At 67.9% G+C, this 57,671-nt stretch carries 45 protein-coding genes and 1 pseudogene; 26 read left to right on the top strand and 20 right to left on the bottom strand.

The genetic code is table 11. The annotated features are described in order from the left end of the window. Positions 1-1,134 precede the first annotated feature (1,134 nt). A complete protein-coding gene (locus tag ACERZO_RS48155) occupies positions 1,135-2,520 on the bottom strand; it encodes a pentapeptide repeat-containing protein (protein WP_372672734.1) in 1,386 nt (461 codons plus the stop codon). 563 nt (positions 2,521-3,083) lie between these two features. On the opposite strand from ACERZO_RS48155, the gene ACERZO_RS48150 reads away from it, so the two are divergent. Both ACERZO_RS48150 and ACERZO_RS48145 read left to right on the top strand, forming a co-directional pair. After that, positions 3,084-3,908, top strand: a complete 825-nt coding sequence (locus ACERZO_RS48150) for a cyanobactin maturation protease PatG family protein (protein ID WP_372672733.1) — start codon at positions 3,084-3,086, stop codon at positions 3,906-3,908. Positions 3,909-5,407: 1,499 nt separating this feature from the next. Next, the gene (locus tag ACERZO_RS48145; protein WP_372672732.1) at positions 5,408-6,517 is read left to right on the top strand and encodes a hypothetical protein; all 1,110 of its coding nucleotides are present in this window, start codon (positions 5,408-5,410) and stop codon (positions 6,515-6,517) included. A gap of 277 nt (positions 6,518-6,794) precedes the next feature. Here ACERZO_RS48145 and ACERZO_RS48140 read toward each other — a convergent pair whose 3' ends face one another. Genes ACERZO_RS48140 through ACERZO_RS48130 form a run of 3 tightly spaced genes read right to left on the bottom strand, consistent with a single transcriptional unit; the run spans position 6,795 to position 12,576 of the window. Beyond that, positions 6,795-9,293 (bottom strand): hypothetical protein, encoded by a 2,499-nt coding sequence (locus ACERZO_RS48140; protein ID WP_372672731.1) that lies wholly within the window; start codon positions 9,291-9,293, stop codon positions 6,795-6,797. Beyond that, positions 9,290-11,143 carry a hypothetical protein gene (locus tag ACERZO_RS48135; protein WP_372672730.1) on the bottom strand — a complete coding sequence of 618 codons (1,854 nt, stop codon included), beginning with the start codon at positions 11,141-11,143 and terminating at the stop codon, positions 9,290-9,292. The genes ACERZO_RS48140 and ACERZO_RS48135 overlap by 4 nt, the downstream gene beginning before the upstream one ends. Continuing rightward, positions 11,080-12,576 (bottom strand): tyrosine-type recombinase/integrase, encoded by a 1,497-nt coding sequence (locus ACERZO_RS48130; RefSeq protein WP_372672729.1) that lies wholly within the window; start codon positions 12,574-12,576, stop codon positions 11,080-11,082. The genes ACERZO_RS48135 and ACERZO_RS48130 overlap by 64 nt, the downstream gene beginning before the upstream one ends. A 19-nt stretch (positions 12,577-12,595) precedes the next feature. On the opposite strand from ACERZO_RS48130, the gene ACERZO_RS48125 reads away from it, so the two are divergent. Then, entirely contained in the window at positions 12,596-13,066 is a 471-nt protein-coding gene (locus ACERZO_RS48125) for a hypothetical protein (RefSeq protein ID WP_372672728.1), read from the top strand. A 1,490-nt stretch (positions 13,067-14,556) separates the two neighbouring features. Here ACERZO_RS48125 and ACERZO_RS48120 read toward each other — a convergent pair. Continuing rightward, on the bottom strand, positions 14,557-14,856 hold the full coding sequence (locus ACERZO_RS48120) for a hypothetical protein (protein WP_372672726.1): 300 nt from the start codon (positions 14,854-14,856) through the stop codon (positions 14,557-14,559). Between the two features lie 159 nt (positions 14,857-15,015). Between ACERZO_RS48120 and ACERZO_RS48115 the strand changes: the two genes are divergently transcribed. Both ACERZO_RS48115 and ACERZO_RS48110 read left to right on the top strand, forming a co-directional pair. Further along, positions 15,016-15,180, top strand: coding sequence for a hypothetical protein (locus ACERZO_RS48115; protein ID WP_372672725.1), 165 nt, complete (start codon positions 15,016-15,018; stop codon positions 15,178-15,180). 19 nt (positions 15,181-15,199) lie between these two features. After that, positions 15,200-15,505, top strand: a complete 306-nt coding sequence (locus ACERZO_RS48110) for a zinc finger domain-containing protein (protein ID WP_372672724.1) — start codon at positions 15,200-15,202, stop codon at positions 15,503-15,505. Positions 15,506-16,434: 929 nt separating this feature from the next. Here ACERZO_RS48110 and ACERZO_RS48105 read toward each other — a convergent pair. Further along, the gene (locus ACERZO_RS48105; protein WP_372672723.1) at positions 16,435-17,775 is read right to left on the bottom strand and encodes a helix-turn-helix domain-containing protein; all 1,341 of its coding nucleotides are present in this window, start codon (positions 17,773-17,775) and stop codon (positions 16,435-16,437) included. Positions 17,776-17,958: 183 nt separating this feature from the next. Here ACERZO_RS48105 and ACERZO_RS48100 point away from each other — a divergent pair, with 183 nt between their 5' ends. From ACERZO_RS48100 to ACERZO_RS48085, 4 genes are read left to right on the top strand one after another with little or no spacing between them, the layout of a single operon-like run. Beyond that, positions 17,959-18,570: a dTDP-4-dehydrorhamnose 3,5-epimerase family protein gene (locus ACERZO_RS48100; RefSeq protein WP_372672722.1), complete on the top strand. Its 612-nt coding sequence runs from the start codon at positions 17,959-17,961 to the stop codon at positions 18,568-18,570. 43 nt (positions 18,571-18,613) lie between these two features. After that, positions 18,614-19,600, top strand: coding sequence for a dTDP-glucose 4,6-dehydratase (locus ACERZO_RS48095; RefSeq protein ID WP_372672721.1), 987 nt, complete (start codon positions 18,614-18,616; stop codon positions 19,598-19,600). After that, a complete protein-coding gene (locus tag ACERZO_RS48090; protein ID WP_372672720.1) occupies positions 19,597-20,784 on the top strand; it encodes a DegT/DnrJ/EryC1/StrS family aminotransferase in 1,188 nt (395 codons plus the stop codon). Before ACERZO_RS48095 ends, ACERZO_RS48090 begins: the two co-directional genes overlap by 4 nt. Then, positions 20,781-21,440: a formyltransferase family protein gene (locus ACERZO_RS48085; protein ID WP_372672719.1), complete on the top strand. Its 660-nt coding sequence runs from the start codon at positions 20,781-20,783 to the stop codon at positions 21,438-21,440. The genes ACERZO_RS48090 and ACERZO_RS48085 overlap by 4 nt, the downstream gene beginning before the upstream one ends. A 26-nt stretch (positions 21,441-21,466) precedes the next feature. Here the strand turns inward: ACERZO_RS48085 and ACERZO_RS48080 are convergent, their stop codons facing one another. The 3 genes from ACERZO_RS48080 to ACERZO_RS48070 all read right to left on the bottom strand — a co-directional run bounded on the left by ACERZO_RS48080 (position 21,467) and on the right by ACERZO_RS48070 (position 24,973). Further along, positions 21,467-22,669, bottom strand: coding sequence for a UDP-N-acetylglucosamine--N-acetylmuramyl-(pentapeptide) pyrophosphoryl-undecaprenol N-acetylglucosamine transferase (locus tag ACERZO_RS48080; protein ID WP_372672718.1), 1,203 nt, complete (start codon positions 22,667-22,669; stop codon positions 21,467-21,469). 230 nt (positions 22,670-22,899) lie between these two features. Next, a complete protein-coding gene (locus ACERZO_RS48075) occupies positions 22,900-23,829 on the bottom strand; it encodes an inositol monophosphatase family protein (protein WP_372672717.1) in 930 nt (309 codons plus the stop codon). Positions 23,830-23,845: 16 nt separating this feature from the next. Continuing rightward, positions 23,846-24,973, bottom strand: a complete 1,128-nt coding sequence (locus ACERZO_RS48070) for a hypothetical protein (RefSeq protein ID WP_372672716.1) — start codon at positions 24,971-24,973, stop codon at positions 23,846-23,848. Positions 24,974-25,556: 583 nt separating this feature from the next. Here ACERZO_RS48070 and ACERZO_RS48065 point away from each other — a divergent pair. After that, complete coding sequence (locus tag ACERZO_RS48065; RefSeq protein WP_372672715.1) at positions 25,557-26,168, top strand: hypothetical protein; 612 nt, start codon at positions 25,557-25,559, stop codon at positions 26,166-26,168. A 416-nt stretch (positions 26,169-26,584) separates the two neighbouring features. After that, positions 26,585-29,014: a LuxR C-terminal-related transcriptional regulator gene (locus tag ACERZO_RS48060; RefSeq protein ID WP_372672714.1), complete on the top strand. Its 2,430-nt coding sequence runs from the start codon at positions 26,585-26,587 to the stop codon at positions 29,012-29,014. Between the two features lie 22 nt (positions 29,015-29,036). Here the strand turns inward: ACERZO_RS48060 and ACERZO_RS48055 are convergent, their stop codons facing one another. After that, complete coding sequence (locus tag ACERZO_RS48055; RefSeq protein WP_372672713.1) at positions 29,037-30,251, bottom strand: cytochrome P450 family protein; 1,215 nt, start codon at positions 30,249-30,251, stop codon at positions 29,037-29,039. 1,199 nt (positions 30,252-31,450) lie between these two features. Here ACERZO_RS48055 and ACERZO_RS48050 point away from each other — a divergent pair. From ACERZO_RS48050 to ACERZO_RS48020, 7 genes are all read left to right on the top strand, one after another. Next, positions 31,451-32,791, top strand: coding sequence for an ATP-binding protein (locus tag ACERZO_RS48050; protein ID WP_372672712.1), 1,341 nt, complete (start codon positions 31,451-31,453; stop codon positions 32,789-32,791). Continuing rightward, positions 32,788-33,174 (top strand): roadblock/LC7 domain-containing protein, encoded by a 387-nt coding sequence (locus tag ACERZO_RS48045; RefSeq protein WP_372672711.1) that lies wholly within the window; start codon positions 32,788-32,790, stop codon positions 33,172-33,174. Before ACERZO_RS48050 ends, ACERZO_RS48045 begins: the two co-directional genes overlap by 4 nt. Further along, positions 33,174-33,515 (top strand): DUF742 domain-containing protein, encoded by a 342-nt coding sequence (locus tag ACERZO_RS48040; protein ID WP_372672710.1) that lies wholly within the window; start codon positions 33,174-33,176, stop codon positions 33,513-33,515. The genes ACERZO_RS48045 and ACERZO_RS48040 overlap by 1 nt, the downstream gene beginning before the upstream one ends. Positions 33,516-33,534: 19 nt before the next feature. After that, positions 33,535-34,107, top strand: a complete 573-nt coding sequence (locus tag ACERZO_RS48035) for a GTP-binding protein (protein ID WP_372672709.1) — start codon at positions 33,535-33,537, stop codon at positions 34,105-34,107. After that, complete coding sequence (locus tag ACERZO_RS48030; protein WP_372672708.1) at positions 34,104-35,336, top strand: cytochrome P450; 1,233 nt, start codon at positions 34,104-34,106, stop codon at positions 35,334-35,336. Before ACERZO_RS48035 ends, ACERZO_RS48030 begins: the two co-directional genes overlap by 4 nt. A 34-nt stretch (positions 35,337-35,370) precedes the next feature. After that, positions 35,371-36,555 (top strand): SAM-dependent methyltransferase, encoded by a 1,185-nt coding sequence (locus ACERZO_RS48025; RefSeq protein WP_372672706.1) that lies wholly within the window; start codon positions 35,371-35,373, stop codon positions 36,553-36,555. Positions 36,556-37,030: 475 nt separating this feature from the next. Next, a complete protein-coding gene (locus ACERZO_RS48020) occupies positions 37,031-38,905 on the top strand; it encodes a S9 family peptidase (protein ID WP_372672705.1) in 1,875 nt (624 codons plus the stop codon). Between the two features lie 210 nt (positions 38,906-39,115). Here ACERZO_RS48020 and ACERZO_RS48015 read toward each other — a convergent pair whose 3' ends face one another. Next, on the bottom strand, positions 39,116-39,313 hold the full coding sequence (locus ACERZO_RS48015) for a hypothetical protein (RefSeq protein WP_372672704.1): 198 nt from the start codon (positions 39,311-39,313) through the stop codon (positions 39,116-39,118). Between ACERZO_RS48015 and ACERZO_RS48010 the strand changes: the two genes are divergently transcribed. The 7 genes from ACERZO_RS48010 (at position 39,306) to ACERZO_RS47980 (ending at position 46,460) form a co-directional block, all read left to right on the top strand. Next, positions 39,306-39,728 (top strand): hypothetical protein, encoded by a 423-nt coding sequence (locus ACERZO_RS48010; RefSeq protein ID WP_372672703.1) that lies wholly within the window; start codon positions 39,306-39,308, stop codon positions 39,726-39,728. The genes ACERZO_RS48015 and ACERZO_RS48010 overlap by 8 nt on opposite strands. A 130-nt stretch (positions 39,729-39,858) precedes the next feature. Next, positions 39,859-40,533, top strand: coding sequence for a DUF3558 family protein (locus tag ACERZO_RS48005; RefSeq protein ID WP_372672702.1), 675 nt, complete (start codon positions 39,859-39,861; stop codon positions 40,531-40,533). After that, positions 40,530-41,600 carry an SAM-dependent methyltransferase gene (locus tag ACERZO_RS48000; protein ID WP_372672701.1) on the top strand — a complete coding sequence of 357 codons (1,071 nt, stop codon included), beginning with the start codon at positions 40,530-40,532 and terminating at the stop codon, positions 41,598-41,600. The genes ACERZO_RS48005 and ACERZO_RS48000 overlap by 4 nt, the downstream gene beginning before the upstream one ends. 9 nt (positions 41,601-41,609) lie before the next feature. Further along, a complete protein-coding gene (locus ACERZO_RS47995; protein ID WP_372672700.1) occupies positions 41,610-43,835 on the top strand; it encodes an ATP-binding protein in 2,226 nt (741 codons plus the stop codon). Between the two features lie 18 nt (positions 43,836-43,853). After that, complete coding sequence (locus ACERZO_RS47990) at positions 43,854-44,060, top strand: hypothetical protein (RefSeq protein ID WP_372672699.1); 207 nt, start codon at positions 43,854-43,856, stop codon at positions 44,058-44,060. A 139-nt stretch (positions 44,061-44,199) separates the two neighbouring features. Next, positions 44,200-46,065 carry a hypothetical protein gene (locus ACERZO_RS47985; protein ID WP_372672698.1) on the top strand — a complete coding sequence of 622 codons (1,866 nt, stop codon included), beginning with the start codon at positions 44,200-44,202 and terminating at the stop codon, positions 46,063-46,065. A gap of 212 nt (positions 46,066-46,277) precedes the next feature. Next, positions 46,278-46,460, top strand: a complete 183-nt coding sequence (locus ACERZO_RS47980; protein ID WP_372672697.1) for a YegP family protein — start codon at positions 46,278-46,280, stop codon at positions 46,458-46,460. A gap of 282 nt (positions 46,461-46,742) precedes the next feature. Here the strand turns inward: ACERZO_RS47980 and ACERZO_RS47975 are convergent, their stop codons facing one another. From ACERZO_RS47975 to ACERZO_RS47935, 9 genes and pseudogenes are all read right to left on the bottom strand, one after another. Then, on the bottom strand, positions 46,743-47,054 hold the full coding sequence (locus ACERZO_RS47975) for an ankyrin repeat domain-containing protein (RefSeq protein ID WP_372672696.1): 312 nt from the start codon (positions 47,052-47,054) through the stop codon (positions 46,743-46,745). 142 nt (positions 47,055-47,196) lie between these two features. After that, a pseudogene (locus ACERZO_RS47970) lies at positions 47,197-47,472 on the bottom strand (ATP-binding protein); the annotation flags it as partial. A 210-nt stretch (positions 47,473-47,682) separates the two neighbouring features. Further along, a complete protein-coding gene (locus ACERZO_RS47965) occupies positions 47,683-48,141 on the bottom strand; it encodes a hypothetical protein (RefSeq protein WP_372672695.1) in 459 nt (152 codons plus the stop codon). 88 nt (positions 48,142-48,229) lie between these two features. Continuing rightward, the gene (locus tag ACERZO_RS47960) at positions 48,230-48,364 is read right to left on the bottom strand and encodes a hypothetical protein (protein ID WP_372672694.1); all 135 of its coding nucleotides are present in this window, start codon (positions 48,362-48,364) and stop codon (positions 48,230-48,232) included. 570 nt (positions 48,365-48,934) lie between these two features. Next, positions 48,935-49,492: a hypothetical protein gene (locus ACERZO_RS47955; RefSeq protein ID WP_372672693.1), complete on the bottom strand. Its 558-nt coding sequence runs from the start codon at positions 49,490-49,492 to the stop codon at positions 48,935-48,937. Next, entirely contained in the window at positions 49,489-49,998 is a 510-nt protein-coding gene (locus ACERZO_RS47950; protein ID WP_372672692.1) for a SigE family RNA polymerase sigma factor, read from the bottom strand. Before ACERZO_RS47950 ends, ACERZO_RS47955 begins: the two co-directional genes overlap by 4 nt. 846 nt (positions 49,999-50,844) lie before the next feature. Then, a complete protein-coding gene (locus ACERZO_RS47945) occupies positions 50,845-51,297 on the bottom strand; it encodes a hypothetical protein (RefSeq protein WP_372672691.1) in 453 nt (150 codons plus the stop codon). An 81-nt stretch (positions 51,298-51,378) separates the two neighbouring features. After that, complete coding sequence (locus ACERZO_RS47940) at positions 51,379-52,722, bottom strand: NucA/NucB deoxyribonuclease domain-containing protein (protein ID WP_372672690.1); 1,344 nt, start codon at positions 52,720-52,722, stop codon at positions 51,379-51,381. An 81-nt stretch (positions 52,723-52,803) separates the two neighbouring features. After that, positions 52,804-53,754: a hypothetical protein gene (locus ACERZO_RS47935; protein ID WP_372672689.1), complete on the bottom strand. Its 951-nt coding sequence runs from the start codon at positions 53,752-53,754 to the stop codon at positions 52,804-52,806. Positions 53,755-54,551: 797 nt separating this feature from the next. Here ACERZO_RS47935 and ACERZO_RS47930 point away from each other — a divergent pair. Then, a partial coding sequence (locus ACERZO_RS47930) for a CHAT domain-containing protein (protein WP_372672688.1) occupies positions 54,552-57,671 on the top strand: 3,120 nt, incomplete at its 3' end.

Below are 57,671 nucleotides of genomic sequence, written 5' to 3'. Positions count from 1 at the left end.
TTCCACGCCTCGAGGTCCGACGGTTCTGCTTCGGCTATGACCGGCGGTGCACAACTCTGCTTGTGGACCCGGCTGGAGCGTGACCGTTGACCGCTGGGCTGGCGGGCGGCAGCCTGAGGTCGGACAGTGGTCTGTCGGCGCGACCGGCGGTTGATTATGAGCGCTGTTTCAACGGGCATGATCTCGATGTCGCGGGACGGACCATTGGCTATGACCACTCGATCTATGTGTCGACCTCGAGCTGAAACCTGTGCCAGACGCTTGGTTTGCCCAGGTCGACCTGGTTCGAGATCGATCTGCAATTCGCGCACGAAACGCCGCGGACGCACGCCGAACACGCTCTGATCGCGAGGCCGCCGGCGAGAAGGGCCGGCGTGGGGCCACGTCGTGCTGCAACTACGGAGTGAGCAGATTGGTGTCCTCGACCTGTGGTTGTGCGGAATCGACCAGAGAGGCGTGGTCGGTCCGGTTCAGGTCGATGCCTCCTACCACCGCCGCGGATTCGGCGCGGTACTCGTCGCAGCGGCGTCGGCACGAGGCTCGTGCTATCGGCGGTCGACGACCACAATCGGCGAGTCAGTGGCTGCCCGGGCATTCTGCGCGACCCAGTGCTGGCCGGGTGGTGTGCAGCTGAGCAGTCCGTTCCACTACTCTTGCATGAAGCTCGCGAACGGCGACGACGTCTAGAAACGAATAACCATCTTGAACGAGCACTCCTCAGACTAGAGGGAGTTATCGGTTCAGACCGTGGCCTGGGTTCGATCACGCCACAGCCGCGGGCGTAGGCGGCGCTACCACGCGGCGGATTCGGGCAGGACGGGTGTGGACGGGGTCAACCGTGCTTCAGCTCGACGTAAACGTCGACTCCCGCGCCGGCACCACGGCGTCAGCCGGGTCTCGGCCCGCGCAGCAGCAGCCGGCGGTGCCGGGCTCAGCTGAGCGCAAACCCGACAGACAGGCAGGAAGCGGCCGCTTTCCGGGCCCAGATGGGGCACAGCCAGTACCGGCAAGTTGGTGCTCGCGCACCAGGACACGCCTGCACTGCGGATCGAACCACCTGCCGATGTGGTGGCTCAGACACCACTAACGGAGGCCGCATCTTTCGCTTGCCAAATATCTGCGCCAGACCGAATCTCATCCGGTATCGGAATCCTCCTCATGCCGTGTGATATCGCTCGCAACCGGACTGAACGCACGCCCCTCGTAGGTAGCTCCCTCGAACCGGGCGCCGCCAGCGAAAATCGCCTCGGCGAATCCCGCGCGTCCGGTAAACCTCGCTCCGGAGAACTCGGCGGTGTCAAGAAAGGTAGCCAAGCAGAATTCAGTGAAGCCGGCGAACGTCGCATATGTGAACACGGCGCGGTCGACGAACGTTGCTCTTTCGAACACCGTCACATCGGCGAAGTTTGCCAAGTTGAACACAGTGACGCCGGCGAACTCCGCTTTGCGGAACGTGGCGGCACCGGCGAACGTCGCGTGGTTGAAATCAGCACCTTTGGCGAACGTAGCGCCACCGAATACGGCGGCGTCGGCGAACGTCGCCTCGGCAAACGAGGCTGGGCCGACGAACGTCGCCTCATCGAACCAGGCAGTCCCGTCGAACGTCGTGTCAATAAACGAGCCGAAGACGACAAACACTGCGTTCCGAAAACTGACGTCGCGGACTTTGCAAGACTTAAGGGAAAAGTTGATAAGAGTGGCGCCAGTGAGATCGAGGTCGATGCCACTCCAGAAGAGATCGTGTTCGGGGTCCTCCCCGGGATGCAGATGACGCTGCAGGATCCCTTGTGCTGTCAGCCGCACCTCGCGTTCTTGCAGCTGAACTACTCGGGCTTGGGCGTCAGGGCGCGGTGTCGAGGGGTGAGGGGCTGCCGAGCGCAGCAGTGGGCGCCGCACGCCCAGGCGCCGTTGCGCGCTCGTCTCCACCGGCGGGATGTAGGGGTTGCGGAGGTAGGCGCAGATGACGTTGACCACTGTTTGCCGCTGGGGTGGGTTGTCCTGGGCAACGCGTTCGAGGGCGTAGAGGCCACCGTGGCGGACCGCGGCTTGCGGAGAGCCGAGTTGCTCGACAGCTTTGAGGTACAGCTCGGTCAGCCGCCGCTCTGCCGCGTCATGTTTAGTGGCGTCGGCGACCGCGTCCCGCTGTGCCAAATCAGCCGCATGGGACGCCTGCTGGTGTTGAAGTGCGCGTTCTCGGTTGTCGAGGTCGGCCTCGGTGGACTGCTGCCGACGCCAGGATAGGTACAGCGCGACTATGCCGCCGCTGCCGATTCCGATACTCAGTCCGATCTTTAGCGCGTCCAGCCGCGCGGTCACCAGGTCTTTGCCAGTGAGCCCGGCGGTCGCTGGCCACCACAGCACCAGCACAGCGCCGGCGGTCAGTACCGCGATGACAGCCGCGGTCATCCACATAGTCTTCGGCGTCAACTCTCGCAGCCGCGCCCGCCGCGCTGCCTCGGCGGCCCGCGACGGATTTGGCACACCGGGGTTATCAGGCCCTGGCATCGCATCGTCGGTCATACCCATCAACGTCGCTGGACCAGACTGGGATGTTGCAAGGCAACACAACACATGAGGCGCAAGCCGGATCCAGTCGTGACCACCCGCACCGCCCGTAGCGGCCGGGTAGGCTTCAGCGCCGCACATCGTCGCTGGGTCGCGCAGGCTCTGAACGGCGGAAAGCCAGCCCAGGCAGGCGTTGGTGGCGATCCGGCCCGTCGCCGCGCGCCAAGTAGATCCGAGCATTCCGGGTGTGGTTGACCACGACCGGACCTATCGACAACTTGCAAACCGTGTGATGCTGGGGTTGTTGCAACAGTGGAGGTTTCGATGGCGAACCAAGACAGACCGCAGCCTCGTACCGTGCGGCTCCCGCGCTTCCTTGTTCCCGAGCCGACGGGCCTCGGAGACATCGTCAAGCGTGTCACTATTGCTGCAGGTGTCCGCCCGTGTGGCGGGTGCGCGCAGCGAGCCGCCCGACTGAACGAGTGGATGCAATTTAGGCCGCGGCAATGACGCATCCCTCCTCCCCCGCCAGCGGAGACCGGACCAGCGAGGCAAGTCAACTTCCTGGCGTACCTGCCATGGACCGCCCGATCCAGGCCACGGCCGGGCCAACGCGATCAGGCCCAGAGATCGGCCGGTGGGTCTATGCGATCGGTCGGCTAGTACCCCGGTTCCCCGACCTCGGCGTGGAAAAGGAGTTCGCCCAGGCCGCGGGCGGGATCGCAGCCAACGAGTTGATCGGGACCGACCAACTCCGGGCGGTCCTGGTCCGGGCGGAGAACGCGTACCTTGCGCCGCTAATGTGTTGGGTATTCGCTACCAGCGAGGTCGAGACGTTCATGCTCAGGTGCGCGGACGCAGAGAATGCGACCCGCCTGGTGCAGGCGTTACCTTCCCAAGAAGACACCGACCGCACGGTTCAAGCCATCGTGGGTGTCGCGCGCCCGGCCGATCCGAGCGATCCGTGCGTGGCGACCGGTCTACCGCTGGTGTCGGTCGACCACATGCTCACTTTCACCGTAGACGAGTTCATCGAAGCGCTTGTGGCTGAGGTCGATGAAGAGCTCAAGGACGACGCCCGTCGCGCAGCGAACGATGTGTTCGTGCGTCTGACCCGGCGTTCTGGCAACTGGGGACTGACTGACGAGGACCGCGCGCGGAACTATGCTGCGCTGCGTTACGCACAGCTGTACCACCTTGTGTTCGCAGCGCAGCGCGACAACAAGTCTTTCCTGGGCTTCGAAGTGCGGGCGTCGGCCAGCCCAGGCACACGGCAGTTGGTGGCGATCAGGGTGGTGTTTCGAGAGCGGCGGACCGACGTGGTCGAACGCTACCAGTGCCTCATTGACGTCACCGACCGATTCCCGTTTCTCGCAACTTCGCTGACAGCCGTATACGACTGACGGTGGTGAACCCATGCACTTGCTGCCCCGGTTCACCGCCACCAGCGCGCTGGCACCATTCGGCATCGTCGGAATCCCTCACCCCAGCGTCGGCACCGCAGCATGGGGCGCCGCAAAATCGTGTAACAACATCGCGCTTGCTTCCTGCGAACATAGCGTACTGATCGACTTCGAGTACTGTCGGCGGCGAGTCACCAGCGCATGCTGGGCAGCTGGCTGCTCGCTTGGCAACACAAACGACCCCTACTGCCAGAGCTGCCTGGCTCGGGAAGGTGCCGCATGTACAACCGCCAACGCCGACGGCCTACGCGCGTGCTCCGACCAATACGGCTGCCCGTCTGGGGCCGGGTGGTGTCGCCCCGACTTGGCGAGACCGGTCGGAGACCCGATAGGGACCTGCTGCCCTCCCGACCAGATCGCATGCGCGGGCAACTGCCTACCACCGTGCGACGCGGCCCACGTGTTCAACCTGTCCAACTGTAGTTGCGACTGCCCGCTCACCCTGTGCCCACTGCACAAGCCGTTGAATCCGGCCACATGCCGATGCGAATGTCCAGCCACGCCGTGCCCTGACTACCGGATGACCCGGGACCCGAAGAGCTGCCAATGCCGATGCCCAGAAGGGTTGTACGACTGCGGCGGCTACTGCGCCGACTTGAAGACCGATGAGCTGTTCTGCGGCTCCTGCGATGCCGAGCCGTGCGACGCTTTCGAGGAACTCTGCTGCGACGGAACTTGCACCAACATCTGCAGTGACGCCAATTGCGGCAGCTGCGGCCGCGCCATTCAGCTGGGCGAGAAGTGCTGTCACCCTCAATGCACCCCTACAAAGCTAGGTACGGACACCAACTGTTCAGACTGCGGAGATAATTGCATAAGCAAAAATGGCAGGAACTGCGTAAGCGGCACCTGCCGATGCCCGAGCGGCACCAGGGACTGTTGCGCCAATCCACCGTGCATCAACTCGTGCTGCCCCAACGGCCGCGAATGCTGCAATGGTGTCTGCTGTCCAACAGGGATGGCCTGCTGTAACAACTCGTGCATCTCAACCTACTGGGACGACGCGCACTGCGGCGGCTGCAACCAGCCGTGCCCGACCGACCGAACATGTATTAACGGTGTCTGTGAATGCCAGGCTGACCTGAAGGACTGCGGCGGACAATGCATTCCGTTAAACACGCTGTGCTGTCTGAACATTCCATGTTCAGTAACAGCCACCGACTGCTGTTCCGGCTGCCGTGATTTATTTACAGTCCCAGCAGTGCCGGGTTGGTCACTTTGGCGCGCCGCCAATCCAAACGCCAAGTGGGGTATTTGTGTCAATGGAGTCGTAGAATGCAACCCTCCGGTCGTCTCACTGACCGCCACCAATGGAGTTTCGTTGTGCTGTCCGCCGGGGTCCACTGCCATTGACCAGAATGGTCTTTGCACATGACTATCAAGCTACGTTCCGAAGAGCAAGAGGCGAGCCATCCGGCCAACTAATACATCATGAAGAGGTGAGTATTATCGTCACCAGGGTTTACTGGGAGTCGTTCGATCACCTTCTTGCGGACGACGACCTCATCAACGTGTCGATCGAAGCCGACACAGTTGCACCGGACGCTGTCGAATTTCGACTGGTCGCCGGCGAGGGAATCACCTGGTGGAAGGGCCTGTACGTGCCCGACGGTGAACCTCACGGTAGCGGCTGGGAAATCTGGACTGAGGGCACCCGGACGTCGGATTCTGTTGCGCTCTGGGCTCACCAGGTTAACAATGGACAGGACATAGAGCTCCGAAAGGCAAAGTTCCTGACACAGTATCGGTATGCGCTCGGTGGCCTCGATCGACTTGCTCCCGGATCTCGGGTGACCTTTCAATGGACTCAAGACTCGGAGGCAGATCACGCCTGTTGGGTCGTGCGTGCCCACGTCGACCTTCCGTATCGCGACGGCCTATTCCGGGCCACTGCTAACGAGACGTTCCAAGCTAACGTGACCTATTGGAACATCACCGACAGCACCACGTGGACCTCGGATGCGCGTTATCGGCTCGGATCGTGGCTTCCCGCCGACAACATGACTTGGGGGCTGTCGCGGGTCGCCCTGCCTCATTCGGTTCCGGGGTTCGGCGACGGCGTCGAATTCACCTTCACCGCGCGAGCTCCGGCCAACCCCGGGCAGTACCCATTCTGCTGGCGGATGGTGCAGGACGGGGTCGAGTGGTTTGGGGAAAGGTGGCAACTTCGGGACGGGGTCATCGCGGTCGAGCCGCCGCCACCACCTACTTCAGGGGAACTGACGGTCAACCTGGTTCGGCAGGATCCGTCGGATCCGGCAGCGCTTGACTATGACGCCACGGCTACGGATCCGTCGGTGACACCGACATATCCAGATCCACGCCACGTGCTAATCGAGTCGGTGACGAATACCACAGGACACAGCCTGTACCTGGCACACCAGGACCGGATCCAGCAACAGACTAGCTACGTGCTGTTTCCGCCCCGCGCACAGGCAACAACGCCGTTCGCCATGCTGGAGGTCGAGGGACGTTGGCGCGCACGGTATCGAGGTACTGAACCGCCACCACCGACGCTGACGGTAATCGTCGCCTGGCGCGCTCCCTAGGCTCTCACGACGGCGGTCAAACTGTGGCCTGGTTGGCGTGCTCTGAGGCCAATCGCCGTATCCGTCAATTTGAATGGAGACCGCGAACATCCGCCCGTGCCGCTGAGCGCGAACTTTCTGGGCGGCCAGGACGGCCGCGGGCCGATCGGCGGCCACGGCGTGCCATCCTCTTGACCGTCGCCCCGTTCTGACTGAGCCATCTGATCGTCTCCGACTCCGCCAGCCGACGGCGTCCCGGCGCGTCGATGTGACAGGCTGGTGACGGTTCCCGGCCGTATTACCGGCGGGGTGGTCTGGTGCTGATGTGTCCGACGTTGCACACACCTTCGAGTTCGGCGCGCAGCTGATGGTTGTCGAGGCAGAGGCGTTGAATGGTGGCCATCGCGAGCGCCAACTGGTCGGTGAGTTCGCGGTTGATGTGCCGGAGCCGTGCGTTCTGTTCGGTGAGCCGTTGCAGCGTGGTACTGCCGCGCTGGCTGCTGGCTGGCTTGCCGCGGTCTTCGAGAATGCGGCCGATTTCGGCGACGATGGTGGGAAAGTTGCGACGGAAGGTGGTGTTCGCCAGCCCAACACGCCGAGCAAGAGCGATGACGGTCGGCGGCCCTCCGGTCGTGGTCTCGCCCTCGACGCACAGCGCTTCGAGGGCGGCTCGGACGTCGTTGTCGGTGGGCAGGCAGCTGTGGCGGGTCATGACGTCTCCGTGGCGTGACGGCTCAGGAACACGGTGATGCGGTCGCGTCGCTCGGTGAGGCGGTGCCGCAGCAGCGGCGGAAGAGTGTGTTTTCTTTCGAGTTCGTGCTCGATGTGGTGCACCTCGTCGCATAGCGCGGCGTGGTTCGCACTGGTGAGCGCGACGTTCGCGCAGTCCAGTGGCCGGCACGCTGCCAGGTTGGGGCGCGATCCGGCAGCATGCTTCCTGAGGCAAAAGGGCGGTGTCAGGTTTGAACACGCAAGTGACGTACTTGCCCGGGTAGACGGCCGGATCGGCGCGGCGAAGAATCCGCTTGAGACGCCGAGGATCGGTGACAACCGATCCGGCGAACGCGTCGGCGAACGTGTCGAGGCGCCAGGTGGCCTCGGGGGCGGCCGGTCCGGTCAGGCTGGGATGGTCGTGCTCGGTGGCCATGGCCAGCAGCGTTTCGCCACGGGTGAGAGCCTGTTCGGCTTCGACCTCGGCGCGGAATCCGGAGTCCGACGTGCCAGCGTAGCCCTCGAACATGTGAATGCTCAAATGACGGTACTGGATGGCACCGGCGATGGAGCCGCCCGGACGGCGGGCGATGAACCAGGCGAGGGTGCGGCGGAACTGCCGGGTTCGCAGTGGCCACGGGCGTCCGTCGACGTCGGGGATGGTGTCGCTGCGGCTGTGGGCGTGGCAGTAGCGGTTGATCCAGGTGATGAAGTCCTGCAGCTGCTGGTTGGTGGTATCCGTCCCGAAGGCTTCGCGGTACCCGCGGTCGACGGTTCCGCGGGCCGGGGTGGCATCGAATGCAGCGAAAAGCAGGTCCCCGCTGGTGTCCGGTCGTAGCTGTTCCAGCAGGGTCACGGCCAGGGCGGCAGGCTCGCCCACCGTCCAGGTTGCGGCTGTGCCCTGGGGGTCGTATTCGCCTTTGAACGCCAGGCTCCGCACGGACCAGCAATAGGGAGTGCCGTCCGGCGTGCGATGAACGTGCAGGCAGCCTCGGCGGAGATGCTTGATCTCGCTGTCGCGCATGCCGGACAGGTAGGCGATGGTGATGTAGCAGGCGATGAACAGGATCCGCGCGAGCGCGTCCACCGATTCGAGTGGATGGCTGACCGGGATGCCGTCCAGCCAGGGGCGTCCGTCGAGGCAGCCGCGAATGGGCACCGGCAGCTGGCTATGGGGCGCGACGCCGACGATCCGGGCAGCAGCCTCTACAGCGGCAGGCCGGTCGCCGTAGTAGAGCGACGACGTCCGGCACCTGGCCTGCCAGGCGAGAAACGTCAGATTGGGTCCGTGCTCGTGGCCGGGCAGCGGTGCTCTGGCGGCGACGTAGCCGTCGAGGACCGTTTGGATGCGCTCACCGACGCCACGGTTGTCGCCGCGACGGTTGAGTCTGCGCGGGTGCCGATAGTCGTGCGCGGCCCCGACCGCAGCGAGGACGTCGGGGGCGAAGTCGCGGACGAACCGCAGTGCCCACCCGACCAGCGGGCCGAGGACCTCCTCCGGGATCCGGTTCGTCGCGTTCTCGCCGCGGTGCGCGACGGGAACGCTCCAGCCGTCCAGGACCGCAGGGTCCATCGTCAAGCCGTCACCGAGCGACCTGCGGTACCGCCACAGCAGGCGGACCGCCGCGCAGGCCTGCGCCCGCACCATCCCCGAAGCGGCGGTCAGGCCAACGTGCTGCTGGTAGGCGGTCAATTCGGTCGCGGTGACCTCCTCGATCGCGAACTGTGTTGACCGGCCGGTCGTCGGCTGGCAGGTGTCGAGCCAGGTCAGGAAGCGCGCGACGCGGGCGAACGCCGCATGGATGGTGGAGATGGCCAGGCGAGGTTCGTCCGGCGGGAGCGGCCCGGACAGCATGGTGTGAAACAGCTCCTTCGCGGTACCTCGGTGGCGCGCGGGCACGACCGTGGCGAAGTCGAGCCGGGCGTCCCGGGCATGCTTCTGCAGGATCGCGGGGCCGAGCTCCCACACCGGATCGGCGAACCGGGACGTGGTCTCCAGCGCAACGCCGGGTCGCAGCGGCCGCCCAGCTAGCACGAGGTCTTCGCCGGCCGGGTATTGGGCAAGCGTGCGAGCAGTGAGTGTCACGGGTGCTCCCACGGGTCTTCAGTGAGGTCGAGCAGCACGTCAGGTGCGGGCTCGTGGCGAGCGCGCTCGACCTCGGCGGGGGTGAACTTCGGGAGGACGTGGTGGCGGATCGCGGCCCACGTGGGTCCGTACCGGGCCCACCAGCGGTCCGTGCCCTCGACGGTGCGGCGCTGGTCCAAGGTCTGCTGCAAGGCCACGATCGCGGGAAGATGCGCCGAAGTGATCACGCAGTTCCCGCAGTGGAAGCAGTCCAGAAATGACACCCGCTGGCACGGCTTTTGGGTGGCCGGGTGCGACCGCGGGTCCACACACGCGTTCCACGCCGCCTCGGCTGCACTTGCGACCTCGGGCGGCGACGAGGTGGCGTGAATTCGCAGGGTGGCGCGGCCACTCTCCGCCAACGCGCTCTGGTGCGCTCCCAAGGCCTCCCGCTCGGCGTCGACCAGCGCCTCGGCGGTGACGTCGTGGGCCCACTCGATCGTCGTCTGGTCGCCGCGTAGATAGTCGGCGAACAGCACGGCGACGCTGTTGGACCGGGCAGCCGAGGGCAGGTGACCGCCGACGGCGCGGGTACGGCGGACCTCCATGCTGGTGCGGACCCGGACACAGTCGATGGTCAGCGGGTCGGTCGAGCCGTCCGGTCGCGGGTCGGTGCGCAGTTGGTGGCGGGCACTCCAGGCGGGCAGCTTCAGGCTGGCGTCGAGCTTGTGTGCGAACGGGTCGCGATGCTCGCTGACCGTGGGTCGGCTGCGGTCGACGTTGCGCCAGATCGACCAGATCGAGCTCGCGGCGCTCCAGGTGCGGCCACGGGCCATCAGCCGGTGCGCGAGCAGGTAGAGCCCGCCCGGCGTGTGCAGCTCCCGGTGGGGTGGTCCGATCTCCCAGGTGACCGTCTCGGTCCAGCGCTGCCGCCCGCGGCGTCGTTTGATCACCTGCAGCTCGACCGCTCGGCCCTCCAAGATCCGGTGTTCGGCGGGCAGTTCCTTGATGGTTTCCACGTTCCGTTGCGTCAGCGCGGTCAGCAGGACCAGCAGCGGTTCCAGGTCGGGCCGGGTGATGAACAGCTGCCCGGCCAGCGCACGCCGGCCACGTTCCCGCGGGATCTCCCCCGTTGCAGCGATTCCCCGGACTGCGGCCCGGGCGCCGTCCGGATCGTCGCCGAGCGAGCTGAGGAGGTGTTCCCCGGCGTCGATGCGGTCCCGGAGTGCGGCGACGTCGGCGCGAGCTGCCTGCAGGATGCGGGCGAGCTCGCCGTCGCTGTAGCCGGACTTCGTCGTCGTCCGGGGGATCGTGGCTCGGCGGCTCAAGTAATCCAGCACCTCGGCCGCGAGCTGCGCCTGCAAGGGTGAGGTGCGAAACAGGCTGCGCAGCCCAAGCAGCTCGACACCGACCGACTGGGCGGACACCGATAGTCGCCGTCGCTGGAAATACGCCTCGACCTGGCTGCTCGTCAGCGCCCGCGGATGGGCCGGAGGATCAGCCGTCTGCGCGAGGGCGCGGACGAATCGGGCCATCGTCCCCCACACACCTCGCGCCGACGGCAACGTCCGGCGGCTGCCCGCCGGGCCGATCAGCTGCGCCAGCGCCGCGGCCAACATGGGATGCCAGCCCGGCAGCGGAAACGCGCCGACGTCGAACACGTGTCGGCGCCCGTCCTCGCCGACGAACGGCACAGCCAGACCAACCCCGCAGTCTGCGCTCGGCTCGGGCCGAGGCTCGTAGCTGCTCGAGGCGGGCAGCTCGGCGCGGCGACCGCGACGTGTGCTCCCACGACCGTCCTTTCCGGTCACCAGACGGTTCCGTCCTCTCCGGCCAAGGCGATCAACGACGATTCGCGCGGGTCTTCCCACCCGTCCGGTACCAGCGCCATCCGGGTGTGCATCTCCAGCTCCGCCAGCGCGTGCAGGTAGATCTGGGTGGTCACCGCCGACCGATGCCCGAGCCGGCGCCGCACCCAGTCCAGCGGATCTCCGAAGATCCTCGTGTAGTGCGTGCGTTGCTCCGGGTTCAGCTCGCCGAGCGCGGCCAGATGACCGCGCTGCAGCTGCTCGAGCGTCACCACGGCGAAGGTATGCCGCAGCATGTGCGCGTGGCATTGCAGCGCCACCCCGGCGGCCCGGCACCGGTGATTGGCCTCGGCGAACACGCCTTTCCACCGCGACCTCGACAGCGGCCACCCCAGCTCACCGAGCCACAGCGCCGCCGGCTCGAGGCCGTGTTCACCGTCGACCAGCACTCGCTGCCGTTCGCCCGGCCCCAACCGGGCGATCTTCACCGTGCCGCCAGCACCGACGCGGACTGCGACTGGACGAGCAGGGTCCGCCACCACCAGCGGGCGCCGCACCCGCCGGTACTGGCCCCGTTCTTGTGCCTCGGCGACCACTGCGGCGCGATCGATGCGGACGTACGACCGCAGGTCAGACAGCACGGACCCGGCCAGGTACACCCAGCGGGCCGACGCCCCTTTCGCGATCGATTCCGGTAACCAGAACCGCCGATACCCGGGCGTTGGGCCGCCTGTGGGAGGTACGTCGAAGACCGTCAGCGCGGACTGCTCTTGCAGTCGCAGGCCGGTCCGCACCATCACGTCGCTGAATACGGTGTTGCGGGCTGCCCACCGGCCACGGAATTCTCGCCGTGGAAGGCCGTCCGCGCCGTAGCCGCGGAGACCGACGTCGCGCCACACCCGGTAGGACGCCGGCGGCAACCACGTCACCTCCCTGCGGCCGCCGCCGTGCGAATACGTGGCCGGACGCTGTTCGTCCAGCGTGCGCCGACTGGCCCACCCCGGGTCCAGCGGCACTGGCCGTCGGGACGTTTGCGGGATCGGGTTGACCTGAACATGCCCGCGCAGAAGGGCCCAGCGGTAGAACTGGTTCACCGCTGCGACCTCGCGATCCCATGTCGCCCCGGACACTCCGGGCCCGGCCAGGTCCTGGCGCCGCCACACCAGATACGCCAGATGATCGCCCTCGACCGCGTCTCGCCAGGACCGGCCGCCTCTCGCGGCCCAGAGGAACGACAGGAACGCCGCCAGGTCACGTGCATATCCCTGCTGGGTCAGCAACGACGTGTGCGCCATCGCCGAGGACCGGAAGAAATCATTGAGATCGACGTCGAACTCGAACGCCGGGGACAGCAGGTACGGTGTGCCGTCGGTCAGGCGCTGGCGTCGGAGCCACTCGGCACGGTCGACAACCAGGTCATCCGCGAACGGCACAGAGCCTGCGACGGCAGGCAGCTCTTCGCGGGTGAGAACGACCCGCCACACATCGGCGCTCATCGATCAAGATCATCCGGTCATGACCGGCAGTGCACAACTCTGCGAAACCTGCCGACGGGTCGAAGCCTGCGACCCCAACGAGCGACGCCTCTCCGAATGGGCCCAGCTCGACGTCACCGTCCGGCACCCGCCGGCCACCGCACCGCAACAGGGACTCGTACTCGTCGCCCATCCCGCCGCGGCCGGGGCAGAGCCCCAGCGGATCGAGCTGCACCTTGACGGCACCGTCGTCGCAACCGCAACCGTCAACTGTTGCGCGGCATGCCTGACATCGACACTGGACTACGTCCACGTAGTCGCGGGGTACCGGCGCCTGGGCTACGGCCGCACCCTCGTCGCCGCGGCCCACGCCGGCGCACCCGAATACCGGTGGACCGCGCCGCTGCCCGAGGGTGTCGTCGCGCAGGCCTTCCGCGCCCGCATCTCGTACCCGAAGACCGGCGCGCCGTGCGTACACCAAGAACATCGCGGCGGCACCGCGGCGCACTGAGCGGATCCACCGAGCGAACACCCTGACGACATGCGCGCGGTCGTGCGCACAGGACAGCGCCGCATCGAGGTCATCAGCTTCAGCTTCCAGACCTCGGGGTTGGGGTGCGCGCGCTCGTCGGCGGCCGGCGAGCGTGGGGTTCCACGCCGGCGTCGCGACGGCATGCACTTCGATACGAAGTCCGCAGGTCTACGTAATGACGTTAGTTACACATCCGACCCGATCCGGGCCCATTGCCGGACGTCGATCACTGGGACAGAGTTGATCAGTGCCCAGGAGGCACGCGCGCTGACCAGCGACGCAGAGGCCGGATGTCCCTGGGAAGTTGCAGGCAGCACGGAGCACACTTGCGGGTGATCTCGATTCCACGCCCCTGAACAGGCAAAATGCCACTTTCCGGCCTCCACTTTGGACCTGTCATTACTTTCCCTTTTCCGTTTCACTGGCAATATCAACGTAAGGTGCAATATTTTCTTCATTGCAGGGCTGAAGATTTTTTGATCGCTAGTCAACCGAACATTTTACATCCATTTACACGCGTAGCTAATGCAGCTACTGAGGACTTTCGTGAAATGAAGAAAGTGGTAAGATGGATGCGGCAGGCTCGGGCGAGCCGCAGGTGCTGCAGACACCGTACGGCTCGCCCGACACTGTCAACGAGGGCTACCGACTACCTCGCGCCCACCTGGCGACTACTCGGAGTCCGATCGCCACGAGCCTGGCAGCCTTGGCTGCCAGGCTCGTGCCGTCTTCGAGGAGCTCCATCGAGGCGGCTCCTACCTCTAGAAACACCGCCACACCCTCGCAGGTCTGCGCCAGTGCCCCCAAGGCTCCGTGGTGGCCCTCGTCGTTGACATCTCGATCGCCCATATGCCACTTCCCACTCGCCGTGGGGGCACCGCCGGTGGCGGCACTTCCTACCCCGCGTCGAATCCGCCCGCAGGGGCCTCCTGCCCTAGAGCGAGCGAGATGGGCCCACAAGAACCTAGATGTCATCTGCACAATACCTCAGCCGAAGCGCCTCTGACTATTCTTGTCGAAGGTCCTAGTCGGACGCTCGCCCCAGCATCCACGGGTCGATGGAATAACGTCGCAACACAAGGTGAATCAAGGTCCACTTAGGACATACCTTATTGGTCGCTACTGCTAACGGGGTATTGGTCGTTGAAATCTAAGACCTGGCCTTATCGCTAACGGTCACTGCTCGAACACGGTGAGAGGTCGGCCGAGCACGACGGTGAGTACCGGCGGCACCGCCATTAGGGTGACGCAGACGGCGAGTTGCCGTGACCGGTGACCAGAGCCTGCGGAACACTTCGTTCCGACTACCTGGACTACTGGGCGCTCCTCAGTCGCGCCGAGCAGCTTCACCGCCTTTGCGGTCGGCGCGGGCCCACAGCTTGACCTAAGGCCAGGGCAGCCGCAGCGGGCCTTGGTGGTGGAGATCGCCTCTCACAGCTGGCTGCCGGGCTGGTCGTCGTCGGCGGCCGCTAGGCGATCTTGCTGGTCTCGCTGTGGTGGATGCCGAGGGCGGCGCGCAGCAGGGCGGTGTAGGTGAAGGACGGGCCGCCGCCGGTGTAGCCGAAACCGAAGGCGTCTCGGCCGACCTTCGGCAGCGGGACTGGGTCGGTCCGTAGGCGCCCGTCCGGTTCGGGGGTTAGCGCGAGCAGCGTGGTGGTGGAGGCTGTGTCCGGGTCGGGACGTCCGGCGCCGGGACCCCACCGCCCTCGGACGCCGGTGGATGCTCGGCACGGGTTCGTTCCCCAGTCTCCAGGGTGGACCGTTGCCACCCTGGTCGAGCGTCGGCCCGCACTCCACGCCTCGAAGCGTCGGCGACACGTGCGCGCGGATCCGTGCCCAGATCCGTAGCGTTGGCCGTATGAGCGCGGAGAACTTGGACACCCACCCAATCGATGTCGCCCGGGCCGGCCTTCGGCGCCGAAGGTGGTGTGCCCCAGGGCGACGTGACCTGGCGGTCCTACGTCGATACCGACGAGCCGGGCACCATCATCGTCGAGGTCTTGCCCGACACCAACCCGATGAGCGGCGCCGCGGTCCCGGGTTTCCGCTACCGCGTCGAGTACCTCGGACCCGCACTGTCCGCCACCGAGTGATCGACCACGGGACCTGCTGATGAGCGACTACTTCACCCTCGATCCGACGACGAAGGCACAACGCGATCCGGCCGAGGTCGAGGCCGCCCTCCGCCGGGCCTGGAACGCGTGCGCCGGCGTGCCCTGCACGAAGTGCGGCATCGAGGCGGGGCAGTACTGCCGGGACAAGACGCGGGGAACCTGGTGGGTCACCAGGTTTCACAGGCCTCGACAAGACGCCGCCGGCACGCCGGGGATCCTGGCTCGGGTCGGGATTCACGGGCTCAGCTGGGCGAAGGGAAACGGGGCGTTCGCCTGGGATGACCGCACCGTGCCGACGATGTAGCAGGGCGAGGCGGCGGCGCCAGCTGGCCGACGCCGCGCCTTCGCGTGTCACGCGACACCGCTGCCGCCACTCGCCCGCATCTCGGCGGTGACACCTGCCCAGGGAAAGAACCCAAAAATGTGTTCAGCGCGTTGTCTAGCAGTTAAGGCAAATGTGCGGTCGAAAATGGCGCGGCAACGCGTTAGAGTCGATGTTGGGGAACGGGCCCGATCCCCAACATGACCCACCTAGTGGTGCACCAGGATGTAGATCAGCTGGCCGGCTGCGCATCCACCCTGGATCACCGCCACGAAGAGCCTGGCTCGCACAAGAGCCAGGCTCTTGTGCTTACGCCGTCTCCGCGGTTTCCGAGGGGCCATCGTCATCACCACCCTTCCTTGACCCCGCGGGAGCCCAGGAAGCGGAAGGCCGACGACGCTGACCTCTACACATCCAACGGTACCTACGATCGCCGACATGAAAAGGCCTTTCCGGAAGCGCAAGAACCACGTCGAGGCCCTGTAGGGCGGCCGCTGCGGCTCAGCGACCTCCTGCCCGGTGCCGCAGTCGATCTCCTGCCGACCCGCCGTCACAGGACGAAGGCCGTGGTCAGTCCCTGATCAGGGGCAGGGCGGAAAGCGGTGGGGAGCGCCGGGCAATGGTGCCGCCGAAGTGGCGGTGCGAGGTGCGATCCCCACCGTCGCGCTCCCAACTGGTCCAGGCCGAGGTCGATAGCGGTGTCGGGATAGCCGTCCTCGGTGAGGCTGCAGTGGTCCACCGCGGAGTGCACGAAGCGATCCTGTTGGGATCCCTCCACGCTCGAGTAGAACTACCGCGCCCGAGATCGCACTGAACGCGTCCGAGATCATCGTCGCCGGCGGTATCCCGGTCATCTGCAACGTTGTCGCTCTCGCGGCTGCTCCACCGGTTCGTAGCCGAACGCTCTGCGGTCAGGCCGGTATGTGAACCCGGGCGGCGAGATCGCGGATTCCTGGCACCGCTGCTCGGTTCTGCTCCAGCAGCGCGTCGACGATGGTGCGGACCGCCGCTCGCGTGTGTACCTCGCCTGGAGCGCGGCGTTCAGCGGCCAACAACGTGCTGTACGCCGGGCCCGGCTGACCAAGCTGCAACTGGACCGCGGCCAAGTCAACCAAGTAGCGCCCCTCCCGCTCGACGTCAGGGAACGCGACCCCGCGGGCCGTGCGAGCATGCTGCAGCGCAGCCCCCGGCTCGCCGAGCAGCTGCTCCACCGACACGCGGTGGCTCAACAGGTTCGCCCGGGCCCGCGCAGACCCGGCACCGTCGAGCCGATTCGCGGTCGCTGCGGCCTCCGTCAGCAGGTCACGTGCTCGCGCACCGTCACCGGCCCGGGCTGCAGAGTAGCCGCCGGTACACAGCAGACTGGCGTGCAGGAGAAGATGGCGAGGGTCCCGGCCGTCGAGCGCCAGCCGGTCGGCTGCCTGCACAACGAGTGCGCCGGCCCGATCGTGGTCGCCGGCGCGGCGGCACACTCCGGAGAGCATGCGTTCGGCTTCGGCGAGAATGAGCGGCTGACCTGCTGCTTCGGCGGCCCGAACGGCGCGGTCGGCGCTGATCCACTCCAGTCCCGCGGGACGGAGCTTGACCAGCGCGCGGGTGACCAGCGTGTACGCCTGGGCCGTGGCTCCGGCGTCTTGGGCCGCCTCGGCGGCGCGGACCAATGCCGGCAGCTGGTCGGCCAGCGCCAGGAAGTCAGACCTGCCGAACGCTGCACGCGCCCCCGCGAGTGCGCGGGTCAGACCGGCGGTCGGCACCGCCGGACCTGCGGAGGCCTTTGCGCCGATCAGGACGTCGGACAGCTGCGCGGTGAGCACGGCGGCCGGATCCGGCACTGCCGCGGGCACCGCCGTCGCGGCATCCGCGGCCGGGACGCCGGTGACAGCGGCACCGATGGCCACCCCACCGGCCTTCAAGAAGCTGCGTCGGCGCACGTCGTCCTCCTCCGGGGCGGGCTTGGTGCCCACCCTAGAAGGGACCGGGTCGCTGCGCCCGGCCGCCACGCCCCCGGGGCCCTCCAGCCCGAATGCCGACGCGGGAAGCCCCAGCACCTCGGCCAGCCGCCGCAGCGTCACCACGTTCTCCATCCGGCGGCGACGCGCCTCCATCTTCGAGATCACGCTCGGGTGAAACCCCAAGCGCCGGGCGAGCTCGGTCTGGTTCCAACCTGCTCGCTCTCGGGCGTGCTGCAGGACTGCGGGGTAGTCGCGGCGCTCGATCGCGTCGAACAAGGGCGAGGACATGATCGGAAGCATCAGGCGCCCTCCCGCCGCCGGAAACGAAGACTAACCCAGGGTAGCGGTTTCGTGACCCTGTCGAGGGCGCTGTGCCGGTTCGGCACAGCCCGTGCCGGGCTGGCACAAAACCCCACTTCACCTGCCCCCGAATTCCTAGCTTCGAGGTGTCGCGATGACACGCCGATTCGGGGAGGGCATGGGATGGAATCACGCGTCGAGCCGCTACCGATCTCCGGAGCGTGGAAGGTCACGCCCACGGCCTTCGTCGACGACCGCGGAAGCCTGCACGAGCCGTTCCACGGCGGGCAGTTCGCCGTGGCCACCGGCATCGACCTGGCGGTGCAGCAGGCGACCTGCTCGGTCTCCCACCACGGTGTGCTCCGCGGCATCCGGGTCACAGCGGAAACCGGGCCGGCGAAGTACGTGACCTGCACCGCCGGCGCGGTGCTCGACGTCGTCGTCGACGTACGGGTCGGCTCCGCGACCTTCGGCCGCTGGCACGCCGAACGCCTCGACCACGAGAACCGGACAGCGCTCTACCTCGCACCCGAACTCGGGCACGCCTTCCTCACCCTGTCGGACACCGCGACGCTGCTGTATCTGCTGTCCCGGCCGCATCAGGACGCCTACGAACGCACCGTCAACGCCCTCGACCCTGACCTCGCGATCACCTGGCCCCCAGGCATCACGCTGCAGCGATCGGCACGCGATACCGCCGCGCCGGGCCTGTTCGAAGCCCACCAGGCCCGCACCCTGCCCAGCTACGCCGCCTGGTCCGCCCTGCACCGCGACCCGGCCATGCACCGCAGCTGACCCCGCCCGCTTCTCGTCGCCCGATTCCACCGAAAGGATCACGATGCACACCGTCTTCGTCACCGGCGGCGCCGGATTCATCGGCTCCCACCTGGTCGACCGGCTCATCACCCGCCACGACATCGCACAGGTCACCGTCCTGGACGCGCTGACCTACGCCGGCGACCGACGCAACCTCGCCGACGCCGAATCCTCGGGCAAGGTCCGGTTCATCCACGGCGACGTCCGCGACCACGACACCGTCTCCGCCGTCCTGCCCGGCCACGACTGGGTCGTGCACCTGGCCGCCGAATCCCACGTCGACCGCTCCCTGATCGACGTCGGGCAGTCGGTCCGCACGAACGTCATGGGCACCCAGGCGCTGCTGGACGTGGCGATGCGCACCGGCGTCGCCAAGGTGGTCCACGTGTCCACCGACGAGGTCTACGGTCCCCTGCCCACCGGCGCCGCCGCCGAGGACACGCCGCTGCGGCCGACCGTGCCGTACGCGGCCACCAAAGCCTGCAGTGACCTGCTCGCCCGCTCCTACTTCGTGTCCTGCGGTGTCCCGGTGTGCATCACCCGCAGCTCGAACAACTACGGCCCCCGACAGCACCCGGAGAAGCTGATCCCGCGTTTCCTCGGGCTGCTGTTGTCGGGCCAGTCGGTGACCGTCCACGGCCACGGACGGCACATCCGCAACTGGCTGCACGTGGAGGACAACTGCCGGGCGATCGAGTGCGTGCTGCGGGCGGGCGTGCCCGGCGAGACCTACAACATCGGCGGCGGCACCGACCTGACGACCATCGAGCTGACCAGGCTCCTGCTCGAGGCCACCGGCCGCGGCGCCGACGCGATCAGCTACGTCCCGGACCGCCCCGCCAACGACATCCGTTACAGCATGGCCTGGGACAAGATCGCCGCCCTCGGGTTCGCACCCACTCACGAGCTGGAGGCCGGCCTCGCGGACACCGTCGCCTGGTACTGCCGGCACCCCGAACGGCTCGCGGCGACCGCGGCGACAACCGAACTGGACGGGGTGTCCGCGTGAGCACCGTAACGTGCCCGAGCGGGCCAGCCGCCAACGCGCGCCCGTACTTGCACGGCCCCGAGCTCGCTGCGATCGATCGCGCGCTGCAGTCCGGGCAATACGGGCACGGACCGGAGACCGACGCCTTCGAACTCGAACTCGCCGCCTACCTCGGTGTCGACGACGTTGTCGCGGTCGCCACCGGCACCGCAGCCCTACACCTGGCGCTGCTCGCCGCCGGCGTCGGGCCCGGCGACGAGGTCATCGTGCCGTCGCTGACCTTCTGCGCCTGCATCCAGGCGATTCTCGCCACCGGCGCTCGCCCCCGGTTCGTCGAGGTCGATCCTCGCACCCTGTGCGTGACCGCCGAGCACATCCGGGCCGCGCTCACCTCGGCGACCCGCGCCGTCATGCCGGTGCTCTACGGCGGCCGCGCCGTCGACCTCAGCCCCATCCGCGACCAGCTCGCCGACCGCGGCATCGCCGTCGTCGAGGACGCCGCCCACGCCTTCGGCTCCGTCAGCGGCGACCGCTTCGTCGGCGCCACGGGCGACCTGACCTGCTTCAGCTTCGACGCCATCAAAGCGCTCACCTGCGGCGATGGCGGCGCCATCGTCCCCCGCAACCCAGCCGAAGCCAACAAGCTGCGCGAGGGCCGGTTGCTGGGCATGGCCGCCGTCCGGGAGGAGCGGGTACGCACCGTCTCCTACCAGGTCAGCGCCCCGGGCTTTCGGTACCACCTCTCGACGCTGCACGCCGCCATCGGCCGTGTGCAGCTCGCCAACTTCGACAAGGTCGCGGCCCGTCGCAAGCACCTCTGGCGCCGCTACGCCGCCGCCCTCACCGACATCCCGGACGTTGCCGTGGTCGACCTCGACATAGCCAACACCGTGCCGTTCAACTGCGTCGTCCGCGTCCCCGCCAGGGTGCGCGACGGCGTGCACGCCCGCCTGCACGCCGCCCGTATCCAGGCCGGCGTGCACTACCCGCCCAACCACCTGCAGCCGGCCTTCGCCCGCTGGTCCTGCCCACTGCCCGCAACCGAGGACGTCGCCGCCGAGATCCTGAGCCTGCCCTTCCACCCGGACCTGACCGACGACGACATCGCCCTCGTCGCCGCCGAGCTCGCCGCCGCAATCGCCACTGAGTCCGCTGCGTGCGACACCACCGCCGTGCTGACCGAATCGGCTGGGGTGCGACGGTGACGCGGCGCATCGCTGTGCTCGGGAAGGGCACCCTCGCCGTGCACACCTGCGAGACCATCGCCGCCATGCCAGACCTCGTGCTCGACACCGTCGTCCCGACCACGCCCCAGCCGAGCTGGGACATCAGCCTCACCGACACCGTCGCCACCCGATGGCCCGAGGTTCGCCTCATCGAGTCCGGCGACTGGCGCGACCTCGAACCGGGCCGGTGCGACCTCGTCCTCAGCGTCCTCTACGACAAGATCATCGGCCCGGAGCTGATCGACGCCACCCCGCAGATCGTCAACTGCCATCCCGGCCGGCTGCCGCACTACCGCGGAGTCCGGCCCGTCAACTGGGCCCTGCGCAACGGCGACGACCTGGCCGGAATCACCCTCCACGTCATCGACACGGGCGTCGACACCGGCCCGATCCTCGCCGAGGCGTTGTTCTCCATCTGGCCCGACGTCGACGAAGTCCGCGACGTCTGGTCGCGGGCCGTCGCCCACGGCCGCCAGCTCATCACCGACCCCCTCCCCCGGCTCGATCACATCACGCCTCGACCGCAGAACCCACAGCTCGCGACCACCCACCACAGCCGCCACAACCACCAGCTCGGCGACCGAACCGAGTGGACACGAGCCCCGTCGAGCCCTCCTACATCGCACACCCGATGATCCGATGGCCGCCAGCCCTCCCAGGGTCAGCGGCCTCCGGATCGGGCAAGGTCCAGAACGACATCGACCAGCCGCTCACCGGCATCCGGGCGTCCATGCTCACGTGCCTTCCCGGCCATCTCCCGCCGGCGATCAGGGTCACCCAGCAGCGGCCCCAGAGCGTCGCGCAGGGCAGCCGGAGTGACCTTGCCCAGCAGCGCTGTGGCGGCGCCCGCCTCGGCAAGCTCGCGGGCGTTGTGCGCCTGCTCTCCACCGGCCGACGAGGCCAGCGGAATCAACACCGACGGCAACCCCAGCGCGGTCAGCTCGGCAATCGTCCCCGCACCACTGCGCGAGACCACCACGTCCGCCAGCGCGAACACATCCGGCAGCTCCGCACCCACGAACCCAACCGGCAGATACCGCCCGGCCAGCTCCCCCGACAAGGCCTCCGCAGCCGATTGCATCGCCGACACCGCACCCGGACCACACTGGTGGATCACGTTCGCTCGCTCCAGCAGCCACGGCAAGATATCGCCGACGATGCCGTTGATCTGGGCCGCACCCTGCGCGCCGCCCGTCACGTACACGGTCGGCCGCGCCCGGTCGAACAAGTCCAGCCCCAGCGTTGCGATCGCTTTGTCGGCGTGACCATCCAGGATTTCCGGCCGCACCGGATTTCCGGTCACGACCGTGCGCTTCCGCACGCGCGGCGGCAGCAATGGCAGCGTCGAGGCCGACGACACCGCGACGGCCGTCGCGGTCCGGGCCAGCAGCCGGTTGGCCAGCCCTAATCGCACCGTCTGCTCGTGTACCACCAGGGGCCGCCGGCAAACCCAGGCCGCCAGACTCACCGGAACCGAGACGTACCCTCCGGTCGCGAGCACGACGTCCGGCCGGAACGCTCTGACCGCGCGGACCGCCTGACCGATGCCTAGCGGCACCTTTGCCATGTCCCTCAGATTGGCCCACGACAGCATCTTCAACGGGTTGCGAGCACGTCGGACCTTGCCTGTCGCCACCGCCTTAAACGGGATGCCGTCACGCTCAGCGGTGCGTGCTTCGAGCCCACCAGCCGTCCCCATCCACAGGAACGCCGTCGACGATCGATCGACCTCGAGTCGGGACCGCGTTGCGCGAACAGCCGTCAAGGCCGGATAGGTGTGACCACCGGTCCCGCCACCCGTCACCAAGAGCCGCACAGGGCCATCGTTTTGAATTCCTTCGTCGGCACCGCGATCGATTTTCAAGGCGAAGCCCTTTCTTTTGCTCTTCTCCTTCCGGGAGAGGCGAATTGATTCTTGCAGACGCTTGACGGCTCTGCCGGACTGCCCGCTCTCGACCCTCGCCTACCGCAATGACGTTGCGCGCGATTGACGGCCGGCGTCGACTGTACGAGCTGGCGTTGCTGGGCGGCGTCACGTGTTCCCCGAGGCTGCGGAAATCGGCAGACAGCCGATGCCATGGCGCAGGCGCCCCGCTATCGGAGGCTTTCGACGATCTCGGTGGCCAGGCTGGCGGTCCCGGCAGCGACGAACCGCTGTCGGCGGTCCATTGCCGCGGAAATCTCCGCTATCGAGCCAAAGTGGTAGTCAAGCGGTACGGGCTCTCCGTCGAGGTCGAGCACGGTGCCACCGGACGCGTGGAGGATGTAGTGCCCAGGCGCGAGGTCCCAGACAGCGAATCCCTTGGCGAACTCGACGGTAGCTTCCGTCATACCCGCCGCAACATGGCAGAGGCTGACCGAGCCGAAGTCCACACCGATCCGTCCCCTGCTCTTGCCGTCGTTGCCTGGCGTGTCGAGTGCTTCGAGAAAGTTCAGCTTCCGGGCGAGCGGAAGAAACCGCTCGCCCGGACGCATCAGAAAGTTGGTCACCAGCGACTCGGAAAGTCGCCTGCTTGCATGCTGTTTCAGTTCGTACGCCTGAGAGTCGGCTGTCACGACGTAGGCGCGGTCGATGCCGTGCTCGTCACGCGCGCCGACGTAGAGCTGGAGGTGATGGAAGATGTCGCCAACCACCGCGACAACCGGCCGGGCGGCGGCGCGGGAGTAAACCATGACATGCGTGTAGCCGAGTAGCCCGCGTACGGCGAGTTCACTGGTGTCCAGAGGGTCGACCAGAACGCAGAGGTCTGGGTCAGGGTCAGCCCCGACGATCTCTGGTTCCGCCTCTTCAGAAGCGTAGACAAATGTACCGAGAACCGGAGCCAGAAGCTCGCGGTAGCGACGATGCATCCACAGGTCGTGCTCCGACAGGAAGTTGTCTACATGTCGCAGGTTCTCGCTTTCGCCGCGTCGGCCGGTCAGCGCCGCCTCGACTAGCTTGGGACGCAAATCCAGCATCACGTCGCGCACCATCTCGGCGAGCCTGCCGGCGAGATCGGGGATCTCGCTGACCCTCTTCACCACTGTCTCTCCCCTCTGCTCAGCGAAGCTCCAAAGGCGGCTCGATGCCTGGCGGGCTCATCGTCGCAGCGATGAACACCGCCTCGAACCTAGCCGCCTGCATGATCGTCGCGCCGGTGAGATCATCGAAGCTCTTCACCTGCAACGAATTGCCTTTGGTCATGGCGCCGAAGACTGCGAAGTACAACTCTGCTCCTGGGTATCGTTCGCGTAGCTCCCGCGCCACGAGCCCGACGACGTCAGCATGCTTGACCTCGAAGTCGCAGATCACGATCACCGGCGCTTCCACCGATTCGGGGTAGTGAGACTCGGCCGCAAAGGTGATCTCGTTCCGAACGCGGTTGCACCTCAGGTACCCGATAGAGCACCGATTGAACTGGGCGGACGCCAGGAAGGTCGCCATGACCAAACCCGCTTCGTTGATTCCGATGCAGATGTCCGCGTCGAGCCGTCGCCCGAGACTCTTGATCTGTCGCATCAACCGCTGGACGCCGTACCCGAAGGTGTTCCAGGTCAAGTCGAGCAGCTGGCCCGGATTTGGGTTCGGCAACGAGAACACGCAAATCGCCGGATTTCCGTGGTCGATAGTCGGCACGACTAGATTGAAGTCTTGTCCTACAGCATTGTCGGTCGTGTTCAGGTCGCCGACTAGGGCGCTGCGAACCTGCAGTGAGTCGCTGGCAACAGCGGCCGGCTGGTGGTCAGCTGCAGCCTTGAGCGCCAACTGATCTTCCGGAGCCAGCTTCTCGTACGCCTCTTGAACAAGGTCGCCCGCGAAGATGAACTCGCTAGCCGTGCCGTGCGGCCCGAGTCCGTACGCTTTTGCCAGGATGAGCAAGCTTGCAAATGATGGCGGAGAACCGACTCCAGAAGCTCCCCGCGTTCGCGCCCAACTTTCCCAGGCGTTGATCGTTGTTCCACCGAGCGTCGTCTGGTTGCCAGCAACCTCGTTGTAGCGGATGGCCGCTTGATCTTGCGACAACCCAGCAGAGTACCGGAACGCTTGGATGCTGGGCAGATCCCGATGTCGATTCATCAACTCGAGGGCTGCAGATTTGACCGATCCACAGGATGCAAACAACTCCCTGCCCTGTTTTGCAAGTTCTCGCCCGCGGGCTTGAGGAGATTCACTCTGCTTTTTCGCCATGTTTACGCACCCCCGTCGCCCCGTCTGCGGCTCGCCACTGAGGGACCGCCGACGTCCACACTACTAGTACCCATTGCGATGGGCAACCTGGCCGATCGACCATGAAACTGCAGGTCACAGCAGCACAGAGACCCGAGGGAACCCGGACCGTCTCGCAGGTGCGCGCAAGCCCCGGCTAATGGGACCGTTATCCGGGTTGATCAAGGATCGTCGAGCACGCAGGGCCTAGGCCCGCAACCAAGGATTAGCGCATGAGCACCTGGACTGACCAGCAAGCCCACCTTGGCGACCGTGTCGGAATGGGACTCGGCAATCGCGTCGTACGCGGCGGCACCGTGGTCGTCTTGAGCGGCGCGGCCCCGGGCATCACTGGCGATCCCCCGACTGTTGGCGAAGCGCTCCAACGGCTCGACCGCGGTGGCGGTGTGGCCGCCACGCAGCGACCGGGAGTCAACATCAAGCGCGGTAACGCTCATTCGGACGTGACGATCTCGCGACGCGACGGTTGGCGTCACGTCATGGGCGGGCAAGTCCCCGCCATAACGCAGCACGTCTGTCGTGCGGTGAGCTGCACTTCGCGGCAGTGGCCGTCATGATCCGGCTTCTGACGCATCGTCGCGAGCGGCGACGACTCGCCGTTTTACAGGCACGGCATGAGCTCGTCTCGTTGCCGCACGTCCGCTGGCAGAACGAAGTCTCCGAATGCCGCGCTCATGCCCGGCTCCAGGTGATCGCCGCGACCGTCGACCGAGCGTTGCGCCGCCTCCAGAGCTCCTCGGCTGACGCGCTCGCGTTCAAGTACGCCCACGCCCGGCTCACCGCGTTCCTGCAGGGCTGGGGTGACGCTGACCTGATCGCGCCCACCGAGCTGCCCGAGATGTATCAGAGCCTCGTCACCGCCCTGCACAAGCTCGCCCGTCGGTTGGCAGAGGAGGACGAGCGCCGACAGGCCCGCCCGGCGAACCCGTCCTCGATCGTGACGACGCCACCCAGCCCGGCCCGGACAGCCGGTTCACACACCTCCCTCCTGTCCGGTCCGCGCGTCTCGACCGCCAGCAGACATCGATTCCGCGGCGGTCGAGGCGCTCGAGCTTGCCCGACAACGAACCAACCAGGTGATCATGAACAACCCGTCAATCCCAACACGTATCGTCAGTCGCGCAGTGCCCATAGCGCCCGGGGTCGACGCCGCTAAGGCCGCCTCACCGGCCGCGGGCCGGGTGCCAGGTATCGTCGCCGCCCGGCTACGGCGCGGGGTCGAGCTGCCGAATGGGCGCATCGTTGGTGAGACCGATCGGACCGTCCATCTGATTCGGGTGACCGCTGCGGAGACAATGCCCGAGAAGCTCACGGCCCTCTGCGGGCTGAAGATCCGGCCAGGCGATGCTGAACAGGTCGCGGTCGGAACCGGAATGCCGTGCGTGCCCTGCGTCAGCGCCCCCAGGCCAGACGACGCCGCGGTCTCCTCGGCGGCAGGCCCGCGATGATCGGCGTCGCTGCGAATGCAAGCCGCTGGGCGCCGACTGACATCGCGGTCGCGCACGCCATCCGGTCAGGTGCTGCCCGGCGAGAAACGCGGCGGACGGCCGTCACCGCGGTCGAGGTGCGCAGATGACGGCCGGCGACGAAGACCGCGTTGTCGACGACCGGGACGCGCCCATGCCGTCCGTCGCGGTACCGGTGGAGCTGGATTCGTTCGTCGGCCGCGGCGGGCTGCTTGACCGCGTCAGGGAGCTGCTCTCTCGTTCCGACACCCGGTTGGTGACGTTGACCGGTTTCGGCGGGGTCGGCAAGACCAGGCTCCTGCACCGCCTCGCCCACGACCAGACTTCAACGCGCAGCTACCGGGACGGCGTCGTCGTGGTCAGCCTCGTCGAGCTGCGCGAAGGCGGCGACCGGCTGTACGGCGCGATCGCGGACGCGCTGGCGATCCACGACAGCGCATCGCAGCCAGGGCTGGACAGGCTCTGCGACTACCTCCGGGACCGGCAGATGCTGCTGATGCTGGACAACTGCGAACACCTGGTCGGTGCGCCCGGTACTGGTCCGGTACCGACGCTGTTGAACACGCTGCTGCGCAGGGCGCCCGGGCTTCAGGTGATGGCGACCAGCCGGGAACGGCTGGGCGTGCGCGGCGAGCGCCTGGTGCCGGTTCCGCCGTTGTGCGTCGGCGACGAAGAACGCTGCGACTGCGACGCGGGCACCGAGGGTGTGCACGAGGCGCTGCAGCTGCTGCTCGACCGAGCAGCGGAGCTACACGTCACGATCGGCGAGAACGACCATCCCGTCGCGGCGCAGCTGTGCCGCCGGCTCGACGGTATTCCGCTCGCCATCGAGCTGGCCGCGGCGACGCTGCAGGGCAACGCCATGACCGTCCGCGCGCTCACTAAGCATCCGGACCTGCTGTCGCTGCTGAACCACGGGACCTCAGGTCAGCACAGCCACCGCTCGTTGGAGGCGATGGTGCGCTGGTCCTACGCCCTGCTGGGCGAGCCTGAGCAAAAGTTGTGGGCCGCGGCCAGCATCTTCGAAGGTGGGTTCGACCTCGACGCCATCCACGAGCTCGTGCACCCCATCGGCCTCGACGACACCAAGGTGGAGACCCTTCTCGTCACGCTGGTCGGCAAGAACATTCTCAAGGCGGTGGCGCGTCGGGACAGCCGCCCGCGTTACCGCATGCTGGAGACGATCCGCCAGTACGGCCGGCTTGTGTCGGAACCCGACCATGCCCAGCTGCACCAAGCCCATACCTCGTACTTCGAGGCGCTGGCCACGCAGGCGAGCCGCGAATGGATCGGACCACAGCAGATCGAGTGGATGGTCCGGCTGAACGAGTTCCGGCCGGACTTGATCGCGGCCCAGCTGCGGCTCCTGTCCACGCCGCAGACCGCCGAGCGGGGGCTGGATCTGGCGATACAGGTCAGCCGGACATGCGCGTTCATCTTCAGTGGCCGGCTGAACGAAAACGTCCGCATGCTCACCGCAGGGCTGGACCGCCACCGCGGCAGTCCGAGCGTGAACCAGGTGGCCGGGTTGTCGCTGGCGGCGTGGATCGCGCTGATCCAGGGCAACCACGCGCGCGCCGATCCCTTGCTCCACCACGCCGAAGCCGCGGCCGCCGGGCTCGACCTCGCTGGCGCCTTCGGCCCGCTCGACACCGCCCGCGCGACCCGGCTGTGGCTGGTAGAGCAGGATCCGGCACGCGCGCGCGAGTCGTTGACGTTGTTCCGCCGAGCGGCGCGCGCGTACGCGGCCGTCGGGGCGGTGGCGGACGAGTGGATGGCTCGCCTGCTCCTGACGATGTCGGCGGCGTCATTGCACTGCCTGGACGTCGCCAAGGCCGACAGCGAGAGCCTGCTGGCAGACGCTGAGGCGGCGCATGCGCCGTGGAGTATCTCCTGGGCCCTGTGGTCGCGGGCGCTGGTCGAGCTGCTCGAGGGCGACCCGCGGCAGGCCGCGCGGTCGGTGCAACAGGCGTTGCGGATCCAGCGGGAGATCGGCGACGCGTGGGGGCCGGCCTGGAGCCTGTGGCTGATCGCGCTGATCGCCGCGCGGCTGGACGACTACGCGACAGCCGCCAAGGTACTGGGCGGTGCACGGGCGCGCCAGCAGTCGGCCCAGGCCAGCGTGCTCGGGCTGACGCCATTCCTGCGCCTGCAGCGGCTGGCCGAGACTGCGGGGCGGCAGGCGCTCGGAAAGGACCCGCTCGGCAACGACCTGTGGGATTGCCACGTCGCGGCCGGGCGGGACCTGTCCCCGCAGGACATGGACGCCCTGGCCCTCGCGCCGCTGGCAGCGCCCGGGACGGGCGGTCCGCCCGATGGTGTCACCGCCCGCGAGTTCGAGGTGGCCGGCCTCCTCGCTCAGGGGTTGTCGAACGAGGCCATCGGCGCCCAACTGGAGATGTCGCGCCGGACGGTGAGCACGCATGTCTCGAATCTCAACAAGAAGCTGGGCACGACGAGCCGGATCGAGATCGCCGCGTGGCACCTCCGCACCGGTGCTGAGCCTGCCACCGGGAGCGACCGTGACGAGCCATGAAAACGCAGGTCGCCGGCTCTCGCTAGCCCAGATACGCCGGCAGATCGACATAGCTGTTGGGGATCATCGCGGGTTGCCGTCGCCGCAGCTGCGTTGCCTCGACCGCAAGGCGAGCGTCGGGGAACCGCCGGGCGAGCGCGCCGATGACGATCTCGGCTTCCATTTGGCCCAGCTGCGCGCCAAGGCAGTAGTGGATGCCGTGGCCGAACGCGAGATTGGACTTGTCGCGGCGGATGTCCAGCTCGTCAGGACGGGCGTACCGGCGACCGTCGCGGTTGGCGCTCAGCAGGGAGATGAGCACGATTTCGCCTGGGGGGATCGTTGTTTCGCCGATCGTGACGGGGGTTGTGGTGAACCGATGGGTCGCGGTGGCCACGGGAGCGTCGAACCGGGAAACCTCCTTCACCGCGCCGGGCAGCAGCTGTGGATGTTGCCCCAATTCCCCCCAGACCTGCGGGTCGTCCAGCAGCCAGCGAATGCCGTTGCCGATGAGCGCGGTCGTCGTCTCATGGCCGGCGACGAACAACAGGAACAGGGTGCCCACCAGTTCCTCCAGGCTCAGACGGTTCTCGTCCTCGGCCTCTTGCACCAGCGCCGAGAGCAGGTCATCGCCCGGGTGGGCGCGCGCGATCTCGATCAGGTTGAGCAGGTAGTCCTGCATGCTCTGGGACGCGGCGTCGGCCCGGCCGGGCAGATCCTCCATCAAGGCGTACGTCCACGCGCGCAGCATCCCGCGTTTGTCCTCGGGCACGCCGATCAGCTCGCAGATCACGTACAACGGCAGCGGGAACGCCACTTCGGTGATCAAGTCGACTTCCTGATGCAGCGGGAGGTTCTCGACCAGCTCGGCGGTCAGCTGCTCAACCCGTGGCTTCAGGGCTTCGATCCGGGTTCGGGTGAAGTGCCGAACGAGCAGGTTCCGCAGCCGGGTGTGCCGCGGCGGGTCCGAGAAGATCATGTGAGGGGAGAACATGCTGCTGAGCGTGGTGTCCGCGCCCGCCTCCGCGAGAAGCTTGTGCAGAATCGCGGCCAGTCCGGCGACGTCCTTCGACAACCTGGTGTCGGTCAACGCCGCCCGCGCATCCTCGTAGCGCGCGACGACCCAGACCGGTATCCCCTTCTCCCCCTCCCCTCGCGGGATCATCGCGCGATGGACAGGACCCTGTTCCCGCAGCGCCGCTGCTACCTCGTGCGCATGGTCCCAATAGTAAGGGCTGAAAAACGCGTTGACGGTCATCACGACGCCTTTCTCGCATATACGTTCTACCGACGCGCCTCGGCGTCGACGACAGACCTACCAACTGCCAAGCAGGAGTGCCCACGCACGGCCTGCGGCACTCGACTAAGAATCTGCGAACCCCGGCGTGAGCGCAATGCGGAAAGCGCGCAATCATGACAGCCCAGGCCGCGTAGTGATTCCTCACCGCCGCGCAGCTTCCGCTGCGGACCACGTAGCGCCGCCCAGCGAACTGTATGCCGCTAACCCATCTGCGCCGCCACTACCCTCAGGAACGCCCAGGTCAGCTCATCCGACGTCGTAGTCCGGCAAAGGCAACTACGTATCAGCCTTGCCCGCGACTACGCGGTGCCGAGCATCGCGCTACGTAAACCCGCGTAGCCTATTCGTGGGACCCACGATTACCAGCACAGAAATGCGCTCTTCGTGTTGACAAACTCACATTCTGCCCTATTGTCGTCTGAGTTGATGAGCTTCGAATGGAGCACAGGCAGAGGTTGCCGGGTTCCATTCGGGACGAAAGTTCTCCGGCGCAGGATTCGTGCACGACCCGGGCCGGACCACCGTGATACTGGGCGCCGCGGCGGTACCAACCGCTGCCGGCGACGCCCGACCGCCAGGCAGATGGGGCACTCCGCACCACCCTGCCTACCGAGCCCGTGTTCCGTCGTCGCCCAGCGTCGCGAGATACCGCGACCTGGCCGACGCCGGACCGATTTGTCGACGAAGGACGTCATGACATCCGCCACCGACCCCACCCAGTCCGTGAGGCAGCCGACGCGGCACCTCCCGCGCGGTCGCTGCGCGGGAGACCAGCCCGGTCTGGCGCACCCGGTGGCGGCGACGACCGGTGCGCGGGCATGGCGCCGTCCGGTGCCGATGCGCGCGTCGCGAGGCGGGCGGCACGGAGTCCCGCCTTCGCGCGACTGGTGGATGCGGCCGCCTCCTTCTCGCGCAGCGTCCACAGTGTCCGGTTGGATTCCTAACCGGACTGGAGGTGGGGTGGTTACCCCTCGTCCTCGACAGCCCGCGAGCCACCGCCGCGCGGCTGTGCCACCCCACCTCCCCTTCACACGTACCTCGGCAGCGATCGAGCGGTGCCGGCTCGCGGCAACGAGAACACCGTCGGCACCGGACGGCGTCGACGTCGTCACGCCCACCGCAGGTTTCCAACCAGGACAGTCGGGACTAGATCACCCATGACTCACCAGACCCCTGCACGGCTCCGAACGGTCGGCCTCAATGCTTTGGCCGCCGCGGGCGATGTGCTGGCCAACGCCGCACGACGGGCCAACAACAATTTGGACCGGCGCCGCGATGCCGACCAGGGCCGTGACGAGTTGCTGCACGAACTCGAGCTGCTGGCCCACACCCGCGAGGTGGCGCTGAACGCGGTCGTCGGCCAGCTCGATGCTGTGAACCGCGGCGTCGAGCCGCCTTCTGTGCTGGAGGCGACCGGCGACGCTGTCGCGGACGCTGCGGTGGCGGCCGTCAGGGGCCTCGTCGAGCAGAGCCTGGACCGGGAGGCAGGCCTCGTCAGCGCGTTCGTGTCGCTGGCGCAGCGCTGGCAAACCACCGCCAACAAGATGGAGCACCTCGCCGATCAGATTCTGCGACGGTATTCCGACGACCCGGGCGCGCTGCGCGACTACTTCAGCATCAGCCACGCCGCAGCCACGCAAGCACGGGCAGCGCAAACGCTGACCGTGCTGGCCGGCAGATTCCCGGGCCGGCAGTGGCCTCAGCCGCAGCCGCTGGCCAAGGTCGTCCAGCACGCCTGCGCCCGGATCATCGACTACCCGCGGGTCCAGGTAACGGGCAACCCGGACGTCGCGGTGATCAACACCCTCGCCGAGCAGTTGATCCACCTGCTCGCCGAACTCCTGGACAACGCCACCCGGCACTCACCACCCGCAACGACGGTCACCGTCACCTTCGAGGCGGTCGACGCCGGATGGGCGATCACGGTCCACGACGACGGGCACGGCTTGGACGCCGAGCAGCTGCCCTGGGCCCAGGACCGTGTCTCCGGCCGCGTCCCGGTCAGCCTGCATGACCTGGGCGAACCGCCCCAGACCGGGTTGGCCGTCGTGGGAGTGCTCGCCCGGCGGCACGAGTTTCTGGTGCGGCTCGACAGCACCGCGAATGGCGGCGTCCGCGCGGTGACGACGGTCCCCGACCACATGCTCGTGCCGGTCGCGGCCGGTGTGGAAGCCCCGGTGACACCGGCGCCGCGGCAGTCGGACCCCAAGCCGCCGCCGGCCACGCCGGGTAGGCACCGCGAGGGCTTGGAGACCCGGCTCGCTCCCGCTACGCCCAGCGGCGGGCAGACCGCCCACGGGCTGCCGATCCGAATCCCGCAGCGGGAGCCGGCAGGCACGCCGACGAGCACCCGTGCCCCTCAGCCTGCACCACCACCGGACCCGGCCGAGGAAGCCAAGTTCATGGACGAGTTCGTGCACCAGGGCACGCTCTCCGATCCCACCGCCCACACGGACAGCGAAGCGTCTGACGAGACCGACAGCGAGGGACCACGATGACGTCCACAACGGATCCTTGGATGCTGGCGGAGCTGACCGAGATTCCCGGCGTCCGCTTCTGCGTCGTGTTGGCCAGCGACGGTCTCGTCGTGACCCACACCGACGGTGTCGACAGGGACAGAGCCGACTCGATCGCCGCGGTCTGCTCAGCTCTCGTCGCCAGCGCGTCCGCGGTGCAGGAGGTCGCCGGCTTCGCCGGCTCGTTCCAGCAGACCTTCTGCCAATGGTCCGACGGCTTCCTGTTCGTCCGCCGGGCCGGCGACCGGACGTGCCTGGCCGTGGCGACCGCCGCCGACATCAGCCCCGGTCTGATCGCCCACTCCATGGCCGAGCGGATCAAGCAGGTCGGCGAGTCCACATTGAGCACTCCCGCCCGCGGCTGATGCCCCACTCCGACGACGGGTATTGGCCGGGCCCGGTCCCGGCCTACGTGCTCACCGGCGGCCGCACCCAGCCGAAAGCCACCCTGCGGCCGGAGACCTTGCTGTCCGCACTGCTGCACCGGCCCGTTCCCGACCGGACGACGCCGCAGAAGCGGGAGCTGCTCGGGCTGTGCCGGGGGCAACTGAGCCTGGTCGAGACCGCCACCCACCTCGGGCTGCCGGTGAGCGTGGTGCGGGTCCTGGCCTCCGACCTGATCGACGAAGGACTGCTGTGTATCCGGGATGCCGGGCCGAAACGCGAACTGATGGAGAAGGTCCTTGCCGGACTCCGCCAGCTGTGACAGCGACAGCATCAGCTACGTGCCCGACACCGTGGGCGGGTCGGCGAAGCTGTTGGTGGTCGGTGCGTTCGGCGTGGGCAAGACGACCCTGATCGGCTCGGTCAGCGAAATCCCGCCCTTGCGCACCGAGGAACCGATGACCGTCGCCAGCGTCGGGGTCGACTCCCTCAACGGCGTCGAGAACAAGACGACGACGACGGTCGCGTTGGACTTCGGCCGGGTCACCCTCGGCGGCGACACGGTGCTGTACCTGTTCGGCACCCCCGGCCAGCAGCGGTTCTGGTCCCTCTGGGACGGCCTGGCCGAGGGCGCGATCGGAGCGCTGGTCCTCATCGACCTGCGCCGCATCGACGACAGCTTCGCCGTCCTGGACCAGCTCGAGGCCACCGGGCTGCCCTACGTCGTGGCCGTCAACGACTTCCCCGACTCTCCCCGCCCCGCCGACGACGAGGTGCGCCAGGCGCTCGCCCTGCCCGAGGCGGTGCTGCTGCACTGCAACGCCCTCGACCACCGCTCCTCGGTCTACGCCCTGATCACCCTGGTCAGCCATGCCCTGACCTGTCTCGACGCCGCGGAGGCCAGAATCCGATGACCACACCCTCGCCCGACCGCCGCCTCGACGAGCTGACCGGCCTGACCCCGCTGTCGGCGACTACGACCTGCCCCGTTCCCGAAGCCGCCTACCGACAGCTGCGCGAGCGCTGCGGGCAGGTCGCGCCGGTCGAGCTGGAGCCCGGAATCCCGGCATGGCTGGTCCTGGGCTACCAGGAAATCCGGGCCGTCGTCCGCAACGATCTGAGCTTCTCCCGCGACTCCAGCCACTGGCGCCTGCTGCGCAATGGCCGCATCGGCCCCGACTCCGGGCTCCTGCCGATCATGGCCCCGCGCGACAACGCGTACTTCTCCGACGGCGCCAAACACCGCCGGCTGCGGGCGCCGATCTACGATGGCCTGGCCGGGCTCGACGACCAGCGCACGGCCCGCCTCATCCGCGCGACCTGTGACCGGCTGATCGACCGGCTCCCCGCCGATGGACCGATCGACCTGGTCGCCTCCTACGCCGCGCAGGTGCCGATGCTCACTGTCGCCGGCCTGTTCGGCATCACCCCGGACCTCGGCGAGCGGCTGCAGGACTGCGTGATCGCGCTGTTCGGCTCCGGCGCGGACGCCCAGGCCCTGTTCGGCGAGATGGAAACCCTCCTCAGTGACGTCATCAGCGCGCACCGCACGGCGCCGTCCGACGACCTCACCACCACCTTCCTCGATCACCCCGGCCATCACCACGACGCCGAGGTCCTGGCCTCGATGTTGCTGACGCTGGGAGCAGGGTGGGAAACCACCCAGGTGTGGATCGCGCAGACGCTGCGGATCATGCTCACCGATCCCCGCTTCGACGCCCAAGTCCGCGGCGGGCACCTGGGCATCGACGACGCCCTGGATCACGTGTTGTGGACCGATCCGCCAATGGCCAACCAGCCCACCCGCTGGGCCACCAGCGACACCGTCCTCGCCGGCCAGCGCATCGCCCGCGGCGACGCGCTGATCCTCGGACTGGCCGCCGCCAACACCGACCCCTGGGCCGGTGCGCAGGACCGCCTCGACAGCGCCAACCGCGCCCACCTGGCTTTCGGCGTCGGACCGCACGCCTGCCCCGCGCAGCGGCTCAGCCGCCTCATCGTCCGCACCGCCGTCGAGACCGTCCAGCACCGCCTGCCCGGCGCGCGCCTGGACATCCCCGCCACCGAGGTGCCGCTGCACCCCTCGCCCTGGACCCGCGGCCCCGCCCACCTGCCCGTCACCGCGACCCGCACCCGCAGCTAGCAACGTCCGTGTCCCTCCTGCACTTCACCGAGGCATGACCACACCGATGACCCACAACGCAACCGCACTCCCCGCTCCAGCCCACCACCGCGCGGACGACGCACCATGGTGGTGGCGCCCGTGCGGAGTCGATCAGGCGCGGATCAACCTCGCCTACCTCTACGACGCGTTCCGCGAAGCCAAAAACAGCGACGGCCGGTACAAGCCCTGCGCCAAATTCGCCCACGACAACGAACGCGCCGCCGCCCACCGGCTCCACGACCGGGTGGAGAACGCCGGGTTCGTGTTCCGGTCCGAGCGCGCCTTCCTCGACCGCGCAGCCACCTACCTCGCCGGCCACCAGCGCGTCAGCAGCATCGTGGTCGCCGGCGCGGGCCTGCCGCACATCGCCGGTGACGACGACCTGCACTCCCAGGTCCGCCTCGGCGAGGAGATCGCCCGCAATCGCTTGCAGCGCACGGCGTGCGCGACGGTGATCTATGTCGAGCGCGACCCGCTGACACTGGCGCACTTGCGCACCATCGCCGATGCCGACGACGGCGTCCACGTGGTCGAGGCCGACCCGTGGAACCCGGCCGCGATGTGGGACACCCTCTACAACACCGGCAGCGAAAACCCCGGCCTCATCTGTCCCGACCTCGACCGCGTGGCGTTGCTGCTGGGCGGCGGGACGATGTCGTTCTACGGCGGCAGCCGCACCGACGCCGCCCGGGTAGTGCAAGAGCATCTCGCGCGGCTTCCCGCGGGCGGGTTCCTGGCCATGACCCACCTGTACGAGCCCGAGAATCCAGACCTCGCCGTCCAGGCACGTGAGTTCGAAACGGCGTTACATGCGTTGCAGGATCATGGTCTTGGCACCGGCAGCCTCGCCACCGAAGCCGAGATCCACGCGATGATCCAGGGCACCAGCGTGCTGCCACCCGGGATCGTCCCCGCGTTCACCTGGTACCCCGACGGGCCGCCCGCCGGCTCACCGGTGTGCGGACATTTCACCGCCGCGGTCCTCACCCAGAAACCAGGACCGGACCACGACCTACCGCAGCCCCCGTGGTCCGCAACCTCTGGCTCCCTGACCGCCCGTATCCCGACTACGCGGGCAGCCAGGGATCCGGAACCGATGTCGCCACGAAACTCGGGTTACCTGCACGGCGGCACCGGGCCCGGGCTCGACCGGTCACCGGGGGGTGGCCAGTCATGTCTCGCGCGCCCTCAGGGTTGAGAGCTCAGCCTCTGTGGTGTGCGGGATCCGTGGATGCCTGGCCGCGCACGGCCATCCTCGTGCGCGGCCAGGCAGCACGAATAGAGCTGACGCGTCGCATACCCGCGACCGCGCCAACCTTGTTACTGCGAAAGGGTATTCCGCTCGTGCGTTTCAGAAAGACAGTCGCAGTGGCGCTGGCAGCCCCGTCGATGCCGGCCGGTACCCCTGCCACCCGCAGGCGGGACCACGACCTTGTGGCCACCGCCGCCGCGCTCCTCCTGGCCACGCTGCTGAGCTGGACACCCTGACCCGGCACAGACCCGGCAACGCGTCCATCCCTGAGCGACCGCTGAACCAGGACCCACTCCGACACCTGACCCCCGCCGTTTCCGAACCTCCCCGCAGACCACTACGCGGACCGGTGACGCTGCGCGCACAGTCCAGCACAACGACGTCAACGCCAGTTTCCAACCGAGATAGGAGTTCTCCCAGCGTGACCAGCACGACGCAGCACCCGCAACTCGCCTCAGAACACGCGGATTCGCTCATTCCGCGCGTCGACCTGTTCGGCAATCCCGAGCGCGCAACCCCCTCGATCTCCCCCGACGGACAGTGGCTGGCCTGGCTCGCCCCCGTCGACGGCGTGCTGAACCTGTGGGTATGCCCCATCGAGCTCGACACCGACGATGGCGCCCGGCCCGTCACCGCCGACCGCGGCCGCGGTATCCAGCGGTACGAGTGGGCACCGGACAGCGACCACCTCCTCTACCCGCGCGACGAGGACGGTGACGAAAACACGCACCTCTACGCGGTATCGGTGCACACCGGCGACGTCCGGGACTTGACGCCGTTCGACGGTGTCATGGCTCTGATGGTCGGCCAGGCTGCGCAGATCACCGACCGGGTGCTGATCGCGCTCAACAAGAACCGCCCCGAGCTGTTCGACGTCTACGAGCTTGAGGTGGCGACCGGTGAGTTGACTCAGGTCCTGGAGAACCCCGGGTTCATGGGTTTCCTGGCCGACAACGAGCTGCAGGTGCGAGGCGCCATCTCCCCCGATCCCGAGGGCGGCCGGACGATCCTGGTACTCAAGGAAGACCAGTGGTGCCCCGTGCTGACGGTCGACCAGCCCGACGCGCTCAGCACGGAGCCGGTGGGGTTCGACCGCGACGGTCGCCGGCTGCTCGTCAAGACCTCGGCCGGCGCCAACGCCACTCGGCTGCTGTGGATCGACCTCGAGACCGACGAGCACGACGTCATCGCCGACGACCCGATCTACGACGTCCATTCCGTCTGGACCGACCCGACGACGAAACAGCCGTTGACGGTGTCGTTCCAGCGTGAGCGCCTGTACACCCACGCCATGAGCGGGGAGGTCCGCGACGACCTCGACCGGCTGGCCGAGGTCGATGACGGCGACCTGCAGATCGTCTCGGCCGACCGGGCCAACACCACGTGGATCGTGTCCTACATCCACGCCGACGACCCCACCGCCACCTACGTCTACGACCGGGCCAGCGGCGAGGCGACGCTGCTGTTCCACAACCGTCCGCGTCTCGCCGGCAGGCTCTCGCCCGTCCAACCGTTCTCCTTTCCCGCCCGAGACGGCCTCGACATCCACGGCTACCTGACGTTCCCGAAGGGCCGCACCGAGAACCTGCCGACCGTGCTCCTGGTGCATGGCGGGCCGCCGATGCGGGATACCTGGGAGCTGGACCCGCAAGCGCAGTGGCTGGCCGACCGCGGCTACCTCTGCATCAAGGTCAACTTCCGCGGCTCCACCGGCTACGGCAAGGACTTCACCGCCGCCGGCAACCGGGAATGGGGCGGCAAAATGCAGAACGACCTCGTCGACGCGGTCGCGTGGGCCGTGCAGGCCGGGCACGCCGACCCGGACAAGGTCGCCATCTACGGCGGCTCCTACGGCGGCTACGCGGCACTGGCCGGCGCGGCATTCACACCCGACCTGTTCCGCTGCGCCATCGCCCTGTGCGCGCCCAGCAACCTCGAGACGCTCCTGGCATCGATACCGCCCTACTGGGGCCCGATGGCCGCCGAGCTGTACGCATCGGTGGGGCACCCGAGCGAAACCGAGTTCCTGCGGTCGCGCTCACCGCTGTCCCACGCCGAAAAGATGAAGGTCCCGCTGCTGATCGCCCAGGGCGCCAACGATCCCCGGGTCCCCCAATCCGAAAGCGACCAGATCGTCGCTGCCCTGCGGAGCAACGGCGTACCTCCCGAGTACCTGTTGTTCGACGATGAAGGTCACGGGTTCGTGAAGCCGGCGAACCGGCTGAGGTTCATCGCGGCGGCGGAGCGGTTCCTGGCCGAGCACCTCGGCGGTCTGTACGAACCGGAGGCCGCATAACCCCACGGGCGGCGCATCCCAGGCCCGCAGCGACACCGCACTGGATGCGCCGCCCGCAGCACCTCCGACGTCCCCTGTCGCGCAGCCGTCGCGATGGGACCGCCGATCGTCGGTCGCCGCCGGTCCTCGCGCCGGAGTCCCGTCTCGCAGGAAGCTTCGTCCCATGCCCTACCACGCGCCAAGCGCTGGTTCCGCAGCTGCTTCGGACGATCAGCACTCGCCCGGGCTCGCCGCCCCGGCCGCGTTGTCCGCTTCCCGCCGCCGGCGGAACACGAGACCGCGCTGCGGTGCGGCGTCGCTGCCCGACCGCCGCGTCCGCGGACGTACCGCTGGCTGCTGCGCTGCTCCGCTCCAGGACCCGCCGCTGCCGCCGGGTCCGGCGACGACCAGGAGCAGCCTTATGACCACTAGCGTCTCCTGCGCCCGCTACGCCGCCGTCACCAGTGTCCTCGCCGACGGGACCAGCGCCGACGAGGCGCTCACCGCCTACGAATACGCCGCGTTCCAGGCGATGGCCTCCGGCGCGCGGTTCTCCGTGCGCCGGCACGACCCCGGTCACACCCCGGCCGAGGCAGCCGAGGAGTTCAGCAAGATCCTCCGACACCTGCGGATCACGTTGGCGCTGCTGGACAAGCAGGTGGCGGACAACCCGCCGGCCCAGCAGATGCCGGGCACGCTGGCCGCAGACCTACGATTCTGGGCCCACACATACGGACGGATCGCCGCCCGCCTTTACCGACAAGAGGCGCGCCGGGACGCGGCCATCATCGGCGAACCCCAGCCCACCGGACCCAGCTTCATAGCAGGCGGTGATCTGTGGTGACCGACGACAAGCGGTATCCCACGACACCGCGGCGCCCCCACGATCCAGCCGACCCGCGCCGTCCTCGCCGCCCTCGGCTGCCAATGACCACCCGCCATCCGCCATCCGCCTGCACGAGACGACTCTGCTCATGAATCTCCCCATCACCGTGCCGATCGGCCCCTCCGCCGCACCGGCTGGCTGCGCCGGACGCCGTCATCCCGGCAGAACACCCGCACGCCCCGCGCACCGGACCGACGCGCGTATCCGCGCGGCGCTGGTCGGTCTCGCGGTCCTCCTGTCCGCCGCAGCCTGTTCAGGCCCGACCGGCACACCCGCGCCCGGCACCACCTCGGCACCGGTCCCGATCACTGCGCAGCCGCTCGACCTCACCCGCTACCTCCCCGCGCCGTGCTCGGTCGTCCCGACTGCGCTGACCGAGCCTCTCGGGCTGACTCGACGCGAAGAACGACACGAGAACGTCCTGATCGGCGCCGGATCCCAAGCCCAGTGCCGGATCTCGACCGCGCCGCCACTCACCGGCCTAGTCGAAATCCGTCTGTACCCGGCATCCCGCCCCCTGCCCCTTCTCGCTGGGATCACCGCCGCCCTGACCCCGACGTCCGTGGCCGGCTATCCCGCCGGGCGATGGATCCTCAGCACCGGCAGCGACGGCAGCTTCACCTCCTGCCACAACATCGTCGACGTCGCCCCACACCAAGGACTCAGCGTGATGGTCAACGGCCCGACCGGGGAACCAATCGCGAACTCGTGTGCCACAGCCACAAAACTCGCCGAAGGCATCCTCGCCGGGCTACGCGGATGAACGCCTTCCAGTCCCCCGAGACCCTCGCGCATCGCGACAATCCCCAGCCAGGCAGGAAGTGTGACTCCATGCTGTTCCCTCCTCAGTGCGCCGATTCCTCGTCTGCCCCGGAGCCTGTGCCGACGTCCGGCATCAGCATGTCCACAACTCGTCCGTCGATCTCGGACAAGGCGTTGAAGATCGCGGCGGACGAGTGGACACCGCCGCCACTGGACCTGGAGAACGAGAATCCGTCCCGGATCAGGGACTTCTACCTGGGAGGCGACCGGTCCTTCGCGGTCGATCGGGACTGGTGCACCAACGCGACGCGTCTCGTGCCACCCCTGCCGCGGGTCTACCGCGACGAGCGCGACTTCCTGAGCCGGGCGATCCGCTTCGCCACACAACGGCGCGGCATTCACCGCTTCCTCGTCCTCGGCGCCGGATTACCCTTCGCCCGTCCGGTGCACGACGACGTCCTCCCGCACCCCCACGGCAGGGTCGTGTACGTCGAACCCGACGACTACGTCGCGGCGCACCTGAAACTGTTCGCGCAGAAGCTGCCTCAGATCGCCGCCGTCCAGGGCGACTTCCTGGAACCCGGAACGGTGCTCTTCCACGACTCCGTCCACGCACTGCTGCGCACCGGCACCCCGATCGGGTTGGTGCTCACCGGCGTACTGGAAACGATCGCCGACACCCGCGACGCGATCGCAGCGTTGAAATGCTTCACCGAGCGGCTGCCGCCCGGCAGCGTGGTGGTCGTGACCCACGCCACCGTCGACGGCCTCGACACTGGCGAGGCCGCGGACGCAGCCCTGGCCGAGCGACGACGGCTGCTCTGCCGCACCTACGGCAGGACCGCCCACCGTCCGCCGTGTCACCTGCGCACCGCCGAACAGCTACGGGAGATCCTTGCCGGCCTCAGGCTCGTCCAACCCGGCATCACTCACACCTCGGCCTGGCACAGTCCCCGCCCCGCGCGCGGGTTCCGTCCCGCCGAATCGCTGTGCCTGGCCGCTGTCGCCGGCGTGCGCAAACCCAGACCGCCACGCTCGATGTCGGCCGACGCCCGAGTCGTGGCGTGAGGAGGCGGGATGAGCGACACACGTAGGTCCGAAGACGCCACCCCGGGTACCAAGCCGGCCCGGCCCGGCCGCGCCGCTGGTCACGGCCTCGGCGAGCGGGACGACCGCGGCGCGCCGGCGGTACAGCCTCGCCAGGCGCGCGCGGCGGATCCGCGGCCGACCGTCCCTCGCCAGCTGCCACCGGTCGCCACGCATTTCATCAGCCGCGCCGACCAGCTCGCCGGATTGAACGCGCTGGTGGCGCCGACCACACGCGGGGCAGGATCGGGCGCGAGCGTGGCGGTGATCATCGGCCCCGGCGGGGTCGGGAAGACGGCGCTGGCGGTGAAGTGGGCCAGCGCGCACGCCAACCGCTTCCCCGATGGCCAGCTCTACGTCGACCTTCGCGGCTTCTCCCCCGACAGCAGCGTGGCAGCGGTCGACGCGCTCGGGCGGTTCCTGCGCGCGCTGGGCGTCGAGCCGGAGCAGGTGCCGGCCACCCTGGCCGAACGGGTGAGCCTGTACCGGACGATCACCGCGGGACGGGAGCTGCTGATGGTGGTGTTGCTGGACAACGCCGCCTCCGCCGAGCAGGTCCGGCCGTTGATCCCCACCTCGACCCGCAGCGTGGTAGTCGTGACCAGCCGGTTGCGGCTGGACGGGTTGGTCGGCGACGGCGCGCAGCTGGTGGAAGTCCCGCCGCTGGAGCAGGCCGACGCGGAGGCGCTGCTGGCCACGCTCGTCGGCGAGCGCCGAGCCGCGGGTGAGTCGGCCGCGCTGGCCGAGCTGGCGCAGCTGTGCGGCCGGTTCCCGATCGCGCTGCGGGTGGCGGCGGCCCGGCTGGTCACCCGCACGCGGTGGTCAGTGGCCCAGGTGGTCGTCCAGCTGCGCAACGAGCGGTCCCGGCTGGCCGCGCTGTCGCAGTCGGGCAGCTCGGCAGAGTCCATCACGGCGCTGTTCGACTGGTCCTACCGCTACCTCGAGCCCGACGCGGCCGAGCTGTACCGGCTGCTCGGCAGCCTCCCCGCGGCCGAGTTCGAGGTCGGCGTGGCGGCCGCGGTGGCCGGGCTGGCCGAGGATGAGGTGGACGTGGCCCTGCAGGTACTGGTCGATGCGAGTCTGCTGGAAGAGGTCGACATCGGCCGGTACCGCTTCCACGATCTGGTCCGGCTGCACGCCCGCGCCCAGCCCGAGCGCGGACGGCACGAGGTCGTCCCCCGCGCCGGCGCCTGGTACCTGCGGGAGATGACCCGGGCGAACCTGATCATCATCCCCGCGACGCTGCGCTGGCGGATCAGTCCCGTCGCCGGGCAGCTGGCCGGCAAGCCCGCGCCGTTCGCATCCGACGGTGAAGCCCTCGACTGGCTGGCCCGGGAGCTGCCGACCGTGCTGGCCGTGCTGGAGGAAGCCGCAGCCGACCGGCACGACGAGCTGGTATGGCAGCTGTGTGAAGCGCTCTGGGAGCTGATGCTCTACCGCAAACCGCTCCCGGAATCGTTGCGCGCGCACGAGCTCGGGACCACCGCGGCGCAGCGCTGCGGGGACCTGATCGCCGAATCCCGGCTGCGCTACCAGCTCGGCCGGGCCTACCTGGACCTCAGCGAATGGGCCTCGGCCGAGGCCGAGACACTGCGTGCGATCGAGCTGGCGCGGAACGCGAACGACCGCCGCACCGAATCCGCGGCCCTGGAACAGCTCGGCCGTGTGCACCACGCTCGCGATGACCTCGACGCGGCGATCGAGTACTACGCCGCGAGCCTGCACATCGAGGCCGAGCTCGGCATCGACCGCGGCGTGGCCTCCCGGCACCGCCGGATCGCCGACGCACTGCTGCAGGCAGACCGCGACAGCGAGGCCGCGTCCCACCTGGCGACAGCACGGCGCCTGTTCACCGTCGCCGGAGACGACAAAGACCTCGCCCGCGTGGCGATCACGCAGGCCCGGCTCGACGCCCGATCGGGCCGCCCCGGACTGGCCATCGAATCCCTGGCCGCTGCGCGTACGGTGCTGCGCCGTTCCGGCTCGGCGGCGTACGAGGCGACCGTGCTGCTCGCCCTGGCCGAGGTCGCCGAACACGCCGGCCACCCCGGCCACCCCGGTCAAGCCCGCGGCTACCTGACCGAGGCGGTCGAGCTTCTCCAGGATCTCGGCGGGGCGGCGCTGGACCAAGCCCGCGACGCCCTCGCGGCCCTCGACGACGCCACCCAGGCGCCACAACAAGAACACCATCCCGACGCCACGACCAGCGACACATGAGCCTTCGAAAGGACCACCATGCCCCAGGATCCGACCGTCCACGCTGAATCGCTCACCCAGGCCGAGGCGATGGCGGTGTCGCATCCCGAAGACCGGCAGCCAATCAACCTCGCCGAAGGCGGCCAGCGCTACGGCGAGTACTACGCCGCAGCCCACCACGCCGCCCAACCTGACGGGCAGATAGTGCACCCGGCAACCACGCAAGGAGACGGTCCGGTTGCGTGATGAGCCACCGGCCCCAGCGCCTCGGTTCCCGGTGGCCGGACCTCCGATCTGGGTCGACCGCGACGACCTCCTCGGAGCGTTTCGAGACCACGCCCGTGCGCCGGGGCCGACGCGGATCCTGCTGCATGGGTTGCCGGGCATGGGTAAGACCGCGCTCGCCACGACCTGGCTGACCAACCTCGACGCCCCCAGAGCCGACGTGTGCCTGGTCGCCACCCTTCGACCTGACCCTGAGCAGCCGGTGACCGTTCACGAGATCCTCGACGAGTGGCTCCGGACGCTCGGCGTCGCCCCCGAGCACATTCCGCCGAGCCTCCCCCAACGCAGCACCGCGTTCCAGGAACGCACCATGAACCGCGCCGTCGCAGTCCTCGTCGACAACGCGACCAATGCGGCCGACGTCCGTGCCCTGATACCCGGCGGGAACTCCAGCACCATCGTGGCCACCAGTATTCGGCGGCTCGGCGACCTCGTCCTCGATGGCTTCCGTCTCCACCTGCTGCCCGAACTGCCTGCGGACGCCGCCGTCGACCTGCTGACCGCCTACCTGCCACCGTCCGTCCTGCCGGATCCTCAGCCCGGCTTAGACGAGCTCGCCGGCCGCTGTGGCGGACATCCGCTGACGTTGTGCGTGGCGGCCGCGTACCTGTCGATGCACCGAACCACCACCCCAGCCGACCTCGCGGCCACCCTCGCCCGCCGCTCCGCCGACACCCTCACCGTCGGCGGCCGATCCCTGAAAGACCTGCTGACCATGGTCTACGACGACCTGCCCCCGCTCGCCCAGCAGCTCTACCGGCTGCTACCCGATCATCCCGGCCCGGACGTCGCCATCGACGTGCTCGCCACCGCGCTCGATGAGCTCGACCTCACCGTCGACGACGCCATGCACCAGCTGTTCCACGCCCACCTGGTCACCGAAACCGGCCCCGGGCGCTACGCGCTGGACAACAGCGTGCGCCCGCACGCCCACCGGCTTCGCCTGCAGATCGACGGCTCTGCACTCCGAGACGAGCAGCTGCGCCGGCTGATCACCTGGTACGCCGACCGGGCCGCCGGCGCCGCGAACACCATCAAGAACTCGGCCTGCCGCTACACCCGCGTCTTCACCGACCACCGCCGAGCCGATAGCCACCTCCACCCATCAGCCGGCCGAGCACAGGACTGGTTCGGCCGCGAACGCCGCAACGTCATGGCAGCTCAGACCGCCGCGGCAGAGCACGGCCTGGACGACCTCGTGGTCGAGCTGGCCGAAGCGGTGTGGGATCCCTTGCGCACCGGTTACCACCTCGACGACATCGTCACCAGCCAAACCCGCGCGATCACGGCCGCACGACGTGTCAACCCCGCCCTCGCCGCCGTCATCACCGCACGCGCCGCCTTCGCGCTCACCTCGCTCGGCGACGACCACGCCGTCGCGATCGCCACCGCCGACGACGCGGTACAGCTCGCCCACAGCGCCGATGACTCCTGGGCCAGGGCGATGGCACTGTCCACCCGGGCGCGCGCGCTCACCGCGGCCGGGCGTATCGCCGAGGCGATCATCGACTTGGACGCCGCGCTCGTGCTGGACCGGCAGCGCGGCGACCAGCGCAGCATCGCCCTACGGCTCCGCCGGCTCGGCCAAGCACACCTCGCCCTGGGCGCTTCGAATCGGGCCGTCGCGCTGCTGCAGCAGTCGGTCGACGCCATGGACGCCGCGGGCGACCGGGCGGGGCACGCGCGATCGCTGACGTACCTCGCCCAGGGACACCTCGCCGCCGGCGACCCGAGTCACGCGGTGAACGCGATCCGCCCCGCGAACAGCTACTTCGAGCGGTCCCGTTCGATCCGGCATCTCGTTGAGGCGCGGCTGATCCTCGCTCGGGCCTACCAGCGACTCGGCGATCTGGAGGCCGCCCACGACCTGTGCGGCGAGTTACTCCGGCTCCTGGACGACGGACCCGGCTCCCACGCCGATGCCTGCCGGACCGAGGTCGAGACGCTCAAGGCGGACCTCCGATGATCGGGCCCACGTCTCCTCGGTCGCGGTGGGACCGCTGCCAGCAGCCTTGCGGCACCGAAGCCTTGCCGCCGACCATTGGGCGCATCGGCCTGCTGCGTGCCGGGTCATCGTTCTCACTCCTCCGGGGGACGTATCGCGCTGCGGATAGCACGGTCAGGCTCTCGGAGTTAGCGTCGAGTGACACTGAACGATCGCGGGACAAGGAGGTCACCGTGGCCGGAAAGTTCGAGATCTACCAGGACAAGGCCGGTAAGCACCGCTTTCGCCTCAAGGCCGGCAATGGCGAAGTCGTTGCTGTCGGCGAGGCCTACGAGAGCAAGTCAGGCGCCCGGGCAGGCTGCGAAGCCGTACAGCGAGCCGCCGCAGGGGCACCGATCGTCGAAGCGGATTCCTGATTCGCATATGCCGGGCTTGAGCGTGATGTCTGCACCCAAGCCCGGCTTCTCTGCGCTGGATGCACAGCCGGCGACCAGCATCATTGCCCGGCCCACCTTCCCGGCCACCCACCCAACACCGAACCCGGACAGCTGGAGCTCGAAGTCGCCGATCCCTGGACGTGGCTTTGGCTGCGTGAGTTGACCGCAGACGTTTGTCGGTTATGACCGCACTCGCGGGTGGAAGTCATGATCAATGTCGGCGAGAAGTGACCGCGCTCGAGGGTGCCGGGGCAGCTGGTGTCAGCGGTTGATCCAACTGCGCATGATTTCGGTGGCGAGCCAGTGCCCGCGGATTTCTGCTTCCTCGACGACCGGCATGCCGTTGCAGCGTCGGAGTGGGTCGGCTCCGCGTGCGAGTAGGAACGCCGTAGTGTCGGCGTGCAGCGGCTCACCGGTCTGGACGTGACCGTCGTATTCGACATCGATGGCGTGGCGCAGAAGAGTCCAACCGTCCCCGTTGTCGTCCTCGACGTCGTGACCGGCGTCGAGGAGTGCTCGTAGCCGGGGCAGGTCTTCGAATTCGACGGCTTGGTGAGCTGGTGACCAGGACATATAGCGGGCCCCTATGAGATCGGTGCTGGTGCTGTCGCACGATATCTGGCCAGGCAACCGAGCCCCCCTTCAATCTCGGCGATCTCAGATCTCGCCGAGCTCTGCCCGGGTGATCGGGACGTCGTCGATCAGGTCGTAGCTGTCATCGCCGCTTCGCGGGCTTGGCTTGTTGTTGCTGGTCATGGTGATCTGCCTGGGCTCGGCTGTAGGCGAGGCGGTAGGAGTCGGTGCCGGTTTCGATGATGTTGCCGCCGAAGGTGAGCCGGTCCACGATCGCGGCGCAGAGCCGCGGGTCGGTGAACGTCTTGGTCCAGCCACCGAAGCTTTCGTTGGAAGCGATCGCGACCGAGGCCTTCTCCTCGCGTTCGGTGAGAACCTGGAAGAGGAGCTCGGCGCCGCGGCGGTCGAGTTCCATGTGGTGGGTCGGGGACGGGACGCCGTGCACCGTTTCTGGTGTCGGTTTTCCCGTCCCTGCCCGCCGAACCGGACGTGCACGTTCCCGCGCATCCGGCTCTCCACGTGTCCCGGTGGTCACGTGGCGAGTTCGCTGACCTTGCCGACGAAGGCCACGTCGTCGTGGCTGGTTCGGCGGAAGCGTGCTCCGTCGGGGTTGACCATGTCGACGTTGTCAGCCGATGAGGTAGCCGGCGAGTTCGTCGGGGCCGCCGGTCACGCGAGGCTCTTCACGCTCCTTCGCGGGCCACACCTCGAGCAGGTGCCGTTCCACCGGTTCGCTGATCTGGCCTGTCACCTGGGACGCCCGCAGCCGGCCGTACACGGACACGCGGATGCGAAGCCAGCCTGTGGGCATGTCGATACTGGTGGGTTCGTTGCTGCTGTAGATGTCCCGGATGAGCAGTTCACCCGCCGGGGACTCCAGCGACCACTCCGCGCTCATCTCCCACGCTGCCGCGGGCTCCTGCGCGGGACGCCCGGCGTAGCGGCGGACGGTGAGGCCGACCGGGCCGAACTGGGTTCCGCACAGAACAGTGAGCCAGATGTCTTCGCCGACCAGCAGCCCATCGGCGCTGCCCGGCCAGTCGTTGTCGACTCCCGGAGCGGTCCGGACGTGGTACTGGCCGTCCATCGCAGGAATGGTCAGTACCACGTCCGTGTCATCGTCAGGCACAGGCCCCATTCTTCCACCCACGTTTATGAGGCGGAAGCGCAGTCGGCTAGTACTTGTACACCTGCAGCGCCGTGACCGCGTTGTCCCAGCGTCCCAGCCCCGGGGTGGGCAATTGGAAGTAGCCGTAGTTGTAGTACTCGTCGTTGACCCGCACCCGGTCACAGCCGTTGTACCCGGTCATGGACGAGACACTGATTTCCACGGATACGTAGTTCACGAGGTGATAGCCCGCGGAATCGCACGGACCGGCGTTGCCGTAGTACGAATAGATGACCCCGCCGTTGTAGTTGGCGTCGGCGTACTCGTTCAGCAGCAGCGTCGCCTCCGGCGTGGCAAGCCCCGGCGAGCGAAGCCTGCTTGACCTGCTGCGATCTGGCCTCAGCGAACGCCTCGTCGATCGAAGTCGCAGAGCAGCTCTGCGCCACGACCTTCGAGTTACCCTTCTCGTCAAGTTCCTTGCCGACAATGACCGCGCAATGCTGCGACGCAGCCTTCGGCGCCGCCGAAGCCGTTGCCGCCGATCCTGCAAGAACAGCGATGGACGCGCAGAAAATGGACAGCAAGGAACGCGCACTGATGCGCATGAAACCCCCTCGGTTGTCGATGCGAACAACCGAGATCTTTTCACCGAGAAAGTAATCGCGTCAACGAATGCCCGTGGTGATCACTCGAACGCCGATCTTGGCAGCACCGTCGACGTAGTCACTCCCACACGACGTCGATGGAGCATGCTCCATGTACCGCCGAGCGGTCACAATTTCGCGACCGGAAGCCCCAAGGACGCGCACGTGGTCTCATTTCCCGGAAACACACCGATCGCGCCTTCTGTCGCATTCGCGGCGTTTCCGGTGAGCACGCAGGCAACGAGCTGTGGAGCGCGGAACGTGGTCCCTGCGGGCTGGCGAGGCTGGAAGTCGTAGACGTTGGACTGCCAGCTGTCGCTGCAGATCTGCATGATCTCCGCCGTGAGGTCGACTCGCCCATCACGGCCGCCGAGCCCGATCGCGACGTGCTGGTTGGGTGCGGTGCTGCCGATGTCGGCGCTTTGGTAGCAGTAGGCGATCTCCAGCTCGGTGGGCGCCACCAGGCTGCCCGGAGCCGCGGATTCCAGGGCGCTGGGAGCGCCGACGCCGAGCGCGACACCGCCGGCGATCGCGCCGACCCCGAGCACGGTGGCGGCGATCGCGAGGTGGCCGCGCCGGCGCCGGCGTGCGCGTCCCCGGGCCTCGATCGCGTCGAGATCCAGGTGCAGTGGCGGCTCGTCCGTGCCGAGCGCCTGAACCAGCAGGTCCTTGTCCTCTGATGTCATCGGTGACTCCCCGTGATCTGCCCGGTGGTTTCGGTCGGCTCGCCGAGGAGCCGACGCAGGGTGGCGAGGCCTCGAGCCGCTTGCGACTTGACGGTCCCCTCCGAAATCCGCAGCACCTTGGCCGCTTCGGCGTTGGTGAGGTCGCTGAAGAACCGCAGCACCAGGACAGCGCGCTGCTTCGGAGGCACCTTCTGCAGCGCCGCCCGGACGTCCAGTGCCACGGCGGACTCCGCGGCCCTCACCGGTGTCTCCGGTAGCGCTTCCCGCAGCTCGGCGCGGCGATAGGGCCGGCGGGCCTCGTCGATCGCCAACCGGGAGATCACCCGGCGGGCGTAGGCATCGACGCCGGAGGGGTCGATGCGGTGCCAGCGCGTGTACAGCCGCAGCAGCGCGGTCTGGACGAGGTCTTCGGCCAGCGGCCAGTCCCCGCACATCAGGAACGCCTCCCGTCGCCACACCACCGCGCGGTCCCGCACCACCTGACTGAACTCCCAGCGATCGGCCACGACCACCCCTCTCTCACCCGTACATACGAGACCGGGTCCTCAGACCGTTGCATGATCGGCTCGAGGATTTCCACACCACCACCCGGACGAGTCATCCGACACCGGGGCCAGCGCTATCGGTCAGCACGCGGCCGTGCCCTGCGATGCGGGCGGAGCAGGACCCGTCGGCGACCTGCACCCACACCGGTCGGCCGCGCAACGTGCGCGCAGTTTCGGCACGCATGCCCGACGCCGAATCATGCAGACCGTCACGGTCAGCGACCATGTCACGCCAGCGCACTCCCATGCCGCGAGTCGGCCGACGGCGAACGCGAGCGTGCATCCTTTCCCCCATGAGCGCGACCAGCCCGCCGAAGCGGTGGCGTCTACTACAGCAGCGCGCGTGCAGGCCACCCAGCACGACAATTGACGGCGGTGCGAGTCGCCGAACACGGCCTCGTACGTCATTCCCGGCGCGGCCCTGTGCGACCGCGCAACAGAGGCTCGCGATCACTTTCCGTAGCTACTAGACTGCATGACGACGTCAAAGACATTCGGAGGTGAGTGCGTGCGTGGGTGGCTGTGGGTGTCTTTCGCGGCGTCGGGCGTCGTGCTGCTGGTGACAGCCGGCGTGGTGTGGTGGTCGGCGGAGCGCGCGCTGGCCCCGGCCCCGGAAGTGGTGTCCTCATCACGGGGTGGGCTGTCCTGGTGTGCGTATGAGCATGTCGGGCAGCTCACGTGCGATCCGCAGCAGCTGACCAGGGGCACCGTAGTGATCATTGTGGCCCTCGGCGGGCTGGGTGTGGCGTTGCTGGCAGCTGGGGCGACGGGTCTGCTGCTGCGGCGGCGGGCGCGATCGCGACGCGGTTAGGCGGGCCAGAGCTGGATCAGCCAGCGTTCGATGCCCGTCGCGAAGCTGCCTTCGCCGAGCAGGGCGGTGTCGCTCTGGTTGCCGACATGTACTCGGGCGTGGTGTGGACCGGGCCGGGTGATGGGGAGCAGATGGTCGCCCGGGGTGGCGGTCACGGATTGCAACCGTGCTTCGGTGGCGAGGTCGCAGGCCAGCTCGAGGACGTGATCCCAGGCGTCGTGGCCCGGCTCGCTAGGCGCCGGGCTGTCCCAGAGCTCGATGCGGACGGCAGGTGAGTGATCGGTGGCGGCGCTGTGCAAGAGCAGGCCGCCGGGGCCGCCCACAGCAGTCCACGGTCCGGCGGGGACGGCGAGGGTGAGTGCGTTGCGGGTCATGGGGAGTTCTTGCAGCGCGAACTGGCCAAATTCGACGTCGACGGTGTCGTCGATGGCGGTGATCAGGCGTGACATCCGCGTCTCCCTGCGATTCGATCGTCTTCGGATGCTAGCGGGGCCCGCCCGAGGACGGCAGGCCCCGCTGTTCCGTGGTGGTTAGGGGACTATCTCGACGTAGAAGGGGTCGCCGTCGAGGATGTGGTCGTAGCCGAGCCATGCGCCGTAGAGACGGCCGGCGGTCTCATTGTGTTCTTTGGAGATGGCGCGGACAGCGTAGTCGAAAACCGTACTGTTGTTGACTCGCGCGGAATTCTCGTACGTCGTGGCGAACGGGTACTCGTCGCACTGGCGAGCTTGCCCGTTCGGCCCGACCGTGTACTTCGGGCCATAGTAGAGACGGCATGTCTTGGGGACGCGGCGACGTGAGGCTTTGATGTCTTTCTTGAAGTCGTAGGCCGAGTAGAGCCGGTGCAGCGCGGTACCGCTGCCCAGGACACCGGGGACGCGTTTGCCGGCCACACCGGGCTTGGTGAGCGTGATGTCGGTCTGGGCGTCACGAATGAACTGGGCCGACTCCGACAAGGTGGGGTCGGTCGCGCTGAACCGCATCACCGAGGTGGCGTCGGGGGCGACACATTTGCTGCCGCCGGCGTAGGTGGCGCTGTCGCAGCGCATCAGCACGCTCAGTGTGCTCGATGTTTCAGGGCCGAGAATCGGGGACTCCAGCACCATGTACACATTGGCGGAGAAGAAGCCGCGCATCTCCGCCTGGTAGGTGCCGGCGGGAACGGCGGTGGTGGCCATGGTCTTGGTGAAGCGGTACTCGGTGCCTGCTTCGGCTTCCCATTGTCCGATGGGCTTGCGGTAGACGACGGAGCCGCCGGGTTCGGTGCAGGTGCTGGTGCGTGCGGGGTCGGCGTTGACACAGGGCAGCTGGAATGATAGCGGCCACTCCTTGTAGGTGGTGCCCTCGTCCTTGAAGTCGGTCAACACCACGTCGAAGTTGACGGTGTTCTGGCCGTCGACGGCGGTGGCTTTGATGCCCAGTGTGACCGCGGTGTTCCCGACTTCGACGATGGTGCCGTCTCGTATCTCGTGGTAGTTCACGCCGAGCGTCTGGATGCGGCAGAAGTTGAACTTGTCCCGGTACCAGTAGGCGTGATCTTTGTTGTCGTAAGTGTGGGCTCGGCATTCTTCCCAGGTCACTGGGGTATAAGCGTTCACTTGCGCGTTGTCCTGCAGCCGGGGTGAGCGTGCATCGGTGATCACGGGGTGTTTGCCGTCTTCACCGAGATGGTTCAGCGCGTCGCCGTGCGGATGGTCCTCCAGCCGAGCTTGGGCGATGCGGACCTGCTCGTCCGGGGACAGTGCGCTGTTGCCGATGTCAGTGTGGGCGTAGCTGGTCTGATCCGGCGCAGGGGGCTGCCCATGTAGCGGTTCGGCGGCGGCAAGTGCGCTGAGGTCGGTGGCGAGGACTACGGCCGCGAGCGCGGCTGCCAAGATAAGGGTTCTGCTTCTGTGCATGATGATTCGGCTCCACGGTCTTGTTTGGATCGTGCTGGGTGTGATGGGCCGGTGGACTCAGGTGATGAGGTCCATGACGCCCCATCCGGCGCCGATCACCGTGGGAGTGCCGAAGGTGGCCAGTCCGCGGATCCCGGTGAAGGGGAACACGACCAGGGCGCCGTCGCGGCCGCGGACGACGACGTCGTCCTTGCCGTCGCCGCTGAAGTCGCAGAGCGACATGATGTCCACCAGGTCGCCGGTGAACTGTCCGGACGAGATCTGGGTGCTCGCGGCCAACCATGTCGCTGTGCCGGCGACGGTGCGGGTGTGTGCGGCGGTTTGCATGTCGCCGGTGGCGATGAAGTTGGTGGTCAGATTCGGGAAGTCATTGCTCCATTCGGTGGCCAGGAGCCAGCCGAGCCGGCCCTGCCGCACGAGAAGGCGGGCGCCGAAGGTGTTGGTGCCGTCGAAGGTGCGGGAGTGCGGGTAGAGCCAGAGGTTGTCGTTGAGGTCGTAGGCGAGGATGTCGTCGAACCCGTCGCCGGTGACGTCGGCCAGCACGATTTCGTGCATGCTGTTCCAGCCGGTCCCGATCACCACAGGCGCACCCAGGGTGTTGAACCCGTTGAGCGTGCCGCTGTGCGGATAGACCAGCAATGCGCCGTCGGAAGCACGGCGGGCCAGCACATCTGCCGGCATTTCCGGCACCGTCTCCGGGTCCTGGGTGTCTCCGGTGATCTCGGCGACGCCGATCCAGTTGTAGATGTTCCAGCCCCGCCCGATCTGCACCCGCGACGCCAGGGTCTTCGTCCCGTTCAACGCACCGGAATTCGGGTAGACCCACAAGGCGCCATTGTCCAGCCCCGGCTGGCGGGTAAGAATATCCGGAAGCCCGTCACCGGTCAGATCCCGGGAGCGTGACGAGGACCGCTGCGTGTAGTCGGCCGCAGCTGGGGTGGCCGAGGTCGCGCTCGGTGTCGCCGGGGTCGGTGAACCGGATACAACCGCGCTGGGCTGCAGAGCCACGGCGGCGAAAACCGCTGCCGCTATGCCTATTCGCCACGAATGCTGTCTCACGAGACTCACCGCCTCCCACTTCTGATCAGTACCGCGGCGATGCGTCTTGCTGTGCCGTATCGCGATGTTTTTGGCATGCAGTCTTCCCGATTCGCTCAGAACTCCGAGGTTGCCGGGAAGCGGCCGATGGGGACGACCGGGTTCGCCAAGGACGCGCGGTAGCACACCGGACGTTGTCCGGTGGCATGACGGTGATCCCCCCTTGCGCCCCTCCCCGGCGCTGCACCAACGATCCGTTGGCGTTCTGCACGCTATCGACCTAGCTGGTCGGCAAGCAACGTGCCGCCGGTGAGATAACCGCAGTGGAGTATGCGGCTCATCTGCGCGCCCACGCAGAGTCGATCACTCGAGCTTCAGAGTAGGCCCTACGTGGGAGCGCTGGCGGCTGCCGTATGAGATCGATCATTCTCCGCGCAGTGTTTGGCCAGCTCATGTGCAGCGACTGCCGTGCTGACCTCCGCTGACTGCAGACGCTGACCGGGCAGGCCGTGGCACTAGGCAGCGGAACGGTCGTCCCTTTCCATCTCCTAACTCCCAGACGTCCGCTCATGCCGATGAGCGGACGTTGTTGTCAAGTTGCGGTCGTCCGGGCTCGTCTCGGGCCGACTGCGCCGTTCAGGGGAAAGTTGGTTGCTGTTTGAGACGTCCAGTAACTGACCGGGGCGGTCTGGCGAACTTGGGGTGTTGCGTCAAGGCGGCGAACGACCCAGCGGGTGCTATGGCTGCCCAGCGGGGTGAGGGGAGGGATGGTGTTCGGACTTGTCGTGGGCGGTTCGGGGTTCGAGCTGGTCCTGAGTGACGAGCGAGTCGGCCCTCGGCGAGTCATAGGCGACCCGGATGTCGACTTTCTGAAGGGCATCACCGACCGGTACGCGCACGCGAGCTCCGCCGACGCACTGCTCGAGCTGGGGCGTGAGCTGTTCGGCTGGCTGGACGGCGACCAAGGGCAGCTGCACACCTGGCTGGAGCGGGCCGTAGCTCCGGCGGTACTGGAAGTGCGGGGACCGCAGTGGCCCTCCGATGCCCAGTGGCAGCTGCTGCGGGCACCGTTCGAACTGTTGGCGTGGCCGGGCGGAGGGTTTCTGGCCGAGAACGGAATCCTTCGGTTCGGCGTGACCCGCCGGCTGGGCGCAGCGTCCGCCCCCGCGGAGCTGGGCAGCTATCGGCTGGGTGTCGCGTTCATGGCGTCGTCCCCGACCGGGCAGTACGAGCTGGACTTCGAGGCCGAGGAGATGGCGATCCTCGACGCGGTGGGTGACGCGCGCATTGACCTGCTGGTCGAGGACACCGGAGACCCAATACAGCTTGGCGAGCGGCTGTCTGCCGCCAAGCTTCCGGTCGTCCACCTGTCCTGTCACGGGTCGAACAGCTGGCCCGGCAGGGACGGCGAACCAGGCGAGCCGGTGTTGCTGATGGAGGACGACACCGGCAGCGAACGCCCGACCACGGCGTCTGAGCTGGTCGCCCTGCTCCCCGGGGAAGCGACGCGGCTGGTGTTCGTGTCGGCCTGCCTGACCGCGACCGGCGCCGACAGCACCCCGCATCTGCCGTCAGGCAACGGACGCAAGGCCGGACCCGGGCCTGGGGGACGCGAGGAGTTGTTGGCGCATTCGCTGTCGACCAGTTTGGTCGCCGCAGGGGTTCCGGCGGTGATCGGCTGGGACGGCTCGGTACAGGACCACGCGGCCACGTTGTTCGCCGAGCGGCTGTATCAGCAGCTGAACAAGCAGGTGGATGTGGCGGAGGCGGTCGGTGATGCCCGCCGGGCACTGCTGACCTCGGACGATCCAAAGATCCGGCGGGACTGGCATCTGGCCCGGGTATGGCTGGGACCTGCCGGCGGCGGACCGGTCGTGGCAGGCAGCCAGAAGCGGTCGCTGGTGTCGGCCGTGCACGGCACGAAACGGTTTCTGGATCACAAGCAGCAGGTGCCGGTGGCCCGGCCGCAGATGTTCGTGGGGCGCCGGAACGAACTGCGGCACGCGCTGCGGGTGCTCAGGAGTAGTGAGAAGTCCGGGGTTTTGCTGCATGGGCAGGGCCGGTTGGGCAAGTCCAGTCTCGCGGCCCGGATCGCCGATCGGGTCGCCGGCCACTATGCCGTGGCTGTGGTGTTCGGTGACTACAGCGCCATGGCGGTCTTGGACGCCGTGCGGGACGCGGTGCGCACCAATCCCGCCGCGCGAGAGCTGATCGACAGTCAGTTGCCGCCGGTGCGGGAGCGGCCGGGAGCGGTCGGGGAGGTGCTGGTCGACCTGCTGACCGGACCGTGCGCCCAAGAAGGTGAGGGACACAAACCCCTGCTGCTGATCATCGATGACCTGGAACGGATCCTCGTGTCCCCGACAGAGGGACCGCACCGGGTCGCCCCCGAGCACGCCCCCGTACTGTCGGCGGTGCTGCGCGCCTTCCACCCCGAGGAGACCGACAGCCGGCTGCTGCTGACCAGCCGGTTCACCTTCGTCCTCGACGGCGCGGAAACGCGGCTCGAATCCATCCAGCTGGGGACGCTGCCTTCGGTGGGACAGCGGAAACTGCACCGCCGCCAGCAGGCCCTGGCCTCCCCCGAGCAGCGAGTCGAGCGTGCCGATCTGGCCCGACGGGCCGTCGCCGTGAGCCGGGGCAACCCCGGCTTGCAGGACCTGATCTGCCTGCGATTGGTCTACAACGAGCAAGTTCCCCGATCCCGCGCGGAAGCAGCGGTGACGGGGATGGAGCAGTACCTGCGCCAGGGAAGCCTTCCAGAGGACGGCGCGGTGCGGGAGTTCCTGGAAAACCTCGCCTTGGACGCGCTCCTGGAGGAGGCCGGCACGGCCAACAACGCTTTGATACGCGCGCTCACGCTGTTCGACCTGCCGATCCCGCACTCTGTGGTCGACCTCATTGCCCGCCTCGTCGGCGGATCCCTGACCCACCTGTCCGGCCTGGGGTTGGTGGAACCCCACGGCGACCACGTCGACCCGGGACGCGCCGCTTTCACCGTCAACCCTCTGGCAGCCGGTCGGATCACCCCGCTCGCCCCTACCGAACAGAAGGTTCTCGCCGAGGCCAGTGTCGGTGCTCTGCTGGCCGCCTGGACACCCTCCACGCCATCCCACGTCCGGGCGCCGGAGGAGGATTTGCAGCTGACCCGGCTGGCGATGCTGGCAGACAACCCAGCTATCACCGCTCTTTGTGCTGTTGGCGCTATCGCGCAGTTGCGGTCGGGCCCTGCGGCCACTGCTGCTGCGCTGGGCGGTGAGGTGGTCGCGCTGCTGGATCGGCATGACCATCCGGTCTCGCTGGTTTTGCTGCGTGTGGTGGCGGATGCCGCTCTCACCGACGGTGATGGGCCGACCGGCCACGCGTTGCTCGACCGAGCAGCGCAGGCAGCCACGACCGATGATCATGACGATCCCCTCGAGCGGGCCCGGGTCATGGCCGAACAGGCTCAGCGTCTGATTACCACAGGCGATTTGCGCAAGGCCGAAGAACTGTTGAGCCAGGCGCGCGATCTGTTCCTCACCTCAGGCTCCGCCGGCGAAGCCGCGGTGGCATCTGGCCGTATCGGCGACATCGTCGAACGACAGGGGGATTACGACGAGGCCTTGCGCATCCGCCGCGACGTCGAGCTGCCGGTCTATGAGCGGCTGGGCGACACCCGTTCCATCGCCGTCACCTGGGGCAGGATCGGCGACATCGCCGAACAGCGTGGGGATTACGACGAGGCCCTGCGCATCCGCCGCGACGTCGAGCTGCCGGTCTATGAGCGGCTGGGCGACACCCGTTCCATCGCCGTCACCTGGGGCCAGATCGGCGACATCGCCGAAAAACGTGGGGATTACGACGAGGCACTACGCATCCGCCGCGACGTCCAGCTGCCGGCCTTC

It is taken from the genome of Amycolatopsis kentuckyensis, assembly GCF_041679295.1.
Taxonomy (GTDB): Bacteria; Actinomycetota; Actinomycetes; order Mycobacteriales; family Pseudonocardiaceae; genus Amycolatopsis; species Amycolatopsis kentuckyensis_A.
The sequence above is the reverse complement of the archived record's forward strand: the minus strand, read 5'-3'. Positions and strand labels throughout refer to the sequence as shown.

What these genes read in the sequence shown, in the direction of transcription:
- ACERZO_RS48155 (WP_372672734.1), bottom strand. Translation starts at nt 2,520, where the DNA reads ATGACCGACGATGCGATGCCAGGGCCTGATAACCCCGGTGTGCCAAAT.
- ACERZO_RS48150 (WP_372672733.1), top strand. Translation starts at nt 3,084, where the DNA reads ATGGACCGCCCGATCCAGGCCACGGCCGGGCCAACGCGATCAGGCCCA.
- ACERZO_RS48130 (WP_372672729.1), bottom strand. Translation starts at nt 12,576, where the DNA reads ATGAGCGCCGATGTGTGGCGGGTCGTTCTCACCCGCGAAGAGCTGCCT.
- ACERZO_RS48125 (WP_372672728.1), top strand. Translation starts at nt 12,596, where the DNA reads ATGACCGGCAGTGCACAACTCTGCGAAACCTGCCGACGGGTCGAAGCC.
- ACERZO_RS48110 (WP_372672724.1), top strand. Translation starts at nt 15,200, where the DNA reads ATGAGCGACTACTTCACCCTCGATCCGACGACGAAGGCACAACGCGAT.
- ACERZO_RS48105 (WP_372672723.1), bottom strand. Translation starts at nt 17,775, where the DNA reads ATGCTTCCGATCATGTCCTCGCCCTTGTTCGACGCGATCGAGCGCCGC.
- ACERZO_RS48100 (WP_372672722.1), top strand. Translation starts at nt 17,959, where the DNA reads ATGGAATCACGCGTCGAGCCGCTACCGATCTCCGGAGCGTGGAAGGTC.
- ACERZO_RS48095 (WP_372672721.1), top strand. Translation starts at nt 18,614, where the DNA reads ATGCACACCGTCTTCGTCACCGGCGGCGCCGGATTCATCGGCTCCCAC.
- ACERZO_RS48070 (WP_372672716.1), bottom strand. Translation starts at nt 24,973, where the DNA reads ATGGCGAAAAAGCAGAGTGAATCTCCTCAAGCCCGCGGGCGAGAACTT.
- ACERZO_RS48060 (WP_372672714.1), top strand. Translation starts at nt 26,585, where the DNA reads ATGACGGCCGGCGACGAAGACCGCGTTGTCGACGACCGGGACGCGCCC.
- ACERZO_RS48055 (WP_372672713.1), bottom strand. Translation starts at nt 30,251, where the DNA reads ATGACCGTCAACGCGTTTTTCAGCCCTTACTATTGGGACCATGCGCAC.
- ACERZO_RS48050 (WP_372672712.1), top strand. Translation starts at nt 31,451, where the DNA reads ATGACTCACCAGACCCCTGCACGGCTCCGAACGGTCGGCCTCAATGCT.
- ACERZO_RS48045 (WP_372672711.1), top strand. Translation starts at nt 32,788, where the DNA reads ATGACGTCCACAACGGATCCTTGGATGCTGGCGGAGCTGACCGAGATT.
- ACERZO_RS48040 (WP_372672710.1), top strand. Translation starts at nt 33,174, where the DNA reads ATGCCCCACTCCGACGACGGGTATTGGCCGGGCCCGGTCCCGGCCTAC.
- ACERZO_RS48030 (WP_372672708.1), top strand. Translation starts at nt 34,104, where the DNA reads ATGACCACACCCTCGCCCGACCGCCGCCTCGACGAGCTGACCGGCCTG.
- ACERZO_RS48025 (WP_372672706.1), top strand. Translation starts at nt 35,371, where the DNA reads ATGACCACACCGATGACCCACAACGCAACCGCACTCCCCGCTCCAGCC.
- ACERZO_RS48010 (WP_372672703.1), top strand. Translation starts at nt 39,306, where the DNA reads ATGACCACTAGCGTCTCCTGCGCCCGCTACGCCGCCGTCACCAGTGTC.
- ACERZO_RS48005 (WP_372672702.1), top strand. Translation starts at nt 39,859, where the DNA reads ATGAATCTCCCCATCACCGTGCCGATCGGCCCCTCCGCCGCACCGGCT.
- ACERZO_RS48000 (WP_372672701.1), top strand. Translation starts at nt 40,530, where the DNA reads ATGAACGCCTTCCAGTCCCCCGAGACCCTCGCGCATCGCGACAATCCC.
- ACERZO_RS47995 (WP_372672700.1), top strand. Translation starts at nt 41,610, where the DNA reads ATGAGCGACACACGTAGGTCCGAAGACGCCACCCCGGGTACCAAGCCG.
- ACERZO_RS47990 (WP_372672699.1), top strand. Translation starts at nt 43,854, where the DNA reads ATGCCCCAGGATCCGACCGTCCACGCTGAATCGCTCACCCAGGCCGAG.
- ACERZO_RS47985 (WP_372672698.1), top strand. Translation starts at nt 44,200, where the DNA reads ATGGGTAAGACCGCGCTCGCCACGACCTGGCTGACCAACCTCGACGCC.
- ACERZO_RS47975 (WP_372672696.1), bottom strand. Translation starts at nt 47,054, where the DNA reads ATGTCCTGGTCACCAGCTCACCAAGCCGTCGAATTCGAAGACCTGCCC.
- ACERZO_RS47965 (WP_372672695.1), bottom strand. Translation starts at nt 48,141, where the DNA reads ATGGACGGCCAGTACCACGTCCGGACCGCTCCGGGAGTCGACAACGAC.
- ACERZO_RS47960 (WP_372672694.1), bottom strand. Translation starts at nt 48,364, where the DNA reads ATGACCGGGTACAACGGCTGTGACCGGGTGCGGGTCAACGACGAGTAC.
- ACERZO_RS47955 (WP_372672693.1), bottom strand. Translation starts at nt 49,492, where the DNA reads ATGACATCAGAGGACAAGGACCTGCTGGTTCAGGCGCTCGGCACGGAC.
- ACERZO_RS47945 (WP_372672691.1), bottom strand. Translation starts at nt 51,297, where the DNA reads ATGTCACGCCTGATCACCGCCATCGACGACACCGTCGACGTCGAATTT.